43 protein-coding genes (1 of these 43 only partly in view) are annotated in these 45,097 nt (G+C 70.8%); 23 read left to right on the top strand and 20 right to left on the bottom strand.

Features of this window, described 5'->3' with window-relative positions; translation table 11 throughout:
- The 6 genes from ACFPIH_RS04540 to ACFPIH_RS04565 form a co-directional block, all read left to right on the top strand.
- On the top strand, positions 1 to 617 hold the 3' portion of the coding sequence (locus ACFPIH_RS04540) for an ABC transporter ATP-binding protein (protein ID WP_381168388.1). The gene continues 295 nt to the left of window position 1, outside the view; 617 of the gene's 912 nt are visible here — the last part of the coding sequence; the start codon falls outside the window, past its left edge; its stop codon occupies positions 615 to 617.
- Positions 614 to 1,570 carry a transporter gene (locus ACFPIH_RS04545; protein ID WP_381168390.1) on the top strand — a complete coding sequence of 319 codons (957 nt, stop codon included), beginning with the start codon at positions 614 to 616 and terminating at the stop codon, positions 1,568 to 1,570. Before ACFPIH_RS04540 ends, ACFPIH_RS04545 begins: the two co-directional genes overlap by 4 nt.
- 211 nt (positions 1,571 to 1,781) lie before the next feature.
- The gene (locus ACFPIH_RS04550; RefSeq protein WP_381168392.1) at positions 1,782 to 2,585 is read left to right on the top strand and encodes a class I SAM-dependent methyltransferase; all 804 of its coding nucleotides are present in this window, start codon (positions 1,782 to 1,784) and stop codon (positions 2,583 to 2,585) included.
- A 19-nt stretch (positions 2,586 to 2,604) separates the two neighbouring features.
- The gene (locus ACFPIH_RS04555) at positions 2,605 to 3,405 is read left to right on the top strand and encodes a polysaccharide deacetylase family protein (protein ID WP_381168394.1); all 801 of its coding nucleotides are present in this window, start codon (positions 2,605 to 2,607) and stop codon (positions 3,403 to 3,405) included.
- A 292-nt stretch (positions 3,406 to 3,697) separates the two neighbouring features.
- Positions 3,698 to 4,669 carry a glycoside hydrolase family 11 protein gene (locus ACFPIH_RS04560; protein ID WP_381168396.1) on the top strand — a complete coding sequence of 324 codons (972 nt, stop codon included), beginning with the start codon at positions 3,698 to 3,700 and terminating at the stop codon, positions 4,667 to 4,669.
- A gap of 91 nt (positions 4,670 to 4,760) precedes the next feature.
- Positions 4,761 to 5,321 carry a GNAT family N-acetyltransferase gene (locus ACFPIH_RS04565; RefSeq protein WP_381168398.1) on the top strand — a complete coding sequence of 187 codons (561 nt, stop codon included), beginning with the start codon at positions 4,761 to 4,763 and terminating at the stop codon, positions 5,319 to 5,321.
- Between the two features lie 15 nt (positions 5,322 to 5,336).
- Here ACFPIH_RS04565 and ACFPIH_RS04570 read toward each other — a convergent pair whose 3' ends face one another.
- The gene (locus tag ACFPIH_RS04570) at positions 5,337 to 6,212 is read right to left on the bottom strand and encodes a 4Fe-4S domain-containing protein (RefSeq protein ID WP_381168400.1); all 876 of its coding nucleotides are present in this window, start codon (positions 6,210 to 6,212) and stop codon (positions 5,337 to 5,339) included.
- Between the two features lie 52 nt (positions 6,213 to 6,264).
- Positions 6,265 to 7,539 (bottom strand): MFS transporter, encoded by a 1,275-nt coding sequence (locus ACFPIH_RS04575; protein ID WP_381168402.1) that lies wholly within the window; start codon positions 7,537 to 7,539, stop codon positions 6,265 to 6,267.
- A gap of 114 nt (positions 7,540 to 7,653) precedes the next feature.
- Between ACFPIH_RS04575 and ACFPIH_RS04580 the strand changes: the two genes are divergently transcribed.
- The 3 genes from ACFPIH_RS04580 to ACFPIH_RS04590 all read left to right on the top strand — a co-directional run bounded on the left by ACFPIH_RS04580 (position 7,654) and on the right by ACFPIH_RS04590 (position 10,211).
- Positions 7,654 to 8,724 carry an ArsR/SmtB family transcription factor gene (locus tag ACFPIH_RS04580; protein ID WP_381168404.1) on the top strand — a complete coding sequence of 357 codons (1,071 nt, stop codon included), beginning with the start codon at positions 7,654 to 7,656 and terminating at the stop codon, positions 8,722 to 8,724.
- Positions 8,725 to 8,733: 9 nt separating this feature from the next.
- Positions 8,734 to 9,249: a glutathione peroxidase gene (locus tag ACFPIH_RS04585; RefSeq protein ID WP_381168406.1), complete on the top strand. Its 516-nt coding sequence runs from the start codon at positions 8,734 to 8,736 to the stop codon at positions 9,247 to 9,249.
- 83 nt (positions 9,250 to 9,332) lie between these two features.
- Positions 9,333 to 10,211, top strand: a complete 879-nt coding sequence (locus tag ACFPIH_RS04590) for a MerR family transcriptional regulator (RefSeq protein WP_381168408.1) — start codon at positions 9,333 to 9,335, stop codon at positions 10,209 to 10,211.
- 115 nt (positions 10,212 to 10,326) lie between these two features.
- On the opposite strand, the gene ACFPIH_RS04595 is transcribed toward ACFPIH_RS04590, so the two are convergent.
- The 3 genes from ACFPIH_RS04595 to ACFPIH_RS04605 all read right to left on the bottom strand — a co-directional run bounded on the left by ACFPIH_RS04595 (position 10,327) and on the right by ACFPIH_RS04605 (position 12,705).
- A complete protein-coding gene (locus tag ACFPIH_RS04595; protein ID WP_381168410.1) occupies positions 10,327 to 10,539 on the bottom strand; it encodes a DUF397 domain-containing protein in 213 nt (70 codons plus the stop codon).
- Positions 10,540 to 10,751: 212 nt separating this feature from the next.
- Positions 10,752 to 11,606, bottom strand: a complete 855-nt coding sequence (locus ACFPIH_RS04600; RefSeq protein ID WP_381168412.1) for a helix-turn-helix domain-containing protein — start codon at positions 11,604 to 11,606, stop codon at positions 10,752 to 10,754.
- Positions 11,607 to 11,937: 331 nt separating this feature from the next.
- Positions 11,938 to 12,705 (bottom strand): GOLPH3/VPS74 family protein, encoded by a 768-nt coding sequence (locus ACFPIH_RS04605; protein WP_381168414.1) that lies wholly within the window; start codon positions 12,703 to 12,705, stop codon positions 11,938 to 11,940.
- Between the two features lie 204 nt (positions 12,706 to 12,909).
- On the opposite strand from ACFPIH_RS04605, the gene ACFPIH_RS04610 reads away from it, so the two are divergent.
- Complete coding sequence (locus tag ACFPIH_RS04610) at positions 12,910 to 15,786, top strand: D-alanyl-D-alanine carboxypeptidase (RefSeq protein ID WP_381168416.1); 2,877 nt, start codon at positions 12,910 to 12,912, stop codon at positions 15,784 to 15,786.
- Positions 15,787 to 15,957: 171 nt separating this feature from the next.
- Positions 15,958 to 17,838 (top strand): MFS transporter, encoded by a 1,881-nt coding sequence (locus ACFPIH_RS04615; protein WP_381168418.1) that lies wholly within the window; start codon positions 15,958 to 15,960, stop codon positions 17,836 to 17,838.
- Between the two features lie 98 nt (positions 17,839 to 17,936).
- Here ACFPIH_RS04615 and ACFPIH_RS04620 read toward each other — a convergent pair whose 3' ends face one another.
- Positions 17,937 to 18,776 carry a hypothetical protein gene (locus ACFPIH_RS04620; protein WP_381168420.1) on the bottom strand — a complete coding sequence of 280 codons (840 nt, stop codon included), beginning with the start codon at positions 18,774 to 18,776 and terminating at the stop codon, positions 17,937 to 17,939.
- 80 nt (positions 18,777 to 18,856) lie between these two features.
- On the opposite strand from ACFPIH_RS04620, the gene ACFPIH_RS04625 reads away from it, so the two are divergent.
- From ACFPIH_RS04625 to ACFPIH_RS04635, 3 genes are all read left to right on the top strand, one after another.
- Positions 18,857 to 19,645 (top strand): SDR family oxidoreductase, encoded by a 789-nt coding sequence (locus tag ACFPIH_RS04625; protein WP_381168422.1) that lies wholly within the window; start codon positions 18,857 to 18,859, stop codon positions 19,643 to 19,645.
- A gap of 138 nt (positions 19,646 to 19,783) precedes the next feature.
- On the top strand, positions 19,784 to 21,343 hold the full coding sequence (locus tag ACFPIH_RS04630; protein WP_381168424.1) for a sodium:solute symporter family protein: 1,560 nt from the start codon (positions 19,784 to 19,786) through the stop codon (positions 21,341 to 21,343).
- A 57-nt stretch (positions 21,344 to 21,400) separates the two neighbouring features.
- A complete protein-coding gene (locus tag ACFPIH_RS04635) occupies positions 21,401 to 21,874 on the top strand; it encodes a GNAT family N-acetyltransferase (protein ID WP_381168426.1) in 474 nt (157 codons plus the stop codon).
- Here the strand turns inward: ACFPIH_RS04635 and ACFPIH_RS04640 are convergent.
- The gene (locus ACFPIH_RS04640) at positions 21,871 to 22,992 is read right to left on the bottom strand and encodes an ADP-ribosylglycohydrolase family protein (RefSeq protein WP_381168428.1); all 1,122 of its coding nucleotides are present in this window, start codon (positions 22,990 to 22,992) and stop codon (positions 21,871 to 21,873) included. The genes ACFPIH_RS04635 and ACFPIH_RS04640 overlap by 4 nt on opposite strands.
- Positions 22,993 to 23,158: 166 nt before the next feature.
- Here ACFPIH_RS04640 and ACFPIH_RS04645 point away from each other — a divergent pair, with 166 nt between their 5' ends.
- Positions 23,159 to 23,674 carry a DUF2165 domain-containing protein gene (locus ACFPIH_RS04645; RefSeq protein ID WP_381168430.1) on the top strand — a complete coding sequence of 172 codons (516 nt, stop codon included), beginning with the start codon at positions 23,159 to 23,161 and terminating at the stop codon, positions 23,672 to 23,674.
- Here ACFPIH_RS04645 and ACFPIH_RS04650 read toward each other — a convergent pair whose 3' ends face one another.
- The 3 genes from ACFPIH_RS04650 to ACFPIH_RS04660 all read right to left on the bottom strand — a co-directional run bounded on the left by ACFPIH_RS04650 (position 23,675) and on the right by ACFPIH_RS04660 (position 27,820).
- On the bottom strand, positions 23,675 to 24,259 hold the full coding sequence (locus tag ACFPIH_RS04650; protein WP_381168432.1) for a L,D-transpeptidase: 585 nt from the start codon (positions 24,257 to 24,259) through the stop codon (positions 23,675 to 23,677).
- A gap of 62 nt (positions 24,260 to 24,321) precedes the next feature.
- Entirely contained in the window at positions 24,322 to 26,907 is a 2,586-nt protein-coding gene (locus ACFPIH_RS04655; RefSeq protein WP_381168434.1) for a bifunctional FO biosynthesis protein CofGH, read from the bottom strand.
- Between the two features lie 67 nt (positions 26,908 to 26,974).
- Positions 26,975 to 27,820 carry an LLM class F420-dependent oxidoreductase gene (locus ACFPIH_RS04660; RefSeq protein WP_381168436.1) on the bottom strand — a complete coding sequence of 282 codons (846 nt, stop codon included), beginning with the start codon at positions 27,818 to 27,820 and terminating at the stop codon, positions 26,975 to 26,977.
- A 160-nt stretch (positions 27,821 to 27,980) separates the two neighbouring features.
- On the opposite strand from ACFPIH_RS04660, the gene ACFPIH_RS04665 reads away from it, so the two are divergent.
- The 3 genes from ACFPIH_RS04665 (at position 27,981) to ACFPIH_RS04675 (ending at position 32,447) form a co-directional block, all read left to right on the top strand.
- Positions 27,981 to 29,483, top strand: a complete 1,503-nt coding sequence (locus tag ACFPIH_RS04665) for a CehA/McbA family metallohydrolase (RefSeq protein WP_381168438.1) — start codon at positions 27,981 to 27,983, stop codon at positions 29,481 to 29,483.
- 293 nt (positions 29,484 to 29,776) lie between these two features.
- Entirely contained in the window at positions 29,777 to 30,922 is a 1,146-nt protein-coding gene (locus ACFPIH_RS04670; protein ID WP_381168440.1) for an FAD-dependent oxidoreductase, read from the top strand.
- A complete protein-coding gene (locus tag ACFPIH_RS04675) occupies positions 30,915 to 32,447 on the top strand; it encodes an FAD-dependent monooxygenase (protein ID WP_381168442.1) in 1,533 nt (510 codons plus the stop codon). Before ACFPIH_RS04670 ends, ACFPIH_RS04675 begins: the two co-directional genes overlap by 8 nt.
- Before the next feature lie 59 nt (positions 32,448 to 32,506).
- Here the strand turns inward: ACFPIH_RS04675 and ACFPIH_RS04680 are convergent, their stop codons facing one another.
- The 6 genes from ACFPIH_RS04680 to ACFPIH_RS04705 all read right to left on the bottom strand — a co-directional run bounded on the left by ACFPIH_RS04680 (position 32,507) and on the right by ACFPIH_RS04705 (position 38,456).
- Complete coding sequence (locus tag ACFPIH_RS04680; protein WP_381168444.1) at positions 32,507 to 33,403, bottom strand: RNA polymerase sigma-70 factor; 897 nt, start codon at positions 33,401 to 33,403, stop codon at positions 32,507 to 32,509.
- Between the two features lie 47 nt (positions 33,404 to 33,450).
- Entirely contained in the window at positions 33,451 to 34,650 is a 1,200-nt protein-coding gene (locus ACFPIH_RS04685; protein ID WP_381168507.1) for an NAD(P)/FAD-dependent oxidoreductase, read from the bottom strand.
- Positions 34,651 to 34,851: 201 nt separating this feature from the next.
- Positions 34,852 to 35,730, bottom strand: coding sequence for a carotenoid biosynthesis protein (locus ACFPIH_RS04690; protein ID WP_381168446.1), 879 nt, complete (start codon positions 35,728 to 35,730; stop codon positions 34,852 to 34,854).
- 269 nt (positions 35,731 to 35,999) lie between these two features.
- Complete coding sequence (locus ACFPIH_RS04695) at positions 36,000 to 36,821, bottom strand: siderophore-interacting protein (protein WP_381168448.1); 822 nt, start codon at positions 36,819 to 36,821, stop codon at positions 36,000 to 36,002.
- Between the two features lie 70 nt (positions 36,822 to 36,891).
- Positions 36,892 to 37,821, bottom strand: a complete 930-nt coding sequence (locus ACFPIH_RS04700) for a PDR/VanB family oxidoreductase (RefSeq protein ID WP_381168450.1) — start codon at positions 37,819 to 37,821, stop codon at positions 36,892 to 36,894.
- A complete protein-coding gene (locus tag ACFPIH_RS04705; protein ID WP_381168452.1) occupies positions 37,821 to 38,456 on the bottom strand; it encodes an MSMEG_1061 family FMN-dependent PPOX-type flavoprotein in 636 nt (211 codons plus the stop codon). The genes ACFPIH_RS04700 and ACFPIH_RS04705 overlap by 1 nt, the downstream gene beginning before the upstream one ends.
- A 181-nt stretch (positions 38,457 to 38,637) precedes the next feature.
- On the opposite strand from ACFPIH_RS04705, the gene ACFPIH_RS04710 reads away from it, so the two are divergent.
- The gene (locus tag ACFPIH_RS04710; protein ID WP_381168454.1) at positions 38,638 to 39,267 is read left to right on the top strand and encodes a TetR/AcrR family transcriptional regulator; all 630 of its coding nucleotides are present in this window, start codon (positions 38,638 to 38,640) and stop codon (positions 39,265 to 39,267) included.
- A gap of 51 nt (positions 39,268 to 39,318) precedes the next feature.
- Here the strand turns inward: ACFPIH_RS04710 and ACFPIH_RS04715 are convergent, their stop codons facing one another.
- Positions 39,319 to 39,912 (bottom strand): TetR/AcrR family transcriptional regulator, encoded by a 594-nt coding sequence (locus ACFPIH_RS04715; protein ID WP_381168455.1) that lies wholly within the window; start codon positions 39,910 to 39,912, stop codon positions 39,319 to 39,321.
- Positions 39,913 to 40,054: 142 nt separating this feature from the next.
- On the opposite strand from ACFPIH_RS04715, the gene ACFPIH_RS04720 reads away from it, so the two are divergent.
- Positions 40,055 to 41,080 (top strand): aldo/keto reductase, encoded by a 1,026-nt coding sequence (locus ACFPIH_RS04720; protein ID WP_381168457.1) that lies wholly within the window; start codon positions 40,055 to 40,057, stop codon positions 41,078 to 41,080.
- 14 nt (positions 41,081 to 41,094) lie between these two features.
- On the top strand, positions 41,095 to 41,970 hold the full coding sequence (locus tag ACFPIH_RS04725; protein ID WP_381168459.1) for an LLM class flavin-dependent oxidoreductase: 876 nt from the start codon (positions 41,095 to 41,097) through the stop codon (positions 41,968 to 41,970).
- A gap of 10 nt (positions 41,971 to 41,980) precedes the next feature.
- Here the strand turns inward: ACFPIH_RS04725 and ACFPIH_RS04730 are convergent, their stop codons facing one another.
- On the bottom strand, positions 41,981 to 42,724 hold the full coding sequence (locus ACFPIH_RS04730; RefSeq protein ID WP_381168461.1) for an SDR family NAD(P)-dependent oxidoreductase: 744 nt from the start codon (positions 42,722 to 42,724) through the stop codon (positions 41,981 to 41,983).
- Between the two features lie 116 nt (positions 42,725 to 42,840).
- Here ACFPIH_RS04730 and ACFPIH_RS04735 point away from each other — a divergent pair, with 116 nt between their 5' ends.
- Both ACFPIH_RS04735 and ACFPIH_RS04740 read left to right on the top strand, forming a co-directional pair.
- Positions 42,841 to 43,500 (top strand): TetR/AcrR family transcriptional regulator, encoded by a 660-nt coding sequence (locus ACFPIH_RS04735; RefSeq protein WP_381168509.1) that lies wholly within the window; start codon positions 42,841 to 42,843, stop codon positions 43,498 to 43,500.
- A 46-nt stretch (positions 43,501 to 43,546) separates the two neighbouring features.
- Positions 43,547 to 44,128, top strand: a complete 582-nt coding sequence (locus ACFPIH_RS04740; protein WP_381168463.1) for an O-methyltransferase — start codon at positions 43,547 to 43,549, stop codon at positions 44,126 to 44,128.
- Between the two features lie 109 nt (positions 44,129 to 44,237).
- On the opposite strand, the gene ACFPIH_RS04745 is transcribed toward ACFPIH_RS04740, so the two are convergent.
- Together ACFPIH_RS04745 and ACFPIH_RS04750 are read right to left on the bottom strand one after the other, a co-directional pair.
- Positions 44,238 to 44,513, bottom strand: a complete 276-nt coding sequence (locus ACFPIH_RS04745) for a hypothetical protein (protein WP_381168465.1) — start codon at positions 44,511 to 44,513, stop codon at positions 44,238 to 44,240.
- A 74-nt stretch (positions 44,514 to 44,587) separates the two neighbouring features.
- Positions 44,588 to 44,977: an ATP-binding protein gene (locus tag ACFPIH_RS04750; RefSeq protein ID WP_381168467.1), complete on the bottom strand. Its 390-nt coding sequence runs from the start codon at positions 44,975 to 44,977 to the stop codon at positions 44,588 to 44,590.
- Between the last annotated feature and the right edge of the window lie 120 nt (positions 44,978 to 45,097).

Genomic DNA, 45,097 nt, shown 5'->3' on the forward strand with positions numbered 1-45,097 from the left:
TGGCGGACACCCTGCGGATGGGCCAGAAGCTGAACTCCGCGTGGGACCAGGCGGCCGCCGAGCAGCCCGTCCGCGAGGGTGACATCCCGCTCCACGCCCGCGTCGGCGAGTTGTCCTCCGGGCAGCGCACCCGCGTCGCGCTCGGCCTGGCGCTCGGCAAGCGGCCCGAACTCCTGCTTCTCGACGAGCCCATGGCCGACCTCGACCCCGTGGCACGAGCCGGGATCATGGCGGGGCTGATGGCCGAGGCCGCCGAGCGAGGCATGAGCATCGTGCTGTCCTCGCACGTCCTGCCCGAACTGGAGGAGACCTGCGACTGGGTGCTGGTGCTGCGGGACGGCCGCGTCGAGCTGAGCGAGGACGCCGAGGCAGTGCGCGAGAGTCACGCCGTACTGACCGGACACGCCGACCAGGCCGACGTCCTTGCCGGACAACACACCGTCGTACAGCGCCGGACCGCCGGCAGACAGACCACCGCCCTGATACGGCAGCGCGGACCGCTGCGCGGCGACTGGCACGTCGAGCGGCCCAGGCTGGAGGACATCCTGATCGGCTACCTCCAGGCCGGTGACCCGGGGCACCCCGCCCCCGCCGAGCGGACGGAGGCGGCGGCGTGAAGGGCTCCCTCTGGCTCGCGTGGCGCCAGCAGCGGATGCTGGTCGGCATCGGCGCGGCCGTCCTGGCCGCCGCCGCGGCGATCGCCGCGTACTACCGCTCGGGCATGCTGGACGAGCTGAACAGCGGGCGGTTCGCCGACTGCGCCCCCGATCCGCTGCACTGCACACAACCCGTCACCGGCGTGCCCCTGCTGCTGGACGTCGAACCGCTGACGTACCTCGGGGTGCTGAACATCGTCCTGCCCGTCGTCATCGGCGTCTTCTGGGGCGCCCCGCTGCTGGGCCGCGACCGGGAACTCGGCACGTACCGCATGGTGCTCGCCCAGGGCGTGAGCCGCCACCAGTGGTTCGCCTCCCGGTTCGCCCTCGCCGCGGCGGCCACGGCGGCCCTCTCCGGCCTGCTCGCGGGAGCGTTCGCGTGGTGGTGGCGACCGGCCGCCGACCGGAGTTACGGCCTGTTCTGGTACGAGAACACGGCACTGAGCGGCTCGGGTCCGCGCGTCGTCGCAGCCTCCCTGTTCGGCCTGGCGGCCGGCACACTGCTGGGCCTGCTGGCCCGCCGGGTCCTGTCGGCGATGGGCCTGACCCTCCTGCTGACCGGGGCGATGACGCTCGTGCTGGAGTGGACACACAGGACGCGCCTGCTGGTCCCGCCGCACATCTACACCAGCGCCGGCATCATGCCCAAGCCGCTCATGGGCGACAAGTGGTCGGCCGGCCACTACGGCCTGGTCACCGCGTCCGGCCGCCGCGACGACGTGATGAACTGCCCCTTCCCCTCGGGCGCCCAGCTCACGGAATGCATGGACCGGCACGGGTACGTCGCCCGCTACTACGAGGCCAACCCGGCCGGCGACTACTGGACCTTCCAGTGGGCCGACACCGCCGTCCTCGGCGGCCTGGCCCTTCTGCTCACGGTCGTGACCGTGCTGGTCCTGCGCCGCCGCGTCTGACCCAGGCGGCCCCATCGGCCCCGTCCCGCCACGTCTGACCCCGGCGGCCGCATCGGCCCCATCGGCCTCATTCCTCTACACCAACCCCATTTCGCCGTATCGGCACGTCCCGCCGCATCGAGACGTCCCCTTCACCCCTCTGTCTCCTTCCATCCCCTTCCATCCCCTTCCCCCCTCACCGGGTCCCCTTTCGCACGGAGGTCGCTTCGCCATGCCCGCTGACGCCAAGTCGCCGAAGAAGCTGCGCAACAATCGCGCCGCCCTCACCCACAAGATCGGTTACGCCCTGCGCCACCCCGGCCGCGTCACGCCGTACCTCCGCCGGTCCGGCCGGGACGCCTGGCTGCGCCTGATCCACCCCGACCACGTCGGCTACTACCGGGCCGTGATGGCCTCGGACACCCGCCGCAACCCGGAGGCCGCGGTCGGCAGCCAGACCCACGACCGCTGGCTGGCGCTCGGGCAGATGCAGTTCGACTACCTCGTCGAACACGGGCTGCGCCCCGAACACCGCATGCTCGACATCGGCTGCGGCAACCTGCGCGGCGGCTGGCGCTTCATCAGCCACCTCGACACCGGCAACTACTACGGCACCGACATCTCGCCCGACATCCTGATGGCCGCCAAGAAGACGCTCACCGAGCGCCGCCTCCAGGACAAGCTGCCGCACCTGACCATCACCGGCGATCTCACCCTGGACTTCCTGCCGAGCAACCACTTCGACGTCGTCCACGCGCACAGCGTCTTCTCCCACTCGCCGCTGGAGGTCATCGACGAATGCCTCGCGCACGTCGGCCGCGTGCTGACCGACACCGGGTTCTTCGACTTCACCTTTGACCGCACCGAGGGCACCGAACACCAGGTGCTGCGCGAGGACTTCTACTACCGCACCGAGACCCTCCTGGAACTCGCGCACAAGCACGGCCTGCAGGCGTGCTTCATGGAGGACTGGGAGAAGCGTCCGCACGGCCAGTCGAAGATACGCGTCAGCCGCTCGCCCCTGCCCACCACCTGAGGGCTGTCAGGGACCTGACATGCTCATCGTCTCTCGCAGGTCACGGCTCTTCGCCCTCGCGACAGCCGTGGCCACCGTCCTGGCCGGCGCGCTGATTCTGGCCCTGACGTTCACGACCTATGAACGCACCTCGCCGCGCGAGGCCCGCAGCAAGGCCTCGACATCGGGACCGGGATCGGGATCGGGATCGGAATCCGTGGCCGGGAACGTCGACTGCCGCAGGGCGAAGTGTGTGGCCCTCACCTTCGACGGCGGCCCCAGCCTCACGACCCCCGGGCTCCTGGACATCCTGAAGCAGGAGGATTTGCACGCGACGTTCTTCGTGCAGGGCAAGGGGCACATCGCGAAATACCCCGAGATCCTGCGTCGCATCTCGGACGAGGGGCACGAGATCGGCAATCACACGTGGACCCACCCGAGGTTGACGGACATCGACGCGGACGACGCCCGTCACGAGCTGACCCGGACACAGGACGCCGTCGAGAGGATCACCGGCATCAGACCCGTCCTGATGCGCCCACCGCAGGGCCGCACCAACCGCGAGGTGGCCGAGATCTGCCGGGACTTGGGGCTGGCGCAGGTGTTGTGGAGTGTCACGGCCAAGGACTACGAGACGACCGACTCGGCCCTGATCACCGAGCGGGTGCTCGACCAGACCCGCCGCGACGGCATCATCCTGCTGCACGACCTGCACAAGGGGACCGTGCCCGCCGTCCCGGGAATCATCAAGGCGCTCAAGCAGCGCGGCTACACCATCGTCACGGTGTCGCAGCTGCTCGCCCCCGCCAAGCCGCAGCCGGGGATGGCCTACCGGCCCTGAACCCCCGTGCACCACCGTGCACCACCGTGCACACAAGCGTTCTTGACGGACCGGAAAGGCTTCGAAACATTCGGAACAGGAGCACCAGCATTCTTGATCTAGGAATCCCGAATGATCGACTGCCAACTCGACCCAACCCGAAGGCATCCCTATTGAACAGGCATGATGTTGCCATACATAAACACCACGGAGATCGAATGTTTCGGATCAATTGCCGAAACTATTGACAGCTGACAGGGTCATACCAAAACTGCCTTCATCGGCCTCACAAGGATGAGGAGGAAGCACCCACATGAACACGAATCGCAGAAGCGGCCGCTTACGGCGGCTCATCAGCGGGGTCTGCACCGCACTGCTGGTCGTCCTGGCCGCGATGACGCTGCCAGGCACCGCGCACGCCGACACGGTCGTCACCACGAACCAGACCGGCACCAACAACGGCTACTACTACTCGTTCTGGACCGACGCACCGGGCACGGTCTCCATGAACCTGAGTGCCGGCGGCAGCTACAGCACCTCCTGGAGCAACACCGGGAACTTCGTCGCCGGCAAGGGCTGGGCCAACGGCGCACGCAAGAGCGTGACCTACTCGGGCTCCTTCAACCCGTCCGGCAACGCCTACCTGGCCCTCTACGGATGGACGTCGAACCCGCTCGTCGAGTACTACATCGTCGACAACTGGGGCACCTACCGGCCCACGGGAACGTTCATGGGCACCGTCACCAGCGACGGCGGTACGTACGACATCTACAAGACGACGCGGTACAACGCCCCCTCCGTCGAGGGCACCAAGACCTTCGACCAGTACTGGAGTGTCCGGCAGTCGAAGAGGACAGGCGGCACCATCACCACCGGCAACCACTTCGACGCCTGGGCCCGCGCCGGAATGCCCCTCGGCAGCTTCAGCTACTACATGATCATGGCAACCGAGGGATACCAGAGCAGCGGCAGCTCCAACATCACGGTGGGCGAGGCGAGTTCGGGCGGTGGCGGCGGCAGCGCGTGCACCGCGACGCTGTCCGCGGGCCAGTCGTGGAGCGACCGGTACAACCTCAACGTCGCCGTCACCGGCTCCAGCAACTGGACCGTGACGATGAACGTCCCCTCCCCCGCGAAAATCCTCTCCACCTGGAACATCACCGCCGCCTACCCCAGCACCCAGGTCCTGACCGCCAAACCCAACGGCAACGGCAACAACTGGGGCGCCACCATCCAGCACAACGGCAACTACACCTGGCCCACGGTCACCTGCACCGCGAGCTGACCCCACCCACCCCGTCCAGGAGGCCACCCGGCCACCCCGGTCTCGGCCCGTCCAGCGGCACACCGTCGACCACACGGCTTACGATCGGCGGATGCCGATGCCTGTCATATCTCCGGTCGTCCTGCGCGCGAAAGCCACCCCCACCGCCCCCGAACTCGTCCTCCGCCCCTGGTCGGACGCCGACGCGGCCGCGCTGGTCGAGGTGTTCGAGGACCCCGTGCTCCGTCACTGGACCAACGTGCCCGCCCCCGACGAGGCCGGAACAGGCGTACAGGACTGGCTGGAGACCCAGCGACACGGCTGGGCCACCGGGGAACGCTTCGCCTTCGCCGTGCTCGAGGCGGACGACGCGCTGGTGGGCCATGTCGTCCTCAAGGACGGCGCCGAGGTCGGCTACTGGACGGCGACCCGTGCCCGCGGCCGGGGCGTGGCCCCCCGGGCCCTCGACACCCTGACGGCCTGGGCGTTCACCGCCTTCTCCGGCACCGCCGTCTCCGGCACCGGCCTCACCTCTCTCCGTCTCGTCCACCAGTCCGACAACCACGCGTCCTGCCGGGTCGCGGAGAAGACCGGCTACGCCCTCCACGACATCCTCCGGGCGGCGCCTCCCGCCTTCCCCCGCGACGGTCATCTGCACGTGCGCCGGGCCTGAGCTGCCCTGCCCTCCTCACCACCGAACCGCCGTGAAGTCGACTGCCTGGGGCCGGAGTTGGCTTACACGAGTGGTCAAGGCCCTTAGCCTGGCGGTCATTTCGGGCTCCGGGAGGTGGCGGCGGGAGCCGTGGCCCGGGAGGAGCCAGGAGAACCGGAGCCGTGGGGCGGTGCGGGCCAGGGAGGCGGCCAACTCCTCGACGGAGTACCAGGTCACGCTCTCCGCGACGGCCAGATCACCGGTCGCGCGGGACCAGTAGAAGCTGTCCCCGGTGAAGCAGTGGCGGTCGTCGGCGACGTAGAGGACGCTGCCCCGGGTGTGTCCGGGGAACGGATGGGCCGTCACCCCCTCGGCGACGGGGACCGGGTCCAGGCCGTGGATCACCTGGTCGGCGTCCGGGACGGCGTCCAGGTCGCCCTCGTGGATCCAGAGGCGGGCGCCGAAGTGGTCGGCGTAGCGGCGGCCGTGGGCGGCGTGGTCGCGGTGGGTGAGGAGTACGTCCGTGACGGCGCCGGCCGTCGCGGTGAAACGGTCGGCGAGGGCGGGGCTCCAGCGCGGGGTGTCGATCATCATCGCGGTACCGGACGGGCGGCGCAGGAGGTAGGCGGTGGCGCCGGCGGTGTTACGGGAGTGGTGGCCGCAGAGCAGGACCTGCTCGTCCAGGGCGAGGGGGTACGGGTCGGCCGACGCCGGTAAGGGTCCCGGGCGGTACCGGACCGAGCGGGTGGGGCAGGCGAAGGCGGCGGCCTGGAGGAGACGTGCCTCGTCCTCGTCCTCGGGTTGGCGTACGAGGACGGAGCCGCCGTCGCGCTCCTGGATGAGGCCGGGGGCCAGTTGCCTGGCGGCGTCGCAGTTGGCGCAGCGGGGGTCCACGTACCAGTCGTCGTCCATGATCGTTCCTTCAGGCGTCAGGCGTCAGGCATAAATCGTCAGGCATCAGTCGTCAGGCCTCAGAGGAGGTCTTGGGAGGCCCTTCCAGAGATAGCCCAGGGGTGTCGCCGACCGACAGCCCCTCACGATCTTGTTCTTTCGGCGCGGAGGCACTCTGCCGGTCGCCGCTCCTGCCCGCCGCCGCGAGCGTCACCGTGACGGCGATCGAGGTGAGCGCCATCGCCGTCATCGCGACCGCGGGCGAGGTGAGTTGGGCGACGGCGCCCGCGGTCGTCGCGGCCACGCCCTGCAGGGTGAGCATGCCGGCGGAGTGCAACCCCAGGGCGTGGCCCGCGAGTTCGGGCGGGGTGAGCGACATGAGGCGTTCCTGCTGGACCAGACTCGCGCCGAAGCCGACGGAGGCGAGGGCGGCGCAGGCGGCGGCGAGCGGGAGGGCGGGGTGGAGGGCGAAGAAGGCGTAGGGGGTGGCCAGCAGGAGCAGCAGGGGGGTGGCGAGGCGGACTCTGGCCGCGGGCGGTAGCAGCCGGCCCACGGTCACGTCACCGGCCAGCATGCCCAGCGCCGCGCACGCGAACAGGGTGCCCGCCGCGTCGGGGGCGTACGGCACGAAGAGCGCCTCGCAGCCGACGACCAGCCCGTTGGGCAGCCACAGGCCGAGGTAGGTGAGGCGGCGCGGGCGCGAGGACCACAGGACGGCGTTGGCGCGCCAGGTCGCGGCGGGCGAGGGACGGCCGACGGCGCGCTGCGGGCGGGCGGTCAGACCGAGGCGGGCGGTCAGGGCGGCGACGGCGTACAGGAGCGCGGCGAGCAGGAGGGTGGGTCGCGGGGCGAGGGTGGTGACGAGGGCGCCGCCGGTCGCGTAACCCGCCGTCTGGGTCAGGCCGCTCATGATGTTGAAGAGAGAACGCCCGGGCAGATAGGCCCCGTTGGCGCTCAGGATCTCGTTCAGCAGACCCCAGCGGACGCCTCCGCCGAGGGAGGCGATCAGCCCTTGGAGGAGTACGACGGCGAAGACGCCGGCGACCGGCAGGCCGGGGAGGGCCAGGGCGGCCGTGGTGGCGGCGAAGGCGAGGGAGATGCCGGTCAGTGCCGCTCTCGGGGGCAGCCGGTCGGCGCCGGAGAGGAACAGGGTCGCGCCCAGCACCTGCGCGAGGGACGGGCCGAACATGCTCACCGCCGAGAGGAGCGGGGAGTCGGTGGCCTCGAACACGAGCGTGCCGAGGGCGAGTCCGCCCACCGTCTGGGCGACGGTGTGGGCGGCGGAGGAGAGGAAGAGCGGGGTGAACTCCGGGGTGCGGAAGAGGTGTCGGTAGGTCCTGGTGGGCATGGGCGGAGTCTCGAACCGCGGCCGGGCGGACGGTTATTGTTTCGCGGTCACGCGAAAGGTCGTACGTGTGTCATATGGGGTTTATGTGCGTCATACGGATGCGGAGGGGACGTCGTGGGCTGGTGGCAGGTCAACGCGGACACGTTGGCGCGGAGCCGGTTCGTGCTCTCGCCGCTCGCCGAGACCTTCGCGAGCCTGAAGCTGTTGCAGTGGGGCGTGGGGACGCATCCGGGCGAGCAGGAGTGGCTGCGGGAGCATCTGCCCAGCTACCGGGCCGAGTTGGCCGCCGATCCGGTGACCACGCTACTGATCCGCGCCGGGCTCGGGCGGAACTGGATCGCCGACTTCCTCACGCCCACCCCGAGGGACGGCGAGAGTTTCGCGGAGGGCGTGGCCCGGGTGCGGGCGGCGGAGCCCGCCGACGCCCGCGCACATCTGCGGACCTCCCTCGCCGGTCCGCTGCCCGGCGCCCTGGAGCGGGACGACCTGCCGGAGCGGGCGGCAGGGCTGTTGGAGTGGGTGTGGGAGACGACCGTACAGCCGTACTGGGAGCGTCGACGGCATGTCCTGGCGGGCGATGTGGTCGCTCGGACGGCGCAGGTCAGCCGGGGAGGGTGGGCGGCGGTGCTGGACTCGCTGCGGCCGGGGACGCGGTGGCTCGGGGAGAGCCGGTTCCAGGTCAACCGGCACGAGTACCCGCCCCGCGAGATCTCCGGCGCCGAGCTGGTGTTCGTGCCGGTCACGCCGAACGCGGGGTGGGTGTCGTGGGAGGGGCGGGAGCGGTACGCCGTCGTGTATCCGTGCGCGGGGGCGGCGCTGGCCGGGGACGGGCCGGGGCGGAGGGCGCCTTCCGGTCCCGGGGCGCCGGCCGGGGGCGGGAGCGGGCTGGGGGTGCCGTCCGGTCTCGGGGCGCTGCTGGGGGCGGCCCGGGCGGAGGTGCTGGTGCTGCTGGGGCGGGGGCCGTTGAGCACGTCCCAGCTGGTCGCGCTGACCGGTCAGGGGCTGGGGTCGGTGGGACGGCATCTGCGGGTGCTGCTGGACGCGGGGCTGGTGGAGCGGCGCCGGGCGGGGCGGTCGGTGCTGTACTCGCGGACGGGGGCCGGGGAAGTGCTGGTGGGCGCGGCGGCGGAGCGGCGGAAGAGGAGGATGCCCCCGGTTGGCCGAGGGTTCACCGTGCGGGACTAGCATCCCCGTATGACTACTGATGCCGTTTCCTCCCCCCTCTCCTCCCCCCTCGAAGTCGAGATCGGTGCGCTCAAGGGTGGGTCCGCGCAGCTCTCGGAGTACTCGGGGCAGGTCGTACTCATGGTGAACGTGGCTTCCAAGTGCGGGCTGACTCCGCAGTACACGGGGCTGGAGCGGCTCCAGGAGCGGTACGCCGCCCAGGGCTTCACCGTGATCGGGGTGCCCTGCAACCAGTTCCTCGGGCAGGAGCCCGGCACCGCCGAGGAGATCGCGGAGTTCTGCTCGGCGACGTACGGCGTGACCTTCCCGCTGACCGAGAAGGTCGAGGTGAACGGGGAGGGGCGGCACGCCCTCTACGAGCGGCTCGTCGGCTTCGCGGACGCCGAGGGCCACAGCGGGGACATCCGCTGGAACTTCGAGAAGTTCCTGATCGGCCGGGACGGCGAGGTCGTCGCCCGGTTCTCCCCGCAGACCGAGCCGGAGTCCGAGGACGTCGTGGCCGCGATCGAGAGCCGGCTCGGCTGACCGCTCGAACCCGTGGTTGACCCTGGTTGACCCTGCCCCTGGGGCAGGGCGGAGTCTCCTGGTCATCGGGCGAACGGCGCCCGGTGACGGAGGATGAGCCGGTGAACGACGACGAACTGCTGACCATCGGCGCGTTCGGCGCGCGGGCCCGGCTCTCGGCCAAGGCACTGCGCCTGTACGACCGGCTGGGACTGCTGGTCCCGGCGCACGTCGACGACGCCAGCGGCTACCGCTACTACCGCGCGGACCAGATCGAGCGCGCGCGGCTGGTGGCGCTGCTGCGGCGGCTGGACATGCCGCTGGCGCGGATCGCCGATGTGGTCGAGACCGGTGGCGCCACGGGCGCCGACCGGCTGGCCGCCTACTGGGCGGACGTCGAGGCACGTCTCGCGGCGCAGCGCACGCTCGCCGAGTACCTCCGTGGACGGCTGTCCGGAAGGAGTTCCGAGATGTACGGCAGGTTCGAGGTCGAGACGGTGGACGTGCCCGAGCGCGTGGTGATCACCGAGACACGGCACACGCTGGCGGACGAACTGCCCGCGTGGATCGGCACGTCGCTGGGACGGCTGGAGAAGGCCGCTGAGGCCTGTGGCGGGGTCACGGCCGCGCCCTTCGTCGTCTACCACTCCGAGGTGTCGATGGAGAGCGACGGGCCGGCGGAGGCGTGCGTACCGGTCGCCGACGAGGCGGCGGCGCGGGCATGGGCCGAGGAGCACGGTCGGTCCTGGCAGACCCGGGTGCGGGTCGAGCCGGCCCGGCGCCTCGCGTACACCCGGATCACCAAGGCGCAGGTGGCCCATCCGCAGATCCTGGCCGCGTTCGAGGCGGTGGAGGCGTGGATGAAGCGGGAGGGCTGGGACTACGACGGCCCCTGCCGCGAGGTCTACTTCGCCGACTGGGACGCGGCGGGGCCGCAGGACGCCGTGTGCGACGTGGCCTTCCCGGTGCGCCGCCCCGGGTAGGGCGGGCGCCGGGCGGCCAGGGCCGAGCCCCCTCGGCAAGGACGGCGATCTTGTCGAGAGGGCTCTGTCGGTCCTACCTGTGGAGTTGTCGTGCCCGAGCGGTTGCTGCCGGTTTTCAGCAACCTCGATTGAAGGTCCCCCGGCGCACCGAGGTCACGAACGACTGCCACAGGTCCGCGGAGAGCGCGATCCTGCAGCCGTCGGGAACCTTGGAGTCGCGCACGTACATCGTCTCGATTACCGGGGACAGGACCTCGACGCACGCCCCGTTGCCGTTGGTGTACGAGGACTTGGTCCACTGAGTCGTGGCCCCTTGCAGGATTGCCATGTTTGCTCCGATGGCGAGTTGCTGAGTGCTGTCGCCGCACTGCTGACACAGTGCGATTCGCGCCAACACTGTTGATCGTTGGCGCATTCGACGCTACCCGTCCGCTTGCCCTTTCGGAGGATCCATTCACTCGACCGGATGGCATATCCCAGCGGATCCTTCCGCCCGGAAGTACCGGAGGTGTATGATCCGGCCCGCATATTTCAGGGACCTCAGCGCGCGTACTCTTTCGCCATGTCCGAGATGAGTTGACGTGTTTGTTCCACGTTCAGTGCCTGTGCCCGGAGATGTTCGTACATCACGCTGTACTTCTGCACATCGGTCGCCTTCTCCAGGTAGAGGTCACTGGTCACGCCCTCGATGTACACCACGCTCGAGTCGGCCGCGTCCTCGAACTCCAGGAGCGTGTACTGGCCGTTGAGCCCGGAGTGCGCGCCCACGTCGAACGGCAGCACCTGCACGGTGATGTGCGGCAGCTGCGTCATCTCGATGAGGTGCTCCAACTGCTCGCGCATCACCGTCTTGCTCTCGACGACCCGGCGCAGACACGCCTCGTCCAGCACGGCCCACAGCCGCAGCGGGCTCTCCGCGGTGATGCGTTCCTGCCGCCGCAGGCGCACCTGGACGCGCTTGTCGATCTCGGCGTCCGGGGTCTCGGGCTGGGCCCCCCTGATGATGGCCTCGGCGTACGAGCGGGTCTGCAGCAGGCCGGTGACGATCTGGGGTTCGTACACCCGCAGCGACTCCGCGTCCGTCTCCAGGCCGATGTACACGCTGTAGGGGATGTCCCCGAACGCGTGCCACCAGCCCTGCTGGCGGGAGTCCTTCGCCATCTCCATCAGCGCGTCGACCATCCGCTGGTCCTCGACCTCGTACACCCCGCACAGGTCGCGCACGTCGCGCTGGCTGATGCTGCGCCGGCCGTTCTCCAGGCGGCTGATCTTCGACTGGGAGACAAGGAGGCGCTCGGCGACCTGCTCGGCCGTCATGCCCTTCTCCTCACGGAGTCGGCGCAACTCCTGGCCCAGACGGCGCCGCCTGACCGTGGGGTTGACATTGGACGTCACGGGACGCGCACCTCCGGCTGCATGCCTGTTGTTGACACTTTGCGTATCTGCTGTTGAGCAGACTGCCACCCAGGTGCTTTCTACCGCTGGAAAACGGTGGATATGCGGCCGGTACACGTCAGTTCGGGACAGCAACCCGAACAGAGGCCCGTGCAGGAACCCCGGCAGGAGCCCCGGCAGAGACCTGGGCAGGAGCCCGGACATGCGTCCGCGCGGGGTGGCGACGATCCACCACCCCGCGCGTCCGCGGCGGCTCCCGAACGGGTCATACGGGACTTGCGTGTTGCGGTCGTGCACATGCGCGCACGCACGCGTGTCGTGGAACTGCGGCTCAGTGGGCCACGACACGCGCCATGGAACTGCGCCGGGGCTGTGCCGGAACGCCACGGGCGGGCTCCGGTACTGGCCTGGCGCCCGGTCCGCCCGGTCCGCCTGGTCCGGCCCCCGGGGCCGCCGGGTTACGGCGTGGCTGGGCAGCCGCGCCGTTCTGGACGTCCATCACGGCGTGCGCGACGAGTCCGCCCATGGGGTCATGGCGGATCAGGTCCCGCAGCCGGGAGCGGGACGACCGTCCCTCGTTCCCCGGGTAGAGATGCTTGCCGAGGCCGACCGCGTGCGCCAGTGCGGCGAGCGCCGCGGTCCGCGGGTCCGGCGGCACGCCGGTGCGGATCGCGGAATCCAGCCGGGCCCTGATCTCCCGGCTGATGTCGTTGTCCGTCGCCTGGTAGCGAGTCGTCGGCAAAACTCCGCACATCTGGCCCGCTACGGCGGCAACCATGCCGCACCGCTCCAGATGCGAGAGGTAGGTCTGGCGCAGCCCGAGACGCGGCCCGCCGATCCAGTGAACAGCCCGTACGGGAGCGCCACGCCTTCGCAGCAACTCCAACGCGCAGTCCAATGTTGGATCTCCAGTCGGCCGTGGTGCCACCACGGCGATACGATCCCCGTCTGGGGCTATCCGTCCGGCCAGCGCCAGCTCCACTAGCTGCGCTCCGGCCAGACCAAGGTCGAGCGACTGCGGCTGTGCGGTGGTACCCGTGGTCGGGTCCAACGCCAGCAGCAACAACTCTTCCGGAAGAGTTCTGCGGCTCCTGCCCATCCATGCCTCCCCGCGTGGATGAATGACAGGGTGACCCCTCTCACATTGGTCTGTCGAGGGTGCGTGACCTGTTTGTAGTGGAACCAGTAGGTATGTCGTTCTCGTCTACCGCAGGAGCCAAGCCCACGACACAGGACACTGGTACATGGTTCGGACAACGCCCAGAGGCGGGTCCGGGGCGGGCGGTTCACGGTTCGGCAGCACATGCAGAACATGCAGCAGATGCGCATGCAGCAGATGGAGGAGGCATCGGTGGCGGGCGAGTCCCCCGACAGGTCGAAGCAGCGCGAGTCGTCGGCAGAACCGACGTCGGGGAGCGCGGGGTCGGTTCCCAAGGCACGCGAACTCCGCGATCCGCGGCTCGCGGTGACATCGGAATCCCCGTCCCGGGGCGGCGTGGACACGGCAACCAGGGTGTTCTCCGTACGCGAACTGGAGATCGAACCGGAGGCCGACACGGAGACCGAGGAGGCCGCCGGCGGCCGGACGGACGCCGAGGGTGCCCAGGGCGACGGTGACGCGGGCGGCGCGGGCAGTGCCGGGAGCGGCGCGGGTTCCGGAGACGCCGGGGGCGCGGACGGCGCCCGGGGGGCCGGGGGCCGTGCGGGTTCCGGGAGCGGTTCGCGTGCCGAGGGCGAGTCCGGCTCCGGGAGTGAGCCGAGTGCCACGGACGCCGGGGGCGCGGGCCGCGCCGAGAGCGGTACGGATTCCGGGGGCGAGGCGGGTGCCGTCGCGTCGGGTGGGTCCGAGGACGTGAAGGGCGCCGAGGAAGGCGCTGAGGGCTCCTCTGAGGGCCCAGGGGACCATGAGAGCGGCTCGGGCGCCTCCCACCCCTCCGGCGGCCCCGAGGACGGCGATGGGCGCCTTCGGGCGGCTGCGGCGCGGTCGGCGACGTCGGAGGACGAGACGCCGGAGCCCGGGGCCGACGCCGGGGCGACCGACGCCTCGGCCAGGAACCCCGCGGCGGGCAAGGCCGGCGAGGACACCGACGCAGCCGACGAGGACGGGACCGCGCCGGGGGCGAAGCAGAAGCCCGAGGCGGACGCCGGCACCGGCACCAAGACCGAGGCCGGCGCCGGAGCTGAGGGTGATCGCAGTTCCGAGCCCGAGGCCGGCGCCGACGCCAAGGACGGGGCCGGCGGCGGTTCCGCTGCCAAGGCCGCGCCCAGCGGCAAGGCCGCCGCCGGAGCCGGAGCCGGCGCTGCTGCCGCGTCCGACGCCCCGGCCGGTGCCGAGCCCGAGGCTGGTGCCGGAACCGACACCGGTGTGGGCGCCGGCACCGGGACGGACGCCGAGGCTGATCCCCAGCCCGAGGCCGGTGCGCGGTCCGGCGCCAAGCCCGGAGACGCACCCGGAGACGCACCCGCGGCCAGGGCCTCGGCCAAGGTCGCCCCCAAGTGGGCCTCCGGTGCCGATGCGGATAGTGGGGACAAGGGAGACGAAGACGGCAAGGGGGGCGAGGGCGACGAGCACAGCTCCGCCGGCGACGCCCCCTCCGCCGAAGACTCCCCCGTCGACCAGCCCACCGCCGTCTTCAAGACGCCCCGGCCCAAGCCCTCCGTCGACCAGCCGACCACCATGCTGAAGCTGGGCGACGTCCCCAAGCCGAAGCCCACCCCCGCCGCCGAGGCCGAGGCCGAGCCCACGGCCGAGCCCGCACCCGCGCCCGAGGTCGAGCGGACCAGTCGGTTCGTTGCGCTCAAGCCTCTCGACGAGCCCCGGCAGCCGAAGGCCGCGCCGCCCGAGACCACCGCTTACGTCCCCCAGGTCGGTCCCGAGCGCACCACCCAGCAGCCGCTGCCGCCGAAGCCGCCGCTGGACCTGCTGGCCGAGCTCACCAACACCCCGCCTCCCCCGCCGACCGTCCTGCGCGGGCTGGGCCGGCGGGTCAAGATCTGGACCCCGCTGGCCATCCTGCTGGCCGTCGTCTTTGCGATCGCGCAGGCCGTCCGCCCGCTCCCGGCGACCGCCCTCGAGCTGACCGCGAAGGACTCCTACACCTTCGAGGGCGGCAAGCTCACCCTCCCCTGGCCGGACGAGGGCCAGGGCGCGATGGACGTCAACGGCATCGGCAACATGGACGGGTTCGGGGACCAGAAGCCCGTCGCCATCGGGTCCGTCGCCAAGGCCATGACCGCGTACATCGTGCTCAAGGACCACCCGCTGAAGGCGGGCGCCGAGGGTCCGAGCATCCCCGTGGACTCCACCGCCGAGAAGGAGGGCGGCTACGACGCGGACGGCGAGTCGACGCTCAACACCGTCAAGGCGGGCGACGAGCTCACCGAGAAGCAGGCCCTCTCGGCGATCATGATCCCGTCGGCGAACAACATCGCCCGGCTCCTCGCCCGCTGGGACGCGGGCACCGAGGCGGCGTTCATCAAGAGGATGAACGCCACCGCCAAGGAGCTCGGGATGACGAACACGACGTACACCGACGCCTCCGGCCTGAAGGAGACCACCGTCTCCACCGCCGCGGACCAGGTGAAACTGGGGAACGAGCTGGTGAAGATCCAGGCCCTCACGGACATCACCAAGTTGCCCGAATGGACCGACCCGTCGGGTCAGAAGTGGCGCAACTACAACACCCTCGTCCCGTACAACAACGCGATCGGCATCAAGACCGGCTCCACCACCGCGGCCGGCGGCAACCTGTTGTTCGCCGCGACCAAGGAGGCCGGCGGTGAGACGGTGACCGTGGTCGGCGCGATCCTCGGCCAGCACAAGTCGCCGATCATCGACACCGTCAACGCGGTCAGCAAGAACGCGCTACTCGCCGCGCAGGGCGCGATCACCTCGGCGAAGATCCTCAAGAAGGGCGACGTCGTGGGGTATGTCGACGACAAGATGGGCGGCCGTACGCCCGTCGTCGTCACCAAGGACGTCCCGGCGGTCGGCTGGGCCGGGCTGACGGTGAAGCTGAAGTTCGCCGCCGACGACGTACCGCACACGGCGAAGGCCGGCACCCAGGTGGGCACGCTCACCGTCGGGGACGGCACCAGCAGCGCGGTCAAGGTGCCGGTCGCACTCGAGAGCGACCTGACCGAGCCGGGCTTCACGGACAAGCTCACGCGCATCGGCTGACCCTGCGGACACCCTCCGCAGCTCGCTCCACCCCGCCGGGCAGCCACCCGGCGGGGTGCGTGCTAGCGTCGCGAAACGGGACAGGTCGCCGGTCGCGAGGAAGCCGCCGTGAAGCGGGTACGAACAGCACGCGACCGAGAACGGAAGACGGGACACGGGGAGTGCCTTCAGGTGGCCACTGCGGAGCCGACACGCACCGACGACACCGGCCGGAACCCGGACGACGACACCACCGGCCCGGAACCGGACGACGCCAAGGACGCCACCGGCGCGGACCCGGCTGACACCGGCACCCGCGACACCCAACGCCCCGCCCCACGCCCCGTACGGGCCACCCTCGACCGGTTCCGTGACTTCCTGCGGCGCCACCTGGTGCTGTCCGTCACCGCGCTCTCCGGTGCCCTGCACCTCCTCTGGTTCTTCACCTTCGCGAACAGCGGCGGTGACCTCGCGGCGCAGGACGCGTGGGCCGAGTTCGTCGGCCGGCACCCCGACTCCGCGTACAACCTGGCCTGGTACGGCGGCATGCACCCGGTGTCGTACAGCGTGGTGTCGCCGTATCTGATGTCGGTGCTGGGTGTCCGTACGACGATGATGATCGCGGGGACGCTCTCCGCGGGGCTCCTCACCCTCATCCTGCTGCGCTGCCGGCCGGTGAAGAACCCCGTCTGGCCCGCCCTCGCGGGGGTCTTCGCGCTGCTGTGCAACGCCGCCTCCGGGCGGGTGACCTACGGCCTCGGCAACCTGTTCGCGCTGGCCGCCGTGGCCGTCGTGTTCTGCTGGCCGTACCGCTGGCGCTACAAACGGTGGGCGAAGGCGCTGTGTGCGGCCCCGCTGGCGGCGCTCGCGACGATGGGCTCGCCGGTGGCGGGCCTCTTCGTCGGGATCGTCGCGGTCGCGCTGTTCCTCCAGAAGCGGCGCCCGGGAGCGTGGGCGCTCGGTCTCGCGCCCGCCGCCGTGGTCGCCGTCTCCGCCTGGCTGTTCCCCTTCTCCGGTACCCAGCCGATGTCCTTCGGCTCGGCGTCCCTGCCGCTGCTGTCCGCGGCGGTCGTGTTCGCCGTCGTACCGCGGGACTGGAAGACCGTACGGATCACGGCGGCCGTGTACGGCTTCGGGGTGCTGGCGGTGTGGCTGATCAGCTCGCAGATCGGGTCGAACATCACCCGCCTCGCGATGCTGTTCACGGGTGTGGTGCTGATGGCGGCCCTGCCGTTCGCGGTGCCGCGCAGCCGCAAGTGGTACGTGATCGTCGTGGCGTCCCTCGGGTTCGTCGGGTGGATCGGCTTCAAGTCGGTGGACGACGTCGTCCGTACGACCCCCGCCGCCTCCTGGGCGCGCGAGCTGGCACCCCTCGTCAACGAACTCCAGGACGTCGGCGCCGAGAAGGGCCGCGTCGAGGTCGTACCGGCCCGCTCACACCGCGAGGCCTCCGCGCTCGCGCCGTACGTCAACCTGGCCCGGGGCTGGAACCGGCAGGCCGACATGGAGCGCAATCCCCTCTTCTACGACGACACCCTGAACTCCGCGAACTACCACGAGTGGCTCGGCCGTTGGGCCGTGCACTACGTCGTCGTCCCCAAGGACGAGCTGGACGGCGACGGCGGCGAACGGGAGCGGGAACTGGTGCAGCGCGGGCTGCCGTATCTGGAGCAGATCTGGGGCGACGCCAACTGGCAGCTGTTCCGGGTCCTCGACCCGGCGCCGCTCGCCGAGCCGAACGCGGTCGTGCAGCGCGCCGAGCAGGGCGAGATGGTGATCGACGTGAAGAAGGCGGGCCGGATCATGATCCGCATCCCGTACTCGCCCTGGCTGAGCGTGGTCGACGCGGAGGGCAAGAGCCTGAAGGCCCCCCAGGAGACGAAGGCCTCCAAGGACCGCGCCGACGACGAGCCGAAGTCGTACACCAACCCCAACGGGTGCCTCTACGAGACGGAGGAGGACACGGAGGGGGACCGGTGGACGATGCTGCTGGCGCCGAAGGCGGGGGTGTACCGGCTTGCCGCGCCTTATCAGTTGCCGCGGGGCACTCCGTGTCCTGACGAGCTCAAGTGACCCTGCGCTGATGCCGACGTACCAGGGGGCTCCGCCCCCTGGACCCCCTACCTATGCCCACCCGCCACCCGTTTGCGGTGGGACAGAAGGCACCGTCTTCACCTCAGCTCGGCCACATACCGATCCGTTCCCGGGATCGTCGGGACGAACGGCGCCATCAGCTCCACCCTCCCCAGTCCCGACTCGGTGACCAGCGTGTCCAGGCCCGTGAAGTGAGCCTCCCAGCACTCCCGGGGATCCGTCTCCAGGAACCACAGCAGTGTCAGGCGGGTGTCGACGCCCTCGACCTGCTTGACGTAGGTCATGCGGTCGCCGGGGAGGGGGGTCGGGCGGAAGACCGTGACCATCGCGGCCGGGGAGCCGGCCAGCCGCTTGGGCAGGTGGCGGGCGCGCAGCCACTCCAGCAGTTCGGCGCGCTGCTCGGCGGAGTCGGTGTCGATGACCTCGACGACCAGACCGGCGTAGGGGTGGTCCAGGGCGTGGTAGTCCCTCGGGCCCGCCGCGCCGTCCCGGTAGACCGTCGCCTCGTGGTCCTGGAAGGCCGTGAAGACATGGGTGCGGTCCTGGTAGACCCGGGCGTCCCGGTTGAGGCGCTTGTTGATCGCGACCGTCCACCGCATGTGGTCGTCGTAGCGGCCGTCGGTGACCCAGTACGTCGTGATGTAGCAGCCGGCGGTGACCGGCTGGGCGATCGCCGACTTCTCGGGGTAGCGCAGCAGTTGCAGATCCCTGGTCGCCACCCACCGCCGTCCCGCGTACATCCAGGGCATCGCCATCGCACCGGCGTAGTAGTGGTCGTCCTCGTACCAGCGGTTGTAGGCGTACTCGTGCCCCGGGTGCGGTTCGACCATGGTGATCAGGGCGTGGCCGGGCCGGACTCCGTACGGGCCGACGGCGGCCAGTTCGGCGTACGTCTCGCTGCGGGTCTCCTCGCTCACGTTCCTCCCCTTCCGTCCTCCTGCGCTCGCCCCTACTCTGACGCTCCGTCAGAAAAGGTGCCAGAGCCGGGAGGTCACCGATGTCACTGCTCGCGGGCAAGACCGTCGTCGTGTCGGGGGTCGGGGCCGGGCTCGGTCACCAGGTCGCGGCCGCGGTCGTACGGGACGGCGGGAACGCGGTGCTGGGGGCGCGTACCGAGGCGAATCTCGCCAAGAGCGCGGCCGAGATCGATCCGGACGGTACGCACACCGCGTGGCGGGCGACCGACATCAGGGACGAGGGGCAGTGCGAGGCGCTGGCGGCGCTGGCGCGGGAGCGGTTCGGCGGGATCGACGCGGTGGTCCAGGTGGCCGCCTGGGACTCGTACTTCGGCGGGCTCGCGGACGCCGACTTCACGACCTGGCAGTCGGTCCTGGAGGTGAACCTGCTGGGGTCGCTGCGGATGACCCGGGCGTGTCTGGCGGGGCTGAGGGCGCGCGGGGGCGGGTCGGTCGTCTTCATCGGTACGCAGTCGGCGGTGGCGGCGCCCTCCCAGGTGCGGCAGGCGGCGTACGCGGCGTCGAAGGGGGCGCTCACCAGCGCGATGTACTCACTGGCACGGGAGTTGGGCCCGGACCGGATCCGGGTCAACACCGTGCTGCCGGGGTGGATGTGGGGGCCTCCGGTGCAGGCGTATGTGCAGTTCACGGCGCAGACGGAGGGGGTGCCGGAGGCGGAGGTGCTGGGCCGGCTCGCCGGGCGGATGGCGCTGCCGGATCTGGCCACGGACGGGGACGTGGCGGACGCTGCGGCGTTCCTCGCCTCGGACCGGGCGCGGGCCATCACGGGGCAGTCGTTGCTGGTCAACGCGGGTGAGCTGATGCGATGACCCCATGACAGGGCGTTCACGTAGATGAACGCGAACCACGATACCGAATACCTTTACCTCCCTTTGACCCGACGCTTACTTGTCGTGTTCATGTGACAGCGCCCACGATGAGCGCCGGGCTGAACCCTGGGAGGGCACATGAACGGTCTCGACTGGGCCGTGCTCATCGGCTACTTCGGCGTGATGATCGCCATCGGTGTCTGGTCACACAAACGGGTGGACAACGTCAGTGACTTCTTCACCGCGGGCGGCAAGATGCCCTGGTGGCTGTCCGGCATCTCGCACCATATGTCCGGCTACAGCGCGGTGATGTTCACGGGCTACGCGGGCATCGCCTATACCTACGGCATCACCTCTTTCGTCACCTGGTCCTTCCCCATCGCGCTGGGCATCGCCATCGGCTCCAAGCTGTTCGCGCCACGTATCAACCGGCTGCGGTCACGGCTTCATGTGGCTTCCCCGCTCGAATACCTCAAGAACCGCTACGACCTGAAGACCCAGCAGGCCCTCGCCTGGTCCGGGATGCTGCTGAAGATCGTGGACGTGGGCGCCAAGTGGGCCGCCATCGCCACCCTGTTGTCGGTCTTCACCGGTATCTCGCTGAACCAGGGCATCCTCATCACCGGCGCGATCACCGCCGTCTACTGCACGATCGGCGGCCTGTGGGCGGACGCGCTGACCGAACTCGGCCAGTTCGTCATCCAGTTACTGGCCGGCGTCGCGATGTTCGTGGCCGTCGTACTGAAGTTGAACGACAAGGGCATCGGGTTCTTCGGCGCCTGGGACGAGCCCGCCCTCCAGGGCCACGACAAGCCGCTGGTCGGCAACTACGGCACCGTCTTCCTCCTCGCCTTCCTCTTCATCAAGCTCTTCGAGTACAACGGCGGCATGCTCAACCAGGCCCAGCGGTACATGGCCACGGCCACCCCGAAGGAGGCCGAGCGGTCCGCGCGGCTTTCGGCGGCGCTGTGGCTGGTCTGGCCGGTGGTGCTGTTCTTCCCGATGTGGATGTCCCCGCTGCTGGTCACCTCGCAGAAGCCGGACGGCTCCGACTCCTACGGCCTGATGACCGAACAGCTGCTCCCGCACGGCCTGTTGGGCCTGGTCATCGTCGGCTTCTTCTCGCACACCATGGCCATGTGCTCCTCCGACGCGAACGCCATCGCCGCCGTCTTCACCCGGGACTGCGCACCGGTGCTGTCGCGCAGGGCCCGGGAGTGGAACCAGCGGTCGGGCCTGATCGCGGCCCGCGTCACCACGGTCGTCTTCCTCGGCCTGTCCATGGCGGCGGCCACCCAGGTCAACTCCCCCGCCTTCAAGGACATCATCACGGTCGTCATCAAGTGGGTGGCCGGGCTCATGGGCCCGATGGCGATCCCGATGATGCTGGGCCTGCTCCGCCCCTTCCGCCGCTCCGGCCCGACCGCGGCCCTCACCAGCTGGTCGATGGGCCTGCTCGCCTTCTGGCTGGTCAACTACCCCATCAACTGGAACGTCGACGGCGGAGTCCCGCTCCAGTACCAGGTCTCCGTCCCCCTCGCCGTCTCCCTCGTCCTCTACATCCTGGTCGGCTTCCTCAAGCCGGAGGACACCCCGGAACGCCTCGCCATCATCGACCGCATCAACACGGACGACGACTCCTCGGGCGCGGCGGCCACCATCCCGCCCCAGCGGGACGCCGTACCCGCCAAGGACTGAGAAGCGGGGGTCGGAAAGGCCGGAGGCTAGGGGCTCGGGAGCCCCTAGCCTCTCCTCATGATCCGAACCGCGACCCCCGCCGACATCCCCGTGATCCACGCCCTGATCCGCGAACTCGCCGCCTACGAAAAGGAACCCGAGGAGGCGAGGGCCACGCCGGAGCAGCTGCACGAGGCCCTCTTCGGCGAACACCCCGCCGCCTACGCCCACATCGCGGCCGACGACACCACCGGCGAACCGGTCGGCTTCGCGCTCTGGTTCCTCAGCTTCTCCACCTGGCGCGGCGTCCACGGCATCTACCTGGAGGACCTCTACGTCCGCCCCGCCGTCCGCGGCTCCGGCCACGGCAAGGCCCTGCTGACGGAGCTGGCCCGGATCTGCGTCGCACGCGGCTACCAGCGTCTGGAGTGGTCCGTCCTGAACTGGAACCGCCCCGCGATCGACTTCTACGAGGCACTGGGCGCCCGGCCCCAGGACGAGTGGACGGTGTACCGGCTGACGGACGGGGCGCTGAGCAAGCTGGGAGGTTAGGACGCGCCCCTGGGATACCTGGTCAGCCAGCCCGGGGAGGCGCCCGCCGGGTTGTGGAGGGCCGGGCCCTGGGTCATCTCCATGGCGAAGTCGTCGGCCAGTTCCAGGAGTGTGGGGCGGCCCTCCAGTTCGGCCAGCCAGGCCGGCGGGAGGGCCGTCTCCCCGTGGAGGGCACCGAGGAGGCCGCCGAGCAGGGCGGCGGTCGGGGCGGAGGGGCCGTCCTGGTTGACGGCGAGGCGCAGACCGTGCCGGACGTCGTCCGCGACGAGCGCGCAGTACACGGCGGCGGAGAGGACGCCGGGGGCGGTGCCGGGACCCATCAGGGCCGTGACTCTCTCCGGTCCGGGCAGTCCCTGGCGCAGGGCGCCCAGGGCGCGCTGGAGCGCCTCGGAGACGGGTTCGTGCCCGGGGCGCGCGGCCAGTACGGCGAGCGCCTGCTGTACCGCCGTGTCGAGGCTCTCGCCGCGCGCCAGCGCGTGCACGGTGACGGCGTACGCGCCCGCCGACAGGCAGGCGGCGGGGTGGCCGTGGGTCTGGGCCGCGCACTCGACGGCGAGCTGGGCGACGAGCTGGGGCTCCCAGCCGACGAGGAGGCCGAACGGGGCGGAACGGGCGGTGGCCTCGGGGCCGTCGGCGGCGGGGTTCTTGGGTGCGTCGAGGGTGCCGAGCCGGTCGTCGCCGAGGCCCATGAGAAGCGGACGGGTGGGGTCGCGGCGGGCGTACAGCCACTCCTCGTGGGCCAGCCAGCCGTCGTCCTTGCGGCGCAGGTCGGGACCCCAGTCGCGCTGGGTCGCGGCCCATCTCAGATACGCCCGGTGCAGATCGGTCGGCGGGTGCCAGGCGCCGGTGTCGCGGCGGACCTGGGCGCGGATCAGGCCGTCCACGGTGAACAGGGAGAGCTGGGTGAGGTGGGTGACGGCGCCGCGACGGCCGTAGGCGGGGGCGAAGTCGACGACGCCGTCCGGGCCGTGGACCCGCAGGATCTCCTCGAGGCCGAGCGCGTCGACGGGCGCCCCCAGCGCGTCCCCGACGGCGGCGCCGAGGAGCGTGCCCCGCACCCGGCTGCGGAAGTCCTGCTGTTCCGTACGGCCCCAGACGGGGCCCGATGGCGTACTCACGTCGTACTCACCCAGTCCTCCCGGCCACCGTCCGTACGTACGACGTCCGTCACTGTAATCGAACGCAGCTCACCGGCCATCCTGTCCGTGGACTGTCAGGCGCAGGAGTGCGGGCGGGTATGGAGGGGTGATGGAGAAGTGGCGGGGTAAGGAGACCCGCATGACCATGTCCACCTCACGAATCACACAGCCCTCACGGGTTCTCCCTCTCGCCGCCACTGTTCTCACCGGGACGGTCGCGCTCTACATCGCCCTCGTGGCGTTCGGGAACATCACGGACTTCGGGACCAACCAGCAGTTCGTACGGCATGTGCTGGCGATGGACACCACGTTCAAGGACGACGACCTGATGTGGCGCGCGGTGACGAGCAAGGGGCTGCAGGACGCGGCGTACATCGCGATCATCCTGTGGGAGACCGTCGCCGCCGTGGTGCTGGTCGCCGGGACGTGGTTCTGGGCGCGGAAGGACTACGTACGGGCCCGGGCGCTCTCCACATACGGCCTGCTGATGCTCATGCTGCTCTTCGGCGCCGGGTTCATCGCGATCGGCGGGGAGTGGTTCTCGATGTGGCAGTCGGACACCTGGAACGGGCTGGACGCCGCGCTGCGGGTGTTCCTGCTCAGCGGGGTCGTGCTGATCGTCGACCACCTGCCGTTCGCGAACGAGCGGTCCGGCGACTGACTACTCGACGACCCTGACCTTCGTCCCCGTGTCGCCGAACGCCCACAGGGCCGCGCCGTCCGCCTTCGCCATGCGGATGCCGCCGGTCTGTGTGCCGGAGGCGGGCGGGGGCGGGGAGGAGCCGTCGACCGCGTTGGAGAAGGCGATGTTGACGCCCGAGACGACGGAGAAGTAGACGATGTGCTCGATCGCCACGCCGTCGGAGCCGGTCGTCGCGTCCTTGCGGACGGAGACCGTGTAGGTGCCCGGCGCCGGGGCGATCGTGCCCGGCCAGACCGTGAAGGTACGGCGGGCGGTGTCGTCAGCGTCGACCAGCCAGACCCGGCGGTCGGAGAGGTCGTAGACCACCCGCCGGCCGGTGCCCGAGGCGTCCGGCACCTCGGTCTTCGACGGGGACGGCGACGCCTTCGGCGACGCGGACGGCTTCGCGTCCGTGGAAACCCGCGCGGTCGGGCGGCTCGCCGCCGCCGTCGGATGCGGGCCCTGCTCGGCCTTCACCGTCAGGACGGCGACCGCGGCGACCGCGCCCGCCGTCAGACCGGTGACCCAGACCCACGAGGGAAGCCGTCGGGCAGGCACGGGCACGCATCTCCTCAGCTACGGAAATCCCCCAACAGGGGCCCCCACAGGGGGTCGGATCATCGTACTCACTCAAGCACCGGCAGAAGCTCCGGCAGGTGGCCGTCCGAGGCCTCCGCGGCACGCTGCCGCTCCTGAGGTACCTCGCCGTAGAGCGTAGTGCGCGGCCGCGCCGGACGGCCCGCCGTCTCCGCCACCGCGATCAGGTCCCTGACGGACTTGTAGGAGCCGTAACTGGAGCCCGCCATACGGGAGATGGTCTCCTCCATCAGTGTCCCGCCCAGGTCGTTCGCGCCCGAGCGGAGCATCTCCGCCGCGCCCTCCGTGCCCAGCTTCACCCAGCTGGTCTGGATGTTGGGGATGTGCGGGTGGAGGAGGAGGCGAGCCATCGCCGTGACGGCCCGGTTGTCGCGCATCGTCGGACCGGGACGGGAGATGCCCGCGAGGTAGACGGGCGCGTTGGTGTGGATGAAGGGAAGGGTCACGAACTCCGTGAAGCCGCCGGTCTGTTGCTGGATGCGGGCCAGCGTCCGCAGGTGCCCGAGCCAGTGACGGGGCTGGTCGACATGGCCGTACATCATGGTCGAGCTCGACCGGATGCCGAGTTCGTGCGCGGTGGTGACGACCTCGATCCAGGTCGCCGTCGGCAGCTTGCCCTTGGTCAGGACCCAGCGGACCTCGTCGTCGAGGATCTCGGCCGCCGTGCCGGGGATGGAGCCGAGGCCGGCCTCCTTAGCCGCGCTCAGCCACTCCCGGATCGACATGCCGGTGCGGGTCGCGCCGTTGACGACCTCCATCGGCGAGAAGGCGTGCACATGCATCCCGGGGACGCGGGCCTTCACCGCCTTCGCGATGTCGAAGTACGCCGTCCCGGGCAGGTCGGGATGGATGCCGCCCTGCATACAGACCTCCACCGCGCCCAGCTCCCACGCCTGTTGGGCGCGGTCGGCGACCTGGTCCAGCGAGAGCGTGTACGCGTCCGCGTCCGTGCGGCGCTGCGCGAAGGCGCAGAACCGGCAGCCGGTGTAGCAGACGTTGGTGAAGTTGATGTTCCGGGTGACGATGTACGTCACGTCGTCGCCGACCGCCGCCCGGCGCACGTCGTCCGCGATCCGGGTGAGCGCGTCCAGGGCCGGGCCGTCCGCGTGGAGGAGGGCGAGGGCCTCGGCGTCGGTGAGCCGGGTGGGGTCGTCGGCCGCCGTGCGCAGGGCCTCGCGTACGTCGGTGTCGATGCGCTCGGGGACCATGCCGGGGGCGGCGGCCTCGCGCAGGGCGGCCCAGTCGCCGTACACCTCGTCGAAGTCGTCGCGGCGGTCGGACGTGCGGCCTTCGGTGTCGATCGAGACATGCAGATCCGTACGGCCGGACGGGACGAACACCTCCTCCGGCTCCTGCCAGGGCCGCCCCTCGACGACGGCGTCCGGCACGGCGAGGCCGGTCCCGGGGTCGGCGAGCGCCCGCACGTGCGGCAGCAGCCGCGGGTCCAGCCAGGGCTCACCGCGGGTGACGAACTCCGGGTACACGCAGAGACGTTCCCTCAGCTCGAACCCGGCGGCCCGGGACCGCTCGGTCAGCTCCTCGATCTGCGGCCAGGGGCGCTCGGGGTTCACGTGGTCGATGGTGAGCGGGGAGACCCCGCCCCAGTCGTCGATCCCGGCGCCGATCAGCCGCTCGTACTCGCTGTCGACGAGGTTGGGCGGGGCCTGGAGGTTGGCGGAGGGGCCGAGGATGTGCCGGGCTACGGCTACGGCGGCGACCAGTTCGTCCAGCTCCGCGTCCGGCATGCCGCGCATCGCGGTGTCCGGCTTGGCGCGGAAGTTCTGGATGATCAGCTCCTGGACGCCGTGGTAGGCGCGGGAGACCTTCCGCAGCGCGAACAGCGACTCCGCGCGCTCCTCGTACGTCTCGCCGATGCCGATGAGGATGCCCGAGGTGAAGGGGACGGACGACCGGCCCGCGTCCTCCAGGACCCGCAGCCGTACGGCGGGCTCCTTGTCCGGGGAGCCGTAGTGGGGGCCTTGGGGCTCCGACCACAGACGGGTGGCGGTCGTCTCCAGCATCATGCCCATGCTGGGCGCGACGGGCTTGAGCCGCTGGAAGTCCGTCCAGGACATCACCCCTGGGTTCAGGTGGGGCAGCAGCCCCGTCTCCTCCAGGATGCGGATGGAGATCGCGCGGACATAGGCGATCGTGTCGTCGTAGCCGTGCGCGTCGAGCCACTCGCGCGCCTCCGGCCAGCGGTCCTCCGGCTTGTCGCCGAGGGTGATGAGGGCTTCCTTGCAGCCGAGGGCGGCGCCCTTGCGGGCGACGTCCAGGACCTCGTCGGGGGACATGAACATCCCGTGGCCCGCGCGGCGCAGCTTGCCCGGCACGGTGACGAACGTGCAGTAGTGGCACTTGTCGCGGCACAGACGGGTCAGGGGGATGAAAACGCTCTTCGAGTACGTGATGACACCGGGCCGGCCGGCCGCCTCCAGGCCCGCGTCCCGCACCCGGGCGGCGGACGCGGTGAGGTCGTCGAGGGCCTCACCGCGCGCCTGGAGCAGCACCGACGCCTCGCCGACGTCGAGGGCGACGCCGTCCCGGGCGCGTTTGAGGGCGCGACGCATGGAGTTCTCGGTCGGCCCGGTTCCGGAGGTCGCGGAAGTCGTCATTCTTTGAGCATACGTTCGGGCTGGTCAGGGACGATGGGGGCGTCCGATTCGTCCCCGACTGCGGGTTCTACTGGAAACGGGCGAGGTCGTCGAGTACCCGCAGCACCTCGGCCTCCCCGGCCGGCGGGAGCTGCACCACGGCCTCCTCGATGCCGAGGTCCGCGTAGTGCGCGAGCTTGCCCGCCGACGGCTGGACGGCGTACGGGACGACCTCCAGCGCCTGCGGATCCCGGCCCGCGTCTGCCCAGGCCGCCCGCAGCACCGGCAGGGACTCCGACAGGCCGCGCCCGCCGATCGGCAGCCAGCCGTCGGCGTACTCGCAGACGTGGGAGAACAGCTTCGGCCCGGCGCCCCCGCCGAGGAGCGTGCGCGGCCCGACCACCGGCCCGCGCGGCTTCTGGGCCGGCTTGGGATGGGCGGAGCTTGCCTGGACGGACCCGAACTCCCCCTCGTAGCCGGTCGGTTCCTCGCTCCACAGCGCCCGCATGAGCCCCATCCGCTCCCGGACGAGTTCCCGTCGCGTACGCCACTCCACCCCGTGGTCGGCGGCCTCCTCCACGTTCCAGCCGAAGCCGAGGCCGAGGGTGAACCGGCCGCCGGAGAGATGGTCCAGGGTCGCGATCTGCTTGGCGAGGTCGATCGGGTCGTGCTGGGCGACGAGGGTGATCCCGGTGCCGAGACCGAGGCGCTCCGTCACCGCGGCGGCCTGGCCGAGGGCGACGAAGGGGTCGAGGGTACGGCCGTACTCGCGCGGCAGTTCGCCGCCGGCGGGGTAGGGCGTGATCCGCTCGACCGGGATGTGGGTGTGCTCGGGCAGGTACAGGCCCGCGAACCCTCGCTGCTCCAGCTCATGGGCGAGGCGGGTGGGGGTGATCGTCTCGTCGGTGAGGAAGATCGTGACGGCGATGCGCATAGCGGGCCTTTCGGTGCCGGTTCCTCTGTGTTCATCTCTGCCGGTTCATCTGTACGGGTTCATCTGTACGGCTTCACCTGTGCGGGTTCATCTGTATCGGGAGAAGGCGTCGGTGTCCATACCGACCGGTCGGAACAGCTCGGAACCGAGAGGGAGAGACATGGGTGAGGACGGCATCGCACGCAGGGCTCTGTTAGTCACCGGAGCCGCCACCGCGCTGACCGTGGGAAGCGTGAGCTTCGCCGCGGCGGCCGACGGGGAGCAGGAGACGAGGACGGTGGGGGGCACCCTGCCGACCGGCTCACCGGACTTCGTGTACGTCCCGGTGGAAGTCCCCGCCGGGGTGAGGGAGCTGAAGGTCTCCTACACCTACTCCCGGCCGTCCGTCCCGGCCGGCACCGCCGGCAACGCCCTCGACATCGGCCTCTTCGACGAGCGGGGCACGGAGCTGGGCGGCGAGGGCTTCCGGGGCTGGTCGGGAGGCGCCCGCACGGAGTTCTTCGTCCGGGCGGACGAGGCGACGCCGGGCTATGTCGCCGGGCCGGTCCGCCCCGGCACCTGGCACATCGCGCTCGGCCCCTACACGGTGGCGCCGCAGGGTCTGACGTACGAGATCACGGTGACCCTGACCTACGGCGAGCCCGGCCGCACGGCACGGCCGGTGTACCCGCCTTCGCGTGCCCGTGGCCGGGGCCGGGCCTGGTACCGGGGCGACTGCCACCTCCACTCCTGGTACTCCGACGGCCGCCGCACCCCCGCCGAGATCGCGGCGCTGGCCCGCGCGGCGGGCCTGGACTTCATCAACACCTCGGAGCACAACACCCACGCGGGGCACGGGGCGTGGGCGGACGTGGCCGGGGACGACCTCCTGATCCTGCTGGGCGAGGAGATCACGACCCGCAACGGCCACGTCCTGGCGATCGGCACCGACCCGGGAACCTTCGTCGACTGGCGCTACCGGGCCCGCGACGACCGCTTCGGCCGCTTCGCGCGCCGGATCCGCCGCACCGGCGGCCTGGTCGTCCCGGCCCACCCGCACGCCACCTGCATCGGGTGCGCCTGGAAGTTCGGCTTCGGGGAGGCGGACGCGGTGGAGGTCTGGAACGGCCCCTACACCCCCGACGACGAGGTGGCGCTGGCCTCCTGGGACGCGACGCTGGTGGCGGCCGTGCGGGGCGGACGCGGGGAGTGGCTTCCCGCGATGGGCAACAGCGACGCCCACCGCGACCCGGACGTCGTGGGCCTCCCGCAGACCGTCGTCCTGGCCGACGACCTCACCCGGGAGGCCGTCCAGTCCGGGATCCGCGCGGGCCGCTCCTACCTCGCCGAGTCCAGCGCGGTCTCCCTGGCCTTCACGGCGACCGGCGGCAAGGGCCGACAGGCCGGAATCGGCGAGCGGTTGGCGGTGGACGCGGACACCCCGGTGACCGTCCGCCTGTCCGTCACCGGCGCCCCCGGCTGCACGGTCCGCTTCGTCACCGACGAGGGCGTCCTCTTCACGAGCGGCCCCCTGCCGGAGTCGGGCGCGGGGGTGGCGGAGTGGCACACAACCCCCGCGTACGCGGCCTACGTACGGGCGGAGGTACGCCACGCGGCCGCCGCCCCGCCCCTGCCGGGGCCACTGGCGGCACTCACGAATCCGGTGTTCCTGGGGCGGGGGTGAGCACCCCGACCCCGTGCTGACGTTGTCCTGGCGCCTGCTGGGACGGGGCCGACCCGACTGTCTCGTGCCGTCTCGAACCCCATCATCGGCGCGTCGACTCGCGGAGGCACGCGGCGGAACGCCGCGCGTGACACCTGGGGTGACCGGGCGGCGGAGTCGCGCTGTCGGTCGGCTGTCGGGGCTGTCGGTCCGGCGTCGGCGACGTGTAGGCGGCTTGTCGGTGGGGGTCCGGAGTCTTTGTGCAGATCCCGCCGGGTGTCCATCCGGCAGGCGTACGACGCGCAAGGAACACCATGACCACTGACGTCACCATCATCGGCGCCGGGCTCGGGGGACTGACCCTCGCACGCGTCCTGCACATCCGCGGCATCCCGGCCACGGTCTACGAGGCGGAGGCCTCACCGACGGCTCGCGCGCAGGGCGGGATGCTCGACATCCACGACTACAACGGGCAGCTCGCCCTTGATGCGGCGGGCCTGATGGACGAGTTCCGCGGCCTGATCCTGGAGGGCCGCCAGGCGATGCGGATCCTCGACCCGGACGGCACCGTCCTGCTGGACCAGCCCGACGACGGCACGGGCGGACGCCCCGAGGTGCAGCGCGGCGAACTGCGGCGGATCCTGCTCGACTCGCTCCCGGCCGGCACCGTCCGGTGGGACCACAAGGTCAGCGGTACCCGTGCCCTCGGCGAGGGCCGCCACGAGGTGACCTTCGCCGACGGCACCACCGTCACCACGAGCCTGCTGGTCGGCGCGGACGGCGCGTGGTCCCGGGTCCGGCCGCTGCTCTCCGCCGCCACCCCCGAGTACACCGGCATGGCGGCCGTCGAGACCTACCTCCTCGACAGCGACACCCGGCACCCTGCCACCGCGAAGGCGGTCGGCGGCGGCTCGATGTTCGCGCTCACGCCGGGAAAGGCGATCCTGGCTCACCGGGAGCGGGGCGACACCCTGCACACCTATGTGATGCTCACCGAGCCGCAGGACTGGTTCGCCGGCATCGACTTCACCGATGCCGCCGCGACCACCGCCCGGATCGCCCAGGAGTTCGACGGCTGGGCACCCGAGCTCACCGCGCTGATCACCGACAGCGCCACCCCGCCGGTCCTGCGCACCCTCCACGCCCTGCCCATCGGGCACCGTTGGGACCGCGTGCCGGGGGTGACCCTGCTCGGCGACGCCGCCCACCTCTCGATCCCGAACGGCGAAGGCGCCAACCTGGCCATGTACGACGCCGCCGAACTCGGCAAGGCCCTCGCCACACACCCCGACGACGTCGAAGCCGCCCTCTCCGAGTACGAGCGGGCCATGTTCCCCCGAGGCGCCGAAGCCGCCACCGAAGGCACCCGACTCCACGAGTGGCTCTACGGCGACGACACACCCCACGGCCTGATCAGCGCGTTCAACGAAGACCACGGTCAGGAGACCTCTCATGCATGACGCAGTGATCGTGGGCGCCGGCCCGGTCGGTCTGTTCCTCGCCTGCGAACTCGGCCTCGCGGGCTGCTCCGTCCTGGTCCTCGAACGGGATCCGGAGCCCCGCTCCCCGTGGAAGGCGCACCCGCTCGGAGTGCGGGGCCTTTCGGCCGCGTCGGTCGAGGCCTTCTACCGCCGCGGCATGCTGCACCCGCTGCTGAAGGCGTCGGGCGTCCACGACGATCCCGACACTCACCCCGAGACGGACGAACCCGCACCCCCTCGTCAGGCGGGCCACTTCGCCGGGATCATGCTCGACCCCGCCATGGTCGACATCGCCGCCCTGCCCTTCCGGCTCCCCACCCCGGCACCCGACAACGTGATGACCAGCCTCGAAACGGTCGAGGCCGTGCTGTCCCAGCGGGCATCCGAACTCGGCGTGGACATCAGACACGGCGTCACGGTCTCCGCCCTCACCCAGGACGACCACGGCGTGGTCGCCCATGCCGGCGAGCACGACTACCCGGCGCACTGGCTCGTCGGCTGCGACGGCGGACGCAGCGCGGTGCGCGGCCTCGCGGGCTTCGACTTCACCGGCACCCAGCCGCAGTTCACCGGCTACACCATGCACGCCGACATCGCCGATCCCGAGAAACTGCGCCCCTGGTTCAACGCGACCCCGACCGGCATGTACCTCCGCACGCGCGCCGAAGGACACGTCGGCATGATGGACTTCGACGGCGGCGCCTTCGACCGCTCGCAGGAGCCGACCCTCGACCATCTCCAGACGGTCCTGCGCCGCGTCTCCGGCACCGACGTGACGCTGAACGACGTCCACCTCGCCTCCACCTTCACCGACCGGGCGATGCAGACGACGACCTACCGGCGCGGACGCGTCCTGCTCGCGGGCGACGCCGCCCACATCCACTCCCCCCTGGGAGGGCAGGGACTCAACCTCGGCATCGGCGACGCCATGAACCTCGGATGGAAGCTCGCGGCGACCGTGCGCGGGCACGCGCCGGACGGACTTCTTGACGCCTACACCCGCGAGCGCCATCCGATCGGCGCCCAGGTACTCGACTGGTCGCGCGCCCAGGTGGCCGCCATGAACCCGGACCCGCACGCCCAGGCGGTCCGGGCAGTGATCCGCGACCTGGTCAGCACCCGCGACGGAACGACCTACGTCTTCAACAGGCTGACGGGATCCTCGACCCGCTACGACCTCGGCCACGACCTGATCGGCGAACACCCGCTGACCGGCCGCAACGCCCCCGACCTCCGTCTCCGGGACGGCACCCGCCTCGGCGACCTGATGCACGACGGACAGGGCGTCGCCCTCGACTTCAGCACCGACCGGTCCCTCCACGGTCCGGCCATGGGCTGGGAACGCCGCATACGGTACATGGCCGGCCCGGCGAGAAACGACCTCGGCCTGAGCGCCCTGCTGGTCCGACCGGACGGCACAGTCGCCTGGGCAAGCGATCACGCCCCCGACCCCGAAGCGTTCGGGCGGGCCGCCGGCCGCTGGTTCGGCAGTCCGGCAATCTGACAGCGAAGCAGCCACGGGCGGCCGGAAGGAATCCTCCCCTTCCGGCCGCCCGCCCCTGGTCAGCGGGAGGTGAGGGGGGTTTCGGACTCGACGCGGGTGAGCTTTTCGGGGTTGCGGACGTAGTAGAGGCCCGTGACGCGGGCGTTCTCCACGCGGAAGGCCAGCACACCGTCGATCACGCCGTCCAGGCGCAGGACGAGTCCGGGGTTGCCGTTGATCATCGTGGTCTCACCGATGAGGGTGCCGCCGGCCTTGTCGATGCTGCCGGCCATGTAACGGAGCACCTTGTCGGAGCCGACGACCGGTCGCAGAGCCGCCAGCCTGAGGCCGCCGCCGTCGCTGACGAAGACGACGTCCGGGGCGAGTACGTCGAGCAGCCCCTGCAGGTCCCCGGTCACGAGCGCGCGCCGGAACGAATCCAACGCTTCCCGGGCTTCTTCCGGGGAAGCCGGTGTGCGCGGTCGGCGGGCGTCGACATGCTGGCGGGCGCGGTAGGCGATCTGGCGTGCGGCGGCGGGGCTCTTGTCGATCGCGGCCGCGATCTCGTCGTAGCCGAAGTCGAAGACCTCGCGCAGCACGAAGACGGCGCGTTCGGTCGGTGAGAGGGTTTCGAGGATGAACATGAGGGCCAGCGACAGGTTCTCGGACAGTTCGACGTCCTCGGCCACATCCGCTGCGGTGAGCAGGGGCTCGGGCAGCCAGGGGCCGACGTAGGCCTCCTTGCGCCGTTTCAGGGTGCGCAGCCGGTTGAGCGCTTGCCGGGTCGTGATCCGTACCAGGTAGGCGCGCTGGTCCCGCACCTGCTCCAGATCGACGTCGACCCATCGCAGCCAGGCCTCCTGGAGGACGTCCTCGGCGTCGGCCGCCGATCCGAGCATCTCGTAGGCGACGGTGAACAGCAGGTCTCGGTGGGCGACGAAGGCCTCCGTCGCGGGGTCGGTGACGTGGTTGTCCATGTCGTGCGCTTCGCTCTCTCGTGCTTGTCGCTCCGGCTCGGTCCTGGCTAGGCCGCGGGGCGGGTGCTGGACGGCGTCGTGCCGTGTTCCGGCTGCGGCGCATCCGGGCGGTCGGTGCTGTCGCCGTGGGATGCGCGGGAACTGGCCTTGCGTGCCCCGGACACCAACTTGTTGAGGGTGAACACACAGGCGATCTCCTTGACGCCGGCACCGGTCCGCCCGCTGATGCTGAGCGCGTTCACCTTGTCGTTCGGGTAGGAGAACTGGGTGACGCCCCCCTTCCGGCCGAGGCTGAGGCACTGCCCGGCGAAGAACATCCGGACGGGAGCGGCCTTCTTCCCCGCGATCCGGCGCAGGATCGTGGCGGCGGCCGCCGGGCCCAGCTGTGTGGCGGCCTGGCAGCTCAGCCGGAACGGGTGGTCCGGCATCACTCCCGCGTCCCCAGCGGCGACGATGCGCTCGTCGTCCACACTGGTCAGCGTCGTGTCGGTGACCAGACGGCCTTCGGCGTCGGTGCGCAGCCCGCTGCGGGCGGCCAGGTCCGGGATATGGAATCCCGCGGTCCAGATCGTCACCGCGCTGGGCAGTTCGCGGCCGTCGTCGAGCCGTACGCCGTCCGCCGTCACTTCCGCCACCTTCGTACCGGGTCCTTCGTGGACGGTCACACCCAGCTTGGCGAGCCGGCGGGCGACCGGGCGGCGGACTCGGGCATGCAGGGAGGGGCCGAGCACCTTGCCGCAGACCAGGGTGACCTTGCGGCCCGCTTCCGCCAGCTCGGCGGCGGTCTCCAGGCCGGTCGGGCCGGCCCCGACCACGGTCACCGGAGCCGACGCGGGCGTCGCGTCCAGCGCCGACCGCAGTCGTTCCGCCCCCTCGAGGTCCGACACCGAATGGGCGAACTCCGCCGCTCCGGGCACGCCGGGATCGGCGGCGCCGCTGCCCACCGCGTAGACGAGGTAGTCGTAGGAGACCGTGCCACCGCCCGCCAGCGACACCTGGCGCTCGGCAGCGTCGATCCGGGTCGCGGTGTCGACCACCAGCCGGACGTTTTTGCCCATGACCCTCTCGAAGCCCTCGACCGCGTCGTCGGAGCCGGTCACGAGCTGGTGCAGTCGGATCCGCTCGACGAAGTCGGGACGCGGATTGACCACGGTCACCGACACACCGTCGCGCCGCGCCAGGCTGTTGGCGGCCGTCACACCCCCGTACCCGCCGCCGATCACGACCACCTCGACGTTCCCGTTCATCATGTCTCCCTTGTAGTTGGACTCGGCATTCAGACACCGGCCACGCTTCCGGTGTGACGGCCCGCGGATGAGACGTGGCGCACATCGGATGGGGAGAGCCGACGCACCGTCGCGGCGGAAGAGGGACTCGCCGCATTCGCCGGAAGACACCGCGAACGGCCGCCGGAAAGCCGATCGGCGGCCGTTCTGCGTCAGTCGGAATCAGCGTCGGAGGGCCAGGTCGTTGCGAGCCAGCTTGACCACGGCAAGAAACGCAGCGAACACCATGCCGAACAGGTTGATCGTCATCATCGTCTCGTTGATCGCATGCCCGCTCCAGCCGACCGAGGCCCCGTCCTTGACCATGTCACCGGAGGCGCCGATGAAGTAGGGAACAGAGCTCAGCCCCAGCGCCCCGTAGAAGAGCACGTTCTGCGCCAACACCCCCCGCCCCCCGATGCGCACCGACGCCGACGCCGAGGTCGACGCCGACTGACGCTTCACCAAATACAGCGCGAAGATCTGGAAGAAGACATAGGTGACAAACCACCAGCCCAGAAAGTTGGTGTACGGCACCCCGAACACCCCGCCCCCACGTTCCCAGACCCAGAGCCCCTTCACGGTGGAGGCGATCGAGTCGACGCCGAGGTCGAACATGGTCATCAGTGCCGCGGCCAGCATCGGCAGCGCCACCACCTCGACCCGGCCGGCGACCGACCCGGACGAGCCGCCCAGACGGCTGTCCGCCTCGTCGAGCAAGGTGTTGGCCACCTGCCAGCAGATGTAGCCCAGACCGAAGTAGATCGGTCCGATCTCGATGGGCACATGAATCAGCTGCGGATGGCCCGTGTAGTGGTAGTGGCCGAACGGGAACCCGGTGGAAACGCTGAGGTTCTCGAAGAAGTTGCCCACCACCAGGGTCACGATCAGAAAGAACAGCAGCGTCCGCCACCCGTACCTCCGCACCCCGTGGATCAGCGCGAACGGGACCGACAGCAGCAGCATCGGCAGCGTGACATGTGTCCCGGTCAGCGGCACGGTGACGCCCACTACCGCGGCGGCGGCTGCCAGCAGCCAGAGGACGCGGTTCCATGCGTTCATCTTGATTCTCCTGTGATGCCCCCGAGGCCCTCGGCCGTGTCATTCTCGGGACGCGGATCGACCACGGTCACCGGCACACCATCGCGCCGAGCCAGGCTGCCTGCCCGCCGTCACGCCCCCGTACCCGCCGCCAGCAACCACCGCGCTCGGCGTTCCCGCTCATCAGCTCTCCCCATGTCGTGGACTCGGCATCAAGACACCGGCCACCCCTCTGCTGTGACAGCCCGCGGATGAGACGTGGCACACACCGGAGACTCGCGGGCGGTGGATCAGCCCGGGCTCGATCGGCCGTGCCGCCAGTAGCCGATGAACGCGATGTCCGCCTTGGGTACGGCGCGGTCGTGCACCAGATGACGGCGCAGGCCGGTGGCCAGTCCCGACTCCCCGGCGACCCAGGTGTAGAACCGGCCCGGTCGCAGGGGCGAGGCACGGACGGCTTCGAGCGCGAGCCGGCCGGGCCGGGGGGCGGCGGCGCTGCGGTTCGCTTCGCCGGTCCGGGCCAGCCAGTGCACTCGGACGCCCTCGGGAGCGGTGAGGTCGGTGCGGAAGTCCTCGGGCCCCGGGACTTCGAGGTAGACCTCCGCGACCAGCGAGGCGGGGGCGTCTTCGAGGATGGCCAGGATCGCCGGTACGGCGCTGTCGTCCCCGACGAGGAGTTGCCACTCGGCGTGAGCGGGAGGCAGGTAGCTCACGCCCATGTCGAAGATGCCGGCCGGGTCTCCGGGGCGGACGCGCCGCGCCCAGGCGGAGGCCGGGCCGTCGCCGTGCAGGGCGAACTCGATGTCCACCTCGCCGACTTCGGGCCGGGCCCGCCGGATGGTGAAGTTGCGGACCCACGGCCTGCGGGCCTTCGGTGTCAGCAACAGCTCCGCCATCCATGCCTCGTTGGAGAAGCTGGGCATCCGCAGCGCGTCCTGTCCCTCACGGGGGAAGAACAGCCGTACGGCCTGGTCGAAGCCCATGGGGGTCAGGTGCTCCAGTTCCCGGCCGGAGAGCGTGACCGTCGCGAAGCCGGGTGTCACCCGGGTGGTCCGGGAGACCTCGAGGGTGATCATCCGCCGGGTCTCGGGCGAGCGCACCTTGGGCAGCATGGAGATCGTCAGCCCTTCTTCGTCTGTCAGAGGTCAGAGGTTCAGAAGTCAGAGGTCAGAGGTCAGAGGTTCAGAGGTCGAGGACGAGCCGTGGCGACCGTGCTCGGGACACACACGCGTACATCCGGCCCGTGGGGGCGCCGATGTCGTCGCGGTGGTCGGGTTCGCCGTCGAGGACGGTGAGTTCGCAGCTGCCGCAGACGCCTTCGCGGCAGCCGGACGGCACCGGGTGTCCGGCGTGGGTGAGGGCGTCGAGGAGCGACTCCTCGGCCGGTACCCGGACCGTCCGCCCGGACCGCGCGCACACCGCCTCGAACTCCGTGTCCGGGCCGAACGTCCTGGTCACGGGCTGGAAGCGCTCGGTGCGCAGCCGTTCGGCGGGGAACACGGCCTCGGCCGCGGCGACCATCGGGGCGGGGCCGCAGCAGTAGACGAGGGTGCCGGGGGCGTGTGCGGCCAGCGCGGTGAGGTCCGGCCTGCCGTGCCGGCGCGCGGCGACGACCCGTACCCGGTCGCCGTACCGCGTGCGCAGTTCGTCGAGGAAGGGCATGGTCGCGGCCGAACGCCCCACGTAGACGAGCGTGGCCGGGATGCCGGCCGCGGTGGCCGCCCGCAGCATGGGCAGAAGGGGGGTGATGCCGATCCCGCCGGCGAGGAACAGGTACTCCGGGGCGGGCTGGAGCGGGAAGTGGTTGCGCGGCAACGACACCTCGACGGTGCGGCCCTGGCGCAGGAACCGGTGGACGTACTCCGAACCGCCCCGGCTGAGCGGGTCGTACCGCACGGCGATGCGGTACGACTCCCGGTCGGCCGGGTCGCCGCACAGCGAGTACTGCCGGGTCAGCCAGTTCGGCAGCGTGAGATCGATGTGCGCGCCCGGTTCCCAGGGCGCCAGCCGGGCGCCGGCGGTACCGGCCGTGCCGGTGGTGCCGCGCAGGACGACGGAGACGACGCCCTCGGCGATCGGGTCGATACGGTCGACGACGGTCCGCTGTGTCATCAGTAGAGCTTCCGGTAGCCGTCTTCGAGCGCGCTGTTCAGCACGTCAGGGGAGATGTCGAGCCCCAGCTGATCGGCGAACATCTCACCGGGCGACGGGAGTTCACCGGCGAGGGCCTGGCTCGCGGGGTCCCACAGCCGGGACCTGACGATCGCGCGGCCGCAGTGGCCGTACGCCTCCGCCACCTCCACGACGATCGCCAACTCGGGTGTCCTGGCCTCGGTCCGCATCCGGGCGAGGACGTCGGGTTCGTCGGTGGGATAGCCCCGGCCGTTGACCCGCAGCGTCTCCCGCAGGCCGGGGATGAGGAAGACCAGCCCGATCCCGTCGTTCTCGGCGAGGTTGCGGAAGGAGTCGGCGATCTTGTTGCCGGGCCGGTCGGGGATCGCGATCGTGCGGTCGTCGAGGACCTTCACGAACCCCGGGTAGTCGCCACGGGGTGAGCAGTCGGCGCGCCCCGCCGCGTCCGCGGTGGCCATGGCCAGGAACGGCGAGTGCGCGATGAAGCGGCGGAAGTGCTTGTCGATACGGTCGATGACCTTGCCCTTGATCATGGGCTCGGGCTCCCCGAGCCGGGCCCGGACCTCGTCCGGCGGCATGCGTCGCGGACGGGTGCCGGCATACGTCGTCGTCATCGCGAAGGCTCCTTGGAGTCGTGGGGGTCGTCGGGGTCGTCGGGGGCATCGGGGCGGAGGCGGCCGGAACCAAGGCGCGTGATGGGGTCTCATCGCAGCTCCACCGCAGCTCATGGCACTATTGTGAGCAATTACTCAGTTCGTGCGCTACTCGCTTTCGAGGCGCCGCGCGGGAGGTCGGATGACGGCGGGGCAGCGCAGACTCAAGCCACGTAAACAGCCACGGCAGGTGCGGGCGGAGCTCACCCGGCAGCGCATCCTCACCGCCGCTGCTCACGTTTTCGGCGAGTACGGGTACGCCGCCGGCACCACCAACCGGATCGCCGAACAGGCCCGGATCTCGATCGGTTCCCTCTACCAGTACTACCCGAACAAGGATGCGATCCTCGTCGAGCTGCTGACCCGGCATCTGGACGCCGGAATGGCCGACTGGAAGCGCCGCCTCGCCGAGGAACGCCCCGACTCATTGGGCGACATCCTCCGCGGGCACGTACGCGCCGCGATCGAGAACCACCGCGACGACCCGCACCTGCTCCGGATCATGTTCGAGCAGGCCCCCCGCTCCCCCGAACTCCTGGAGAAGGCCGCCCGCCACGGGCAGGAACACCTCGCCTACTGCCAGGAGTTGCTCGAGAACCACCCGCAGGCCCGGGTCGAGGACACATACGTCGCCGCCCGGCTGATGGTCTCCACGGTCGAGTTGGTCGTCCATCACCTCATCGCCGAGCCCGACCCCATCGACGTCACCCGCCTGGAGAACGAACTCGTCACCATGCTGACCCGCTACGTCACGGGCGGCGGCGGGCTCTGACGTGCACGCGCTCGCCCTCGCCGTCGGGTCCGCCACACCCGCCCGCCAGGGCTAACGCGCCCCGCGCAGGCCCGTGATGAGGAGTTCGACCAGGCGGCGGGCGTCGTAGGCGGGGTTGTTCTCCGCGCCGATGCAGAGGTTGCCGACGCCTCGCATGAGTTCGAGGGCGCCGATGTCGGAGCGGATCTCGCCGGCGGCGGCCGAGGCTTCGAGCAACTCGGTGCACACGGGTACGAGCCGGTCGATGAAGTAGGCGTGCAGGGTGTCGAAGCCGGTGTTGTCGGACTGGAGCACGGCGGCGAGCCCGTGCTTGGTGACCAGGAAGTCGACGAAGAGGTCGATCCAGCGCGCCAGCGCCGCGGAAGGGGTCGGGCCGGCCGCCAGCAGGGCCGGCCCCGCCGACGCGCAGGCTTCGACCTGGTGCCGGTAGACGGCGATGATCAGGTCCGCCCGCGTCGGGAAGTGCCGGTAGATCGTGGCCGTACCGACACCGGCCTCGGCCGCGATGTCGCGCACCGGCGCCTCCACACCCGACGCGACGAAGACCGCGGCGGCGGCGTCGAGCAGGGTCTCCTCGTTGCGCCGGGCGTCCGCCCGTCGGGGCCTGGCCGGCTGCGCGACGACATCACGGTCACTGTCCTTCATCACGTCACTCCCTCCACGGTCCACCTTATCGGCCTGCCTACCAGCCACCCTTGCTAAACGGGACAGCGTTCCGTATCGTCCGGGACATCAAACGGAACGACGTCCCGTTTCTTCGGGGCGCCGGCACGGAGGAGACACAGTCATGCAGTACCGCACCCTGGGCCGTACCGGAGTACAGGTCAGCTCCCTCGCGCTCGGCGCGATGAACTTCGGCGCGATCGGGCGCACCACCCAGGACGAGGCCACCGCCCTCGTCGACGCCGCGCTCGATGCCGGGATCAACCTCATCGACACCGCCGACATGTACAGCGACGGCCAGTCGGAGGAGATGGTCGGCAAGGCCATCGCCGGCCGCCGCGACGACATCGTGCTGGCCACGAAGGCCGGCATGCCGATGGGCGACGAGCGCAACCACCGGGGCAGTTCACGCCGTTGGCTGGTCACCGAGCTGGACAACAGCCTGCGCCGGCTCGGCGTCGACCACGTCGACCTCTACCAGATCCACCGCTGGGACCCGAGCACCGACGACGAGGAGACCCTGTCGGCACTGACCGACCTGCAACGCGCGGGAAAGATCCGCTACTTCGGCTGCTCGACCTTCCCCGCCCACCGCATCGTGCAGGCCGAATGGGCCGCCCGTGAGCACCACTTGAGCCGTTACGTCACCGAACAGCCCAGCTACTCGATCCTGCAACGCGGCGTCGAGACCCACGTCCTGCCCGTGACCGAGCAGTACGGGCTCGGGGTGCTGGTGTGGAGCCCGCTGGCCTCGGGCTGGCTGTCGGGCGCGGTCCGCGCGGGCCGCGAGATCACCACCAGCCGCTCCACGCTCATGCCGCAGCGCTTCGACACCGCCCTCCCCGCCAACCGGCTGCGCCTCGACGCCGTCGAGCAGCTGGCGAAGGTCGCCGACGAGGCCGGTCTGACGCTGATCCAGCTCGCGCTCGGTTTCGTGACCGCGCACCCCGCCGTGACCAGCGCACTCATCGGCCCCCGCACCCCGGACCACCTGCGCGCGCAGCTCGCTGCCGCCGACACCGTGCTTCCCGCCGACGTACTCGACGCGATCGACGGGATCGTCGCACCCGGCACCGACCTGGCCCCGGACGAGAAGTTCGACACCCCGCCCGCCCTGCTCGACCCGTCACTGCGACGCCGCCGACCGTGAGGGAACACCACTCCATGGCACATCCACGGCACCCCCGATTCGGCATCATGACCGCCCCCACCCAGGTCGGCTACCACGACATCCTGCGGGTCTGGGAGGAGGCGGACACGGTCCCGGAGATCGAGCACGCGTGGCTGTTCGACCACCTGATGCCGATCTTCGGCGACCCCGACGGACCGACGTACGAGGGCTGGACCCTGCTCTCGGCCCTCGCCGCCCGGACCAGCCGGCTGCGCCTCGGCCTGCTCGTCACCAGCAACCGTTTCCGGCCGCCCGCGATGCTGGCCAAGATCGCCACGACCGTCGACATCGTCTCCGACGGACGGCTCGACTTCGGCATCGGCGTCGGCTCCCGCCCCCACCCTCCCCAGGCCCGGCGCGAGTACCCGGCCCACGGTCTGCCCTTCCAGGACACCGCGGACGCCGTGGGAAGCCTCGCCGAAGCGTGCACGGTGATCCGCCGGCTGTGGACCGAGCCCGAACCCTTCGACTTCCACGGCACGTACCACGACCTCACCGGCGCGTTCGGCAGCCCCAAGCCGGTCCAGCGCAGCCCCCATCCGCCGATCCTCATCGGCGGGCGTTCCTCCGCGACGCTGCGCGTGGTCGCCGAACACGCCGACCTCTGGAACATCCCCGGCGGCGACCTCGACGACTGCGTCCGCCGCAGCGCGCTCCTCGACCGCCACTGCGCCGACATCGGCCGCGACCCCGCCACCATCACCCGCTCGATCCACCTCCCCGTCTCCTACGACCACCCGGCCACCACCCGCACCGCGATCACCGAGGCGCTCGACGCCGGCTTCCCCCACATCGTCCTCGGCCTGTCCGCGCCGTATCCGGACAAGGTCGCCCACTGGGTGAGGGAGGAACTGATCGCCGCTCGTTGACGCCCGCGGGTCAGATCTGGTTCTCGCCGCCGTCGACGTACAGATTGGCTCCGAGGATGAAGCCGCTCCGCCCGGAAGCCAGGAAGGCCACCACCTCGGCGACCTCGTCCGGGTGCCCGACCCGGCCCAGTGGAACACCCGCGGCGAACTGCGACTTGGCGAGGGTGTCTCCCGCGGCCACCGCGTCGAGTCCAGGAGTGTCGATGGTGCCCGGGGAGATCGCGTTGACCCGGATACCGCGGCCCTTGAGCTCGTTGGCCCAGGTCCGGGCGAAGGACCGTATCGCCGCTTTGGAGGCCGCGTAGGTGCCGAAGGCCGCGACACCGTCATCGGCGCGCACCGAGGAGTTCAGGATCACCGACGCGCCGTCGTTCAGCAGCGGCAGCGCCTTCTGCACCGTGAACAACGTGCCCCGGACGTTGACTCCGAAGGTCTCCTCGAAGTGCTCCTCGGTGACCTGCTCCAGCGTCGCGAACGACGCGGTGCCGGCGTTGGCGAACAGCACGTCCAGACCACGGCCCCGGGCGCGGACCGTGTCGTACAGCCGGTCCAGGTCGGCCAGGTCGGAGATGTCGCCCACCACCGCGGTGGCGCTCGCCGGGCCGATGGCCTCGACGGCCGCGTCCAGCACGGTCTTGCGCCGGCCGGTGATGAACACGTGCGCCCCCTCGGCTGCCAGCCGAACGGCGGCGGCCAGGCCGATCCCGGTGCCGCCGCCGGTGACGACGGCGGTCTTACCCTCAAGCTGCCCCATGGTCATGACCTCCACAAAGTTCGGTACCGATCGGTACTGATCGATACGGAACGGGACCGTAGCACATCTGAACCGATCAGTACGGAAGAGGTACGATCGCTCGCATGACCGATGGCATGACCGAGGGCACGACCGGTGGCACAACTGACGACCCGCGCGATGGCACGGAGACGCGGCGACAGAAGGCACCGATCGGCCGGCCGAGGGGTTTCGACGCCGACGAGGCCCTTGACCACGCCATGCGGGTCTTCTGGGGACAGGGCTACGAAGGCGCCAGCCTCACCGATCTGACCAACGCCATGGGCATCACCCGCACCAGCATGTACGCGGCCTTCGGCAACAAGGAGGACCTGTTCCGCAAGGCCCTGGAGCGCTACACCGAGGGCCCCGCCTCGTACGGCGCCCGGGCCCTGCGGGAACCGACCGCCCGACAGGTGGCCACCGCGTTCCTCAACGGCTCCGTCCGGGCCACCACCAGCCCCGGCTGCCCCACCGGTTGCCTCGGTGTCCAGGGGTCGCTCGCCGCCGGCGACCCGGGACGCCATGCCCGCGACGCCCTCGCCACCTGGCGCAACGAGCACACCTCACGCCTCCGCGACCGGTTCCGGCAAGCCATCGACGAAGGCGACCTCCCTCCCGACGCCGATCCCGAACTACTCGCCCGCTACCTCATGACCGTGGCGAACGGCATCGCCGTCCAAGCCGCCGGCGGCGCCACCCGCGACGACCTCCAGCAGGTGGCCGACATGGCCCTGCGAAGCTGGCCACCCGCCTGAGTAATTGATGTTGCTTCCCACCACCCGGTGCTCGCATGATTCCCGGATGGACGACACTCCGGTCCGGTTCCCGGACGCCTTACCCACCCTGCGGGCCGCAGCCGACGACGCGGGCTTCGCCATGTCCTGCGAGGAGCGCACAGGCAGTCTCCTGGCCGCGTTCGCCGCCACCCGTCCCGGCGGGCGCATCCTCGAACTCGGCACCGGGGTGGGCGAGGGCACGGCCTGGCTCCTCAGCGGCATGGACCAGGCCGCCCGCCTGGTGACCGTCGAACTCGACACCGCCGTCCAGGCCGTCGCCCGGCAGCAGTTGGGCACCGACCCGCGGGTGACCTTCGTGTGCGGGGACGGCGGCGCGTGGCTGGAGTCCTACGACGGCGAACCGTTCGACCTCGTCTTCGCGGACACCTGGCCGGGCAAGTTCACGCACCTCGACCAGGCACTGGCCCTGGTGGCACCGGGCGGGACCTACCTCATCGACGACCTCGACCCCCAGCCCGGCTGGCCGGAGGACCATCACGCCTCCGTCCAGCGCCTCCTCGCCGAGCTGGACGCCCGACAGGACTTCCGCTCCGTCCGCCTGGCATGGGCAAGCGGCCTGCTGATGGCGGTACGGTCCGCGGCCTGACGGCCCGAACGGCTCAACGCGAGCGCCTCACGTACGACGTCCCGCTCGCCGTCCGCCAGGTCACCGAACGCCTTCCGAGCGAACTCGGCCTCCTCCAACGGGACTTCGTTCACGTCCGGCCGCCTCCGCCGTGTGCGTCCTCCAGAGCAGCCATGATCTCCGGCGAGTTCCTGATCAGGATCCGGTGCCGGTAGGCCCGTACCAGGGCGGCGGCGCCCTCGAAGTCGTTCGTAGGGGCTGCCCCTAGGGCAGCCGCCAGCTCCTCCTCGAACCGCTCCCGATCCCCCGGGAAGCCATAGCGGCTGAGCGCACTGCGCAGGTCGTCCACGGTGCGGATCTCCGGGAGGGGCATCGCTCCCGAGCCGTGCTCAGGCTGTGCGCTCATGGTCTGCTCCTGCTGGACGGGCATGGCTCCTTCTCCCAGTATGGCGCGGGCCGACCGGGCCGGGCAGCGCGTACTCACCACGCCGCCCCGCCCCCGCAGTCCGCCCACAGCAGCTTGCCGCCCTTCGACGCGCCGAGCTCGCGCAGGACCGCGACTCCCCAGTCGTCCGCACACGCGCGTACGAGATGCAGGCCCCGGCCTCCCTCCGCGTCGAGGTCGGGTGGGGGTGCGGGTTCTGCCCCGAAGCCGGGCGGGACCCTCGGGTCCGTGTCCCATACGGCGACCCGTAGGCGGCCGGCGTCGGTGGAGAGGACACGGAGGGAGTACGGGCCCTTGGTGTGGCAGTGGGAGTTGGTGAGAAGTTCGGCAGCGACGAGTTCCGCGGTGGGGGCGAGGTCGGCCAGGTCCTGGGCGGCGAGGATCAGTCTCAGGGTGCCCCTGGCGATACCCGGTGCGCTTGACATCCTCCCCCTCTTAAAAGAGGGGGATTCCAACCCGGGTGGGTTGAGGTTCACGGGCGTTCGCACGGCTGGTGGCCGTTGTCACCCCTCCGGCACCGGCTGTTCGCCGGGGGCGGGGGATCC

Source organism: Streptomyces vulcanius, assembly GCF_042653945.1.
Classification (GTDB): Bacteria; Actinomycetota; Actinomycetes; order Streptomycetales; family Streptomycetaceae; genus Streptomyces; species Streptomyces mangrovi.

Coding starts and splice junctions, on each gene's coding strand:
- ACFPIH_RS04550 (WP_381168392.1), top strand. CDS start 1,782: ATGCCCGCTGACGCCAAGTCGCCGAAGAAGCTGCGCAACAATCGCGCC.
- ACFPIH_RS04555 (WP_381168394.1), top strand. CDS start 2,605: ATGCTCATCGTCTCTCGCAGGTCACGGCTCTTCGCCCTCGCGACAGCC.
- ACFPIH_RS04560 (WP_381168396.1), top strand. CDS start 3,698: ATGAACACGAATCGCAGAAGCGGCCGCTTACGGCGGCTCATCAGCGGG.
- ACFPIH_RS04565 (WP_381168398.1), top strand. CDS start 4,761: ATGCCGATGCCTGTCATATCTCCGGTCGTCCTGCGCGCGAAAGCCACC.
- ACFPIH_RS04570 (WP_381168400.1), bottom strand. CDS start 6,212: ATGGACGACGACTGGTACGTGGACCCCCGCTGCGCCAACTGCGACGCC.
- ACFPIH_RS04575 (WP_381168402.1), bottom strand. CDS start 7,539: ATGCCCACCAGGACCTACCGACACCTCTTCCGCACCCCGGAGTTCACC.
- ACFPIH_RS04585 (WP_381168406.1), top strand. CDS start 8,734: ATGACTACTGATGCCGTTTCCTCCCCCCTCTCCTCCCCCCTCGAAGTC.
- ACFPIH_RS04595 (WP_381168410.1), bottom strand. CDS start 10,539: ATGGCAATCCTGCAAGGGGCCACGACTCAGTGGACCAAGTCCTCGTAC.
- ACFPIH_RS04605 (WP_381168414.1), bottom strand. CDS start 12,705: ATGGGCAGGAGCCGCAGAACTCTTCCGGAAGAGTTGTTGCTGCTGGCG.
- ACFPIH_RS04610 (WP_381168416.1), top strand. CDS start 12,910: ATGCAGAACATGCAGCAGATGCGCATGCAGCAGATGGAGGAGGCATCG.
- ACFPIH_RS04625 (WP_381168422.1), top strand. CDS start 18,857: ATGTCACTGCTCGCGGGCAAGACCGTCGTCGTGTCGGGGGTCGGGGCC.
- ACFPIH_RS04630 (WP_381168424.1), top strand. CDS start 19,784: ATGAACGGTCTCGACTGGGCCGTGCTCATCGGCTACTTCGGCGTGATG.
- ACFPIH_RS04635 (WP_381168426.1), top strand. CDS start 21,401: ATGATCCGAACCGCGACCCCCGCCGACATCCCCGTGATCCACGCCCTG.
- ACFPIH_RS04645 (WP_381168430.1), top strand. CDS start 23,159: ATGTCCACCTCACGAATCACACAGCCCTCACGGGTTCTCCCTCTCGCC.
- ACFPIH_RS04655 (WP_381168434.1), bottom strand. CDS start 26,907: ATGACGACTTCCGCGACCTCCGGAACCGGGCCGACCGAGAACTCCATG.
- ACFPIH_RS04660 (WP_381168436.1), bottom strand. CDS start 27,820: ATGCGCATCGCCGTCACGATCTTCCTCACCGACGAGACGATCACCCCC.
- ACFPIH_RS04665 (WP_381168438.1), top strand. CDS start 27,981: ATGGGTGAGGACGGCATCGCACGCAGGGCTCTGTTAGTCACCGGAGCC.
- ACFPIH_RS04670 (WP_381168440.1), top strand. CDS start 29,777: ATGACCACTGACGTCACCATCATCGGCGCCGGGCTCGGGGGACTGACC.
- ACFPIH_RS04675 (WP_381168442.1), top strand. CDS start 30,915: ATGCATGACGCAGTGATCGTGGGCGCCGGCCCGGTCGGTCTGTTCCTC.
- ACFPIH_RS04680 (WP_381168444.1), bottom strand. CDS start 33,403: ATGGACAACCACGTCACCGACCCCGCGACGGAGGCCTTCGTCGCCCAC.
- ACFPIH_RS04685 (WP_381168507.1), bottom strand. CDS start 34,650: ATGAACGGGAACGTCGAGGTGGTCGTGATCGGCGGCGGGTACGGGGGT.
- ACFPIH_RS04690 (WP_381168446.1), bottom strand. CDS start 35,730: ATGAACGCATGGAACCGCGTCCTCTGGCTGCTGGCAGCCGCCGCCGCG.
- ACFPIH_RS04695 (WP_381168448.1), bottom strand. CDS start 36,821: ATGCTGCCCAAGGTGCGCTCGCCCGAGACCCGGCGGATGATCACCCTC.
- ACFPIH_RS04700 (WP_381168450.1), bottom strand. CDS start 37,821: ATGACACAGCGGACCGTCGTCGACCGTATCGACCCGATCGCCGAGGGC.
- ACFPIH_RS04705 (WP_381168452.1), bottom strand. CDS start 38,456: ATGACGACGACGTATGCCGGCACCCGTCCGCGACGCATGCCGCCGGAC.
- ACFPIH_RS04710 (WP_381168454.1), top strand. CDS start 38,638: ATGACGGCGGGGCAGCGCAGACTCAAGCCACGTAAACAGCCACGGCAG.
- ACFPIH_RS04715 (WP_381168455.1), bottom strand. CDS start 39,912: ATGAAGGACAGTGACCGTGATGTCGTCGCGCAGCCGGCCAGGCCCCGA.
- ACFPIH_RS04720 (WP_381168457.1), top strand. CDS start 40,055: ATGCAGTACCGCACCCTGGGCCGTACCGGAGTACAGGTCAGCTCCCTC.
- ACFPIH_RS04725 (WP_381168459.1), top strand. CDS start 41,095: ATGGCACATCCACGGCACCCCCGATTCGGCATCATGACCGCCCCCACC.
- ACFPIH_RS04730 (WP_381168461.1), bottom strand. CDS start 42,724: ATGGGGCAGCTTGAGGGTAAGACCGCCGTCGTCACCGGCGGCGGCACC.
- ACFPIH_RS04735 (WP_381168509.1), top strand. CDS start 42,841: ATGACCGAGGGCACGACCGGTGGCACAACTGACGACCCGCGCGATGGC.
- ACFPIH_RS04740 (WP_381168463.1), top strand. CDS start 43,547: ATGGACGACACTCCGGTCCGGTTCCCGGACGCCTTACCCACCCTGCGG.
- ACFPIH_RS04745 (WP_381168465.1), bottom strand. CDS start 44,513: ATGAGCGCACAGCCTGAGCACGGCTCGGGAGCGATGCCCCTCCCGGAG.
- ACFPIH_RS04750 (WP_381168467.1), bottom strand. CDS start 44,977: ATGTCAAGCGCACCGGGTATCGCCAGGGGCACCCTGAGACTGATCCTC.